59 protein-coding genes, 1 tRNA gene, 1 rRNA gene and 1 other annotated feature (1 of these 62 cut by a window edge) are annotated in these 57,671 nt (G+C 39.9%); of the genes, 55 read left to right on the forward strand and 6 right to left on the reverse strand.

Annotation, left to right across the window (positions count from 1 at the left end):
• Window positions 1-332 precede the first annotated feature (332 nt).
• The 12 genes from rrf to rsmI all read left to right on the forward strand — a co-directional run bounded on the left by rrf (window position 333) and on the right by rsmI (window position 9,051).
• Window positions 333-448, forward strand: a 5S ribosomal RNA gene (rrf, locus tag E2L03_RS19515).
• Between the two features lie 729 nt (window positions 449-1,177).
• Window positions 1,178-2,143, forward strand: a complete 966-nt coding sequence (locus E2L03_RS19520; RefSeq protein ID WP_134260169.1) for a hypothetical protein — start codon at window positions 1,178-1,180, stop codon at window positions 2,141-2,143.
• 105 nt (window positions 2,144-2,248) lie between these two features.
• The gene (locus E2L03_RS19525; RefSeq protein ID WP_038484820.1) at window positions 2,249-2,446 is read left to right on the forward strand and encodes a sigma factor G inhibitor Gin; all 198 of its coding nucleotides are present in this window, start codon (window positions 2,249-2,251) and stop codon (window positions 2,444-2,446) included.
• 94 nt (window positions 2,447-2,540) lie between these two features.
• Window positions 2,541-3,971 (forward strand): aminotransferase class I/II-fold pyridoxal phosphate-dependent enzyme, encoded by a 1,431-nt coding sequence (locus tag E2L03_RS19530; RefSeq protein WP_134260171.1) that lies wholly within the window; start codon window positions 2,541-2,543, stop codon window positions 3,969-3,971.
• Window positions 3,971-4,609, forward strand: a complete 639-nt coding sequence (tmk, locus tag E2L03_RS19535; RefSeq protein WP_038484826.1) for a dTMP kinase — start codon at window positions 3,971-3,973, stop codon at window positions 4,607-4,609. Before E2L03_RS19530 ends, tmk begins: the two co-directional genes overlap by 1 nt.
• 1 nt (window position 4,610) lies before the next feature.
• Window positions 4,611-4,940: a cyclic di-AMP receptor DarA gene (darA, locus tag E2L03_RS19540; protein WP_038484829.1), complete on the forward strand. Its 330-nt coding sequence runs from the start codon at window positions 4,611-4,613 to the stop codon at window positions 4,938-4,940.
• Between the two features lie 18 nt (window positions 4,941-4,958).
• Window positions 4,959-5,948: a DNA polymerase III subunit delta' gene (gene holB / locus E2L03_RS19545; RefSeq protein ID WP_038484832.1), complete on the forward strand. Its 990-nt coding sequence runs from the start codon at window positions 4,959-4,961 to the stop codon at window positions 5,946-5,948.
• A gap of 2 nt (window positions 5,949-5,950) precedes the next feature.
• Window positions 5,951-6,778, forward strand: coding sequence for a PSP1 domain-containing protein (locus E2L03_RS19550; RefSeq protein WP_038484835.1), 828 nt, complete (start codon window positions 5,951-5,953; stop codon window positions 6,776-6,778).
• Window positions 6,779-6,791: 13 nt separating this feature from the next.
• Window positions 6,792-7,127, forward strand: coding sequence for a DNA replication initiation control protein YabA (gene yabA, locus E2L03_RS19555; protein ID WP_035395080.1), 336 nt, complete (start codon window positions 6,792-6,794; stop codon window positions 7,125-7,127).
• Between the two features lie 61 nt (window positions 7,128-7,188).
• Window positions 7,189-7,923 (forward strand): tRNA1(Val) (adenine(37)-N6)-methyltransferase, encoded by a 735-nt coding sequence (locus E2L03_RS19560; protein ID WP_243839552.1) that lies wholly within the window; start codon window positions 7,189-7,191, stop codon window positions 7,921-7,923.
• Entirely contained in the window at window positions 7,920-8,186 is a 267-nt protein-coding gene (locus tag E2L03_RS19565; protein WP_038484838.1) for a GIY-YIG nuclease family protein, read from the forward strand. Before E2L03_RS19560 ends, E2L03_RS19565 begins: the two co-directional genes overlap by 4 nt.
• Window positions 8,179-9,051 carry a 16S rRNA (cytidine(1402)-2'-O)-methyltransferase gene (gene rsmI, locus E2L03_RS19570; protein WP_134260173.1) on the forward strand — a complete coding sequence of 291 codons (873 nt, stop codon included), beginning with the start codon at window positions 8,179-8,181 and terminating at the stop codon, window positions 9,049-9,051. The genes E2L03_RS19565 and rsmI overlap by 8 nt, the downstream gene beginning before the upstream one ends.
• A gap of 25 nt (window positions 9,052-9,076) precedes the next feature.
• On the opposite strand, the gene abrB is transcribed toward rsmI, so the two are convergent.
• Window positions 9,077-9,358: a transition state genes transcriptional regulator AbrB gene (gene abrB, locus E2L03_RS19575; RefSeq protein ID WP_134260175.1), complete on the reverse strand. Its 282-nt coding sequence runs from the start codon at window positions 9,356-9,358 to the stop codon at window positions 9,077-9,079.
• A 231-nt stretch (window positions 9,359-9,589) separates the two neighbouring features.
• Between abrB and E2L03_RS19580 the strand changes: the two genes are divergently transcribed.
• The 5 genes from E2L03_RS19580 to abc-f all read left to right on the forward strand — a co-directional run bounded on the left by E2L03_RS19580 (window position 9,590) and on the right by abc-f (window position 16,698).
• Entirely contained in the window at window positions 9,590-10,543 is a 954-nt protein-coding gene (locus E2L03_RS19580) for a DNA double-strand break repair nuclease NurA (RefSeq protein ID WP_134260177.1), read from the forward strand.
• Window positions 10,544-10,557: 14 nt separating this feature from the next.
• Complete coding sequence (locus E2L03_RS19585) at window positions 10,558-12,390, forward strand: ATP-binding protein (protein ID WP_095151079.1); 1,833 nt, start codon at window positions 10,558-10,560, stop codon at window positions 12,388-12,390.
• A gap of 46 nt (window positions 12,391-12,436) precedes the next feature.
• Window positions 12,437-12,660: a binding site (T-box leader), on the forward strand.
• A gap of 35 nt (window positions 12,661-12,695) precedes the next feature.
• A complete protein-coding gene (gene metG / locus E2L03_RS19590) occupies window positions 12,696-14,672 on the forward strand; it encodes a methionine--tRNA ligase (RefSeq protein WP_055737722.1) in 1,977 nt (658 codons plus the stop codon).
• 159 nt (window positions 14,673-14,831) lie between these two features.
• Window positions 14,832-14,975 carry an RAxF-45 family protein gene (locus E2L03_RS20945; RefSeq protein ID WP_367576360.1) on the forward strand — a complete coding sequence of 48 codons (144 nt, stop codon included), beginning with the start codon at window positions 14,832-14,834 and terminating at the stop codon, window positions 14,973-14,975.
• Window positions 14,976-15,075: 100 nt separating this feature from the next.
• Window positions 15,076-16,698 carry a ribosomal protection-like ABC-F family protein gene (gene abc-f, locus E2L03_RS19595; RefSeq protein ID WP_134260179.1) on the forward strand — a complete coding sequence of 541 codons (1,623 nt, stop codon included), beginning with the start codon at window positions 15,076-15,078 and terminating at the stop codon, window positions 16,696-16,698.
• A 213-nt stretch (window positions 16,699-16,911) separates the two neighbouring features.
• Here abc-f and E2L03_RS19600 read toward each other — a convergent pair whose 3' ends face one another.
• Complete coding sequence (locus tag E2L03_RS19600; protein ID WP_206698847.1) at window positions 16,912-17,580, reverse strand: adenine nucleotide alpha hydrolase family protein; 669 nt, start codon at window positions 17,578-17,580, stop codon at window positions 16,912-16,914.
• A 140-nt stretch (window positions 17,581-17,720) separates the two neighbouring features.
• On the opposite strand from E2L03_RS19600, the gene E2L03_RS19605 reads away from it, so the two are divergent.
• From E2L03_RS19605 to E2L03_RS19695, 19 genes are all read left to right on the forward strand, one after another.
• On the forward strand, window positions 17,721-18,494 hold the full coding sequence (locus E2L03_RS19605; RefSeq protein ID WP_134260183.1) for a TatD family hydrolase: 774 nt from the start codon (window positions 17,721-17,723) through the stop codon (window positions 18,492-18,494).
• A gap of 125 nt (window positions 18,495-18,619) precedes the next feature.
• Window positions 18,620-19,924, forward strand: coding sequence for a resuscitation-promoting factor (locus E2L03_RS19610; RefSeq protein WP_134260185.1), 1,305 nt, complete (start codon window positions 18,620-18,622; stop codon window positions 19,922-19,924).
• Window positions 19,925-20,020: 96 nt separating this feature from the next.
• Complete coding sequence (rnmV, locus tag E2L03_RS19615) at window positions 20,021-20,584, forward strand: ribonuclease M5 (protein WP_038484873.1); 564 nt, start codon at window positions 20,021-20,023, stop codon at window positions 20,582-20,584.
• The gene (gene rsmA / locus E2L03_RS19620) at window positions 20,581-21,465 is read left to right on the forward strand and encodes a 16S rRNA (adenine(1518)-N(6)/adenine(1519)-N(6))-dimethyltransferase RsmA (protein WP_055737725.1); all 885 of its coding nucleotides are present in this window, start codon (window positions 20,581-20,583) and stop codon (window positions 21,463-21,465) included. The genes rnmV and rsmA overlap by 4 nt, the downstream gene beginning before the upstream one ends.
• A 55-nt stretch (window positions 21,466-21,520) precedes the next feature.
• Window positions 21,521-22,402, forward strand: coding sequence for a sporulation peptidase YabG (gene yabG / locus E2L03_RS19625; protein ID WP_038484879.1), 882 nt, complete (start codon window positions 21,521-21,523; stop codon window positions 22,400-22,402).
• Between the two features lie 373 nt (window positions 22,403-22,775).
• Window positions 22,776-23,039: a biofilm formation stimulator Veg gene (gene veg / locus E2L03_RS19630; protein WP_038484882.1), complete on the forward strand. Its 264-nt coding sequence runs from the start codon at window positions 22,776-22,778 to the stop codon at window positions 23,037-23,039.
• A gap of 99 nt (window positions 23,040-23,138) precedes the next feature.
• Window positions 23,139-23,315, forward strand: coding sequence for a small, acid-soluble spore protein, alpha/beta type (locus tag E2L03_RS19635; RefSeq protein WP_038484885.1), 177 nt, complete (start codon window positions 23,139-23,141; stop codon window positions 23,313-23,315).
• A gap of 319 nt (window positions 23,316-23,634) precedes the next feature.
• Window positions 23,635-24,528 carry a 4-(cytidine 5'-diphospho)-2-C-methyl-D-erythritol kinase gene (gene ispE, locus E2L03_RS19640; protein WP_134260187.1) on the forward strand — a complete coding sequence of 298 codons (894 nt, stop codon included), beginning with the start codon at window positions 23,635-23,637 and terminating at the stop codon, window positions 24,526-24,528.
• 31 nt (window positions 24,529-24,559) lie between these two features.
• Window positions 24,560-25,387: a pur operon repressor gene (gene purR, locus E2L03_RS19645; RefSeq protein WP_038484891.1), complete on the forward strand. Its 828-nt coding sequence runs from the start codon at window positions 24,560-24,562 to the stop codon at window positions 25,385-25,387.
• A gap of 15 nt (window positions 25,388-25,402) precedes the next feature.
• The gene (locus E2L03_RS19650) at window positions 25,403-25,774 is read left to right on the forward strand and encodes a RidA family protein (protein ID WP_038484894.1); all 372 of its coding nucleotides are present in this window, start codon (window positions 25,403-25,405) and stop codon (window positions 25,772-25,774) included.
• Window positions 25,775-26,016: 242 nt separating this feature from the next.
• Complete coding sequence (gene spoVG, locus E2L03_RS19655) at window positions 26,017-26,313, forward strand: septation regulator SpoVG (protein WP_035395108.1); 297 nt, start codon at window positions 26,017-26,019, stop codon at window positions 26,311-26,313.
• A 149-nt stretch (window positions 26,314-26,462) separates the two neighbouring features.
• Window positions 26,463-27,827, forward strand: coding sequence for a bifunctional UDP-N-acetylglucosamine diphosphorylase/glucosamine-1-phosphate N-acetyltransferase GlmU (glmU, locus tag E2L03_RS19660; RefSeq protein ID WP_038484897.1), 1,365 nt, complete (start codon window positions 26,463-26,465; stop codon window positions 27,825-27,827).
• A 24-nt stretch (window positions 27,828-27,851) separates the two neighbouring features.
• Complete coding sequence (locus E2L03_RS19665) at window positions 27,852-28,802, forward strand: ribose-phosphate diphosphokinase (protein ID WP_038484901.1); 951 nt, start codon at window positions 27,852-27,854, stop codon at window positions 28,800-28,802.
• Between the two features lie 117 nt (window positions 28,803-28,919).
• Window positions 28,920-29,576, forward strand: coding sequence for a 50S ribosomal protein L25/general stress protein Ctc (locus tag E2L03_RS19670; protein WP_038484904.1), 657 nt, complete (start codon window positions 28,920-28,922; stop codon window positions 29,574-29,576).
• A 73-nt stretch (window positions 29,577-29,649) separates the two neighbouring features.
• Window positions 29,650-30,210, forward strand: a complete 561-nt coding sequence (gene pth, locus E2L03_RS19675) for an aminoacyl-tRNA hydrolase (RefSeq protein WP_038484907.1) — start codon at window positions 29,650-29,652, stop codon at window positions 30,208-30,210.
• Window positions 30,211-30,274: 64 nt separating this feature from the next.
• Window positions 30,275-30,502: an anti-sigma-F factor Fin gene (locus E2L03_RS19680; RefSeq protein ID WP_038484910.1), complete on the forward strand. Its 228-nt coding sequence runs from the start codon at window positions 30,275-30,277 to the stop codon at window positions 30,500-30,502.
• A gap of 123 nt (window positions 30,503-30,625) precedes the next feature.
• Window positions 30,626-34,168, forward strand: a complete 3,543-nt coding sequence (gene mfd / locus E2L03_RS19685) for a transcription-repair coupling factor (protein WP_134260189.1) — start codon at window positions 30,626-30,628, stop codon at window positions 34,166-34,168.
• Between the two features lie 136 nt (window positions 34,169-34,304).
• The gene (spoVT, locus tag E2L03_RS19690; RefSeq protein WP_038484916.1) at window positions 34,305-34,844 is read left to right on the forward strand and encodes a stage V sporulation protein T; all 540 of its coding nucleotides are present in this window, start codon (window positions 34,305-34,307) and stop codon (window positions 34,842-34,844) included.
• 94 nt (window positions 34,845-34,938) lie between these two features.
• The gene (locus tag E2L03_RS19695; protein WP_095151086.1) at window positions 34,939-35,574 is read left to right on the forward strand and encodes a YIP1 family protein; all 636 of its coding nucleotides are present in this window, start codon (window positions 34,939-34,941) and stop codon (window positions 35,572-35,574) included.
• 47 nt (window positions 35,575-35,621) lie between these two features.
• Here E2L03_RS19695 and murG read toward each other — a convergent pair whose 3' ends face one another.
• Both murG and E2L03_RS19705 read right to left on the reverse strand, forming a co-directional pair.
• Window positions 35,622-36,680 carry an undecaprenyldiphospho-muramoylpentapeptide beta-N-acetylglucosaminyltransferase gene (gene murG / locus E2L03_RS19700; RefSeq protein WP_038484921.1) on the reverse strand — a complete coding sequence of 353 codons (1,059 nt, stop codon included), beginning with the start codon at window positions 36,678-36,680 and terminating at the stop codon, window positions 35,622-35,624.
• 26 nt (window positions 36,681-36,706) lie between these two features.
• Window positions 36,707-37,315, reverse strand: a complete 609-nt coding sequence (locus E2L03_RS19705) for a YIP1 family protein (protein WP_038484924.1) — start codon at window positions 37,313-37,315, stop codon at window positions 36,707-36,709.
• Window positions 37,316-37,493: 178 nt separating this feature from the next.
• Here E2L03_RS19705 and E2L03_RS19710 point away from each other — a divergent pair, with 178 nt between their 5' ends.
• Genes E2L03_RS19710 through E2L03_RS19725 form a run of 4 tightly spaced genes read left to right on the forward strand, consistent with a single transcriptional unit; the run spans window position 37,494 to window position 41,446 of the window.
• A complete protein-coding gene (locus tag E2L03_RS19710; protein ID WP_051667708.1) occupies window positions 37,494-39,086 on the forward strand; it encodes a putative polysaccharide biosynthesis protein in 1,593 nt (530 codons plus the stop codon).
• A 9-nt stretch (window positions 39,087-39,095) separates the two neighbouring features.
• Window positions 39,096-40,544, forward strand: a complete 1,449-nt coding sequence (gene yabN / locus E2L03_RS19715; RefSeq protein WP_124743007.1) for a bifunctional methyltransferase/pyrophosphohydrolase YabN — start codon at window positions 39,096-39,098, stop codon at window positions 40,542-40,544.
• Between the two features lie 18 nt (window positions 40,545-40,562).
• On the forward strand, window positions 40,563-40,817 hold the full coding sequence (locus E2L03_RS19720) for an RNA-binding S4 domain-containing protein (protein ID WP_038484929.1): 255 nt from the start codon (window positions 40,563-40,565) through the stop codon (window positions 40,815-40,817).
• Window positions 40,817-41,446, forward strand: a complete 630-nt coding sequence (locus tag E2L03_RS19725; protein WP_124743008.1) for an HAD family hydrolase — start codon at window positions 40,817-40,819, stop codon at window positions 41,444-41,446. Before E2L03_RS19720 ends, E2L03_RS19725 begins: the two co-directional genes overlap by 1 nt.
• Before the next feature lie 47 nt (window positions 41,447-41,493).
• On the opposite strand, the gene E2L03_RS19730 is transcribed toward E2L03_RS19725, so the two are convergent.
• Window positions 41,494-42,465, reverse strand: a complete 972-nt coding sequence (locus E2L03_RS19730) for a 2-hydroxyacid dehydrogenase (RefSeq protein WP_124743009.1) — start codon at window positions 42,463-42,465, stop codon at window positions 41,494-41,496.
• Between the two features lie 213 nt (window positions 42,466-42,678).
• Here E2L03_RS19730 and E2L03_RS19735 point away from each other — a divergent pair, with 213 nt between their 5' ends.
• On the forward strand, window positions 42,679-43,728 hold the full coding sequence (locus E2L03_RS19735) for an NAD(P)/FAD-dependent oxidoreductase (protein WP_134260246.1): 1,050 nt from the start codon (window positions 42,679-42,681) through the stop codon (window positions 43,726-43,728).
• A gap of 38 nt (window positions 43,729-43,766) precedes the next feature.
• On the opposite strand, the gene E2L03_RS19740 is transcribed toward E2L03_RS19735, so the two are convergent.
• Entirely contained in the window at window positions 43,767-44,252 is a 486-nt protein-coding gene (locus tag E2L03_RS19740) for a hypothetical protein (RefSeq protein WP_055737735.1), read from the reverse strand.
• Window positions 44,253-44,354: 102 nt separating this feature from the next.
• Here E2L03_RS19740 and yabP point away from each other — a divergent pair, with 102 nt between their 5' ends.
• The 14 genes from yabP to cysK form a co-directional block, all read left to right on the forward strand.
• Complete coding sequence (gene yabP, locus E2L03_RS19745; protein WP_078439973.1) at window positions 44,355-44,669, forward strand: sporulation protein YabP; 315 nt, start codon at window positions 44,355-44,357, stop codon at window positions 44,667-44,669.
• Window positions 44,669-45,226, forward strand: a complete 558-nt coding sequence (yabQ, locus tag E2L03_RS19750; protein WP_055737736.1) for a spore cortex biosynthesis protein YabQ — start codon at window positions 44,669-44,671, stop codon at window positions 45,224-45,226. Before yabP ends, yabQ begins: the two co-directional genes overlap by 1 nt.
• 11 nt (window positions 45,227-45,237) lie before the next feature.
• On the forward strand, window positions 45,238-45,615 hold the full coding sequence (locus tag E2L03_RS19755; protein WP_243839553.1) for an FtsB family cell division protein: 378 nt from the start codon (window positions 45,238-45,240) through the stop codon (window positions 45,613-45,615).
• A gap of 76 nt (window positions 45,616-45,691) precedes the next feature.
• Entirely contained in the window at window positions 45,692-46,153 is a 462-nt protein-coding gene (locus E2L03_RS19760) for a S1 domain-containing RNA-binding protein (RefSeq protein WP_038484946.1), read from the forward strand.
• A gap of 140 nt (window positions 46,154-46,293) precedes the next feature.
• Window positions 46,294-46,367 (forward strand) — tRNA-Met (locus E2L03_RS19765).
• Between the two features lie 288 nt (window positions 46,368-46,655).
• On the forward strand, window positions 46,656-49,178 hold the full coding sequence (spoIIE, locus tag E2L03_RS19770) for a stage II sporulation protein E (protein ID WP_038484949.1): 2,523 nt from the start codon (window positions 46,656-46,658) through the stop codon (window positions 49,176-49,178).
• A 63-nt stretch (window positions 49,179-49,241) separates the two neighbouring features.
• Entirely contained in the window at window positions 49,242-49,967 is a 726-nt protein-coding gene (locus E2L03_RS19775; RefSeq protein WP_038484952.1) for a vWA domain-containing protein, read from the forward strand.
• Window positions 49,942-50,907 carry a serine/threonine protein kinase PrkT gene (prkT, locus tag E2L03_RS19780; protein ID WP_134260191.1) on the forward strand — a complete coding sequence of 322 codons (966 nt, stop codon included), beginning with the start codon at window positions 49,942-49,944 and terminating at the stop codon, window positions 50,905-50,907. The genes E2L03_RS19775 and prkT overlap by 26 nt, the downstream gene beginning before the upstream one ends.
• An 18-nt stretch (window positions 50,908-50,925) precedes the next feature.
• Window positions 50,926-52,308 carry a tRNA lysidine(34) synthetase TilS gene (gene tilS / locus E2L03_RS19785; RefSeq protein ID WP_134260193.1) on the forward strand — a complete coding sequence of 461 codons (1,383 nt, stop codon included), beginning with the start codon at window positions 50,926-50,928 and terminating at the stop codon, window positions 52,306-52,308.
• Window positions 52,309-52,349: 41 nt separating this feature from the next.
• Complete coding sequence (hpt, locus tag E2L03_RS19790) at window positions 52,350-52,889, forward strand: hypoxanthine phosphoribosyltransferase (RefSeq protein ID WP_176463705.1); 540 nt, start codon at window positions 52,350-52,352, stop codon at window positions 52,887-52,889.
• A gap of 69 nt (window positions 52,890-52,958) precedes the next feature.
• Window positions 52,959-54,947 carry an ATP-dependent zinc metalloprotease FtsH gene (ftsH, locus tag E2L03_RS19795; protein ID WP_051667709.1) on the forward strand — a complete coding sequence of 663 codons (1,989 nt, stop codon included), beginning with the start codon at window positions 52,959-52,961 and terminating at the stop codon, window positions 54,945-54,947.
• A gap of 50 nt (window positions 54,948-54,997) precedes the next feature.
• Window positions 54,998-55,765, forward strand: a complete 768-nt coding sequence (locus tag E2L03_RS19800) for a type III pantothenate kinase (RefSeq protein WP_038484964.1) — start codon at window positions 54,998-55,000, stop codon at window positions 55,763-55,765.
• 15 nt (window positions 55,766-55,780) lie between these two features.
• Window positions 55,781-56,659 carry an Hsp33 family molecular chaperone HslO gene (gene hslO, locus E2L03_RS19805; RefSeq protein WP_038484967.1) on the forward strand — a complete coding sequence of 293 codons (879 nt, stop codon included), beginning with the start codon at window positions 55,781-55,783 and terminating at the stop codon, window positions 56,657-56,659.
• A 134-nt stretch (window positions 56,660-56,793) separates the two neighbouring features.
• Window positions 56,794-57,671, forward strand: the 5' portion of a protein-coding gene (gene cysK / locus E2L03_RS19810; protein WP_038484970.1) for a cysteine synthase A. It continues 61 nt past the right edge of the window; 878 of the gene's 939 nt are visible here — the first part of the coding sequence; it begins with the start codon at window positions 56,794-56,796; its stop codon lies beyond the right edge, outside the window.

Genomic DNA, 57,671 nt, shown 5'->3' on the forward strand with positions numbered 1-57,671 from the left:
CCATGGCGTAAGCCAGTAAGACCCCTTAGAGATGATGAGGTTGATAGGTCAGAAGTGGAAGTGTGGCGACACATGGAGCGGACTGATACTAATCGGTCGAGGGCTTATCCTAAATTTCTTGAGTTTGAGTATGATGATATGATTTAGTTTTGAAAGAATCACCGATTCTTTTTAACAAGAAGGGACTATTCCCTTTTAGAATGAGTTTTACAAAGAGAAGCAAGGGATTTGCGGAAGTGACGATAGACTTGAAGGAGCGTACTCGCGTACGTGACTGAAAAGGAAAGAGGAAACTGACAAAAAAGCCCGACGCTTATCTGAAGTAAAAAATGTCTGGTGGCAATAGCAAAGAGGTCACACCCGTTCCCATGCCGAACACGGTCGTTAAGCTCTTTTGCGCCGATGGTAGTTGGGGGCTTCCCCCTGTGAGAGTAGGACGTTGCCAGGCATATGAGAAAGACACCTGAAAAGGTGTCTTTTTTGCGCAGAAAGAAAAGCGCAAAAGAGCTACGCTTCGGCAGAAGCGAGCCAAATAAAAAAGTAATCATATGAAACGAGCACAATAAAAAAGAACACCATGAAAAAGACATCGAAGGGAAAGCAGCGTGCTTCCCCAGTGAGACGAAAGGGTTGTTTTCGTAAAAGCTTCATGGGAAGCATCGGGGATCTATCAACGAGAGGAACGTCCTCGAAGAAAACCACCGTGGAGCAGTAGGACGTTGCCAGGCAATCAGAAGACACCTGAAAAGGTGTCTTTTTTGCGTAGAAAGAAAAGCGCAAAAGAGCTACGCTTCGGCAGAAGCGAGTCAAACAAAAAAGTGGTCATATGAAACGAGCACAATAAAAAAGAACACCATGAAAAAACATCAAAGGAAAGCAGCGTGCTTCCCCAGTGAGACGAAAGGGTTGTTTTCGTGAAGCCTCATGGGAAGCATCGGGAACCCATCAACAAGAGGAACGTCCTCGAAGAAAACCACCGTGGAGCTAAGGGACGTTGCCAGGCAATCAGAAGACACCTGAAAAGGTGTCTTTTTTTGTGTAGAAAAAAAGCGCAAAAGAGCTGCGCTTCGACAAATTTACTATATAATGAAGCAAGAACACGTTAATTGTGTTTATAGGACAGTAAAAAGGGCTAAAGAGAAATAGATTTGTTCAAATAGATAGAGGAGGATCGAGAATGAATGATTTTACAGAACCACTTTTTGGAGAAGTAGCTATGTTACCGTTTGAAAAGCGACTCTTTCAAACAAAGGAAGTTAGAAAATTAAAGTTTATTTCTCAATTTGGTGGAGCATCGCTCATCTCTCCCTTGAGTCATTCACTGTTTGAACACACTTTAGGAATTTGGAAGCTTACTGCTATCTTTTTCCCTAATCATCGCTTACTCCGGGCTGGAGCAATTTTGAGTCAAATAGAGGGTATCCCTTTCGGATCTGCCATACACTCCCTATTCACTATAAATGAAAAAGAAAGCATGTTTAAAAACACCCCCTTTCATTCAAATGAGATTCACCTTATTCTGCAAGAGGAAAAATTAGATTGGGGAGCCGTGGAAGAGGTAGCAAGAAAAAGCCCTTTTTTGCATGGAACGAAGGAAAACCTTGGTTTAATTGGTCTAGATCGTGCACTACGTACATTGTATATGGTAGGTAGGTTAAAGCAGAAACCTAGCCATTATGTTAGTCACTGTTGCGTTAATGAAAGAGGTTTACATTGTTCAGCTGAAATGGCGAAGGAATTTGTTACTGTTATGATGGATACAGAACAACTCCTTTCCTGTAAAGAGTTCGGAGCAATTGATGCGGTCATTTCAGAGGCGATTAAATGTGATTGGGCAGAAACGGGAGAAGAATGTGACACCTATAGCCGTCTGAGCGATTGGGAAATCCTATGTATTTTAAAAACATCTCTTTCGGTCCGAGCACAATACTTAATTCATGCCCTGTTAGAACAACCTGACAAATTTATTGTTCGTGAAGGTGCTACAGGTCGAGGCATTCCCTTTTCCATTTACCCGGAATATCGGCTACCATTGATAAGTGAGGATGTAGAGATATCTTTTAAAAATTGGACTGAACGCTTGAACACATTGGAACAAACATATGAGGTAATTGATTTCACAAGTTTGGCAGAAACAATTTAGGTGTGACAAACACCTACATAGGTTGTTGTGCATAGAATAATAAATAATGCCTCTCGTCGGTATAAGGAGCGCATTCTGGGCGATACTTATGGTGGAGGTGCATCTATGCAAAGAGTAGAACGAACGATTCGATTTAAACTTTATAAAGAGTGTCATGTGTGTGGGGATCTTATCAATAAAGGATTACGTTTAGGTCGTACAGAAATTTGCAATCGATGTGAGAGAAATATGGTTGAAGAAAGTAATCATTATTTATATGATCGTTACATTCAAGCGGTTAAAGAAATATGGAAACATTATTAAGGAGACTTGTTACTGAAACAAGTCTTTTTTAGGTGACGACTAAACCATAATTCGTTAAAATAGATAGTAGGAAAACAAGAGAGGGGGTTGTCACATGAGTGTGCGTACTCCCATTATTGATGTTATAAAAGCTCATATGAATCGAAAACCATTGTCCTTCCATGTACCTGGACATAAAAATGGGCACAACTGGCATTCGTTTCTTCCTTTATTTGAGCAGTTATTGCCTTATGATGTAACTGAATTAAGTGGTCTTGATGACCTACATGATGCAAAGGGTGCAATTGCTGAATCACAGCAACTTTGTGCTGAATTTTATGGAGCTGGCGAAACCAGTTATCTAGTGGGTGGCTCAACGAGTGGTAATTTAGCAATGATATACGGTGTTCTGCAAGAAGGAGACACTGTATTTGTTGAGCGCGACTGTCATAAATCGGTTATGCACGCATTAGAGTTATGTAAAGCGAATGTTGTGTTCTTGTCGTCCCGTCGGTCAAGCATAACCAATCACCCATTAGGTGTCACGTATGAAGTGCTAAAACATGCGTACGAGCAACATCCCCAAGGGAAAGCAATGATCTTAACGTACCCAAATTATTGGGGAAATGTAATTGACTATCGTGAAACGTTTCGCTTTGCTAAAGATCATCGACTACTCCTGTTAGTTGACGAAGCTCATGGTGCCCATTTTGTTGTAGGCAATGAATCTTTAAATAGCCCACCATCGGCCCTACAGTTAGGTGCAGATATTGTTGTACAGTCTGCTCATAAAATGCTACCAGCACTGACGATGACAGGTTGGCTTCATTTTTCTAACACGATTGATCCAACTATCAAAAAACAAGTAAAACATGCGCTACAAATGTTCCAATCAAGCAGTCCTTCTTACGTCTTGCTTGCTTCATTAGATGGGGCAAGGGCATTTCTAGAAGAACAAGGGCATCATGCTTATCGTCAAGCTCTTGAAGCACAGAAAAAACTGTGTGAATGGATAGACGTTCATCCAGATATAGAGTTAGTAGAAGAAGAAGCACATTTTAAAGATCCTTTAAAACTAATGGTGAAGCCAAGAGATAGTGGTACGGGAGTGAGTGTTTTAACTGCCTTAAAACAAGTGGGGATCGATGCTGAAATGGCAGACCCAAACGTTACCTTGCTCATTTTAGGACTATCTAGTTTACATCCAGATACGCAGAAACGGTTAAATCATGTTACGATAGAATCAACACCCCTTAAAGAAAAAAATGCTGTTGAAGCAGGAGCTAAGGGGTGTTTGTCCGAATTAATAAGAAACAAAGATAATAAAGAAAACGTTGAGCTTTTGTCTCTACAAGATGCTGTTGGCCGAGTAGCTGCTACGGACGTTATTCCGTATCCCCCAGGAATTCCTCTGCTTTTAAAAGGGGAAAAGATTTCTGAGGAGCACGTAGAACAAATGAAACAGTTCCTTTCTACAGGGGTTACCTTCCAAGGATTTCAGCCCTATAGAGGAATAGTAGTTAAGCGTAAATCAGGAGAAGAATAATGCAAAAAGGTCTATTTATTTCAGTCGAAGGTGGCGAAGGAGCTGGCAAAACGACTGTTGTCGATAAAATCGAGTCTACGTTAAGAAAACGAAAGTATACGGTATTACGGACAAGAGAACCTGGTGGAGTGGAGCTTGCAGAACAAATAAGACATCTATTGCTTCACACAAAGCAAATGGAGATGGATGATCGTACGGAAGCTCTTCTCTATGCAGCTGCCAGAAGAGAACATCTCGTGAAAAAAGTTCTCCCAGCATTGGAATCAGGCTCAATTGTTTTATGTGATCGTTTCATTGATTCAAGTCTCGTGTATCAAGGATATGCTCGTGGAATTGGAATGGAAGAAGTATGGAAAATAAATCAATTTGCCGTTGAAGGTCATTTACCCGACTTAACGCTTTATTTTGACGTTTCACCAGAAGTAGGTTTAGCACGAGTTAAAAAAGATCAAGTACGGGATTGGAATCGTCTGGATCAAGAAACGGTGCACTTCCATAAGAAAGTAGAGAAAGGCTATAAATTGCTTGTTGAAAGTGAACAAGAACGCATTAAGGTCATTCAAGCAGAACGGCCATTTGAAGAAGTCTACCATCAAGCGCTTATGATTATAGAAGACACTATTAAAGGAGTGGAATAGTATGAAGCTAATTATGGCAGTTATCCAAGATAAAGATAGTACAAGATTATCAGATGCACTAGTAAAAGCAGACTATCGTGCGACACGCCTTTCAAGCACAGGTGGATTTTTAAAAGCAGGGAATACCACTTTCCTTATTGGTGTTGAAGATGACGCTGTTGAAGAAGTCATGGGAATTATTCAGAAAAACTGCCGTAGTCGCGAGCAAGTCGTAGCCCCTATTTCACCGATGGGCGGTAATGCCGATTCTTACGTTCCTTATCCAGTAGAAGTACAAGTTGGAGGAGCGACAGTTTTTGTACTTCCGGTAGATCATTTTGAACAATTTTAATTAATCGTGGTGGATGAAATGAATAATTGGAACGATTGGAAAGAGGCACAGCCACAGGTTGTGCCTATGCTAGTAGAGAGCATAAAAAAACAACGACTCGCGCATGCTTACTTGTTTGAAGGACAAGCTGGAAGTGGAACAATGGACCTTGCTATTCTTCTTTCTAAAAGTTTTATTTGCCAGAATAAGCAAGGGCCGAATCCTTGCTTAACATGTTTAGATTGTACGCGAATAGACTCTGGTAACCATCCAGATTTACATAAGATTGCGCCTGATGGTCAATCGATAAAACGGGAACAAGTGGATTACCTCCAAAAAGAATTTTCTTATCGAGGAGTGGAGTCACGACAAAAAGTGTACATTGTCTCTAATGCAGATAAGATGACAGGAACGGCTGCTAATACGTTGTTGAAGTTTTTAGAAGAGCCGCAAGGCGAAACATTAGCAATTCTTCTGACTGAACAAGCCGAAAATGTGCTACCAACGATTAGAAGTCGAACACAGCACATCCGGTTTCACCCTCCACTTAAAGAAGAAATTGTAAAGCAATTAATGGAGAATGGAATAGATCAAAAGCATAGTTCCTTTTTAGCTGAACTTACAGAAAATAAAGAGGCGGCATTACGTTTAACAGAGGACGACTGGTCTTTTCAAGCTAGAGGTGTAGTGTTACAATTGATGCATGAGTTATACACAAGACCTGATCAAGCGATTATTACGCTAGCCGAAAAGTGGTTGCCGTTAATGAAAGAGCGTATTCATCAGGAAATGGGTCTTGAAATGATGACTTTATGGTTGCGAGACCTTTTATATATACGAGTTGGAAAGCAAGGGGAGCTTGTTTATAGTGATTTTTATGATTCCTATAAAGAGTTGTCCCTATCAACATCACAGCGTCTCATTACTCTTTCGTTGGCTAAAGTGATGGAAGCAAAAAGCCAACTTAGTGCTAATGTTGCCGTACAGTTAGTGATGGAAAGATTGCTTTTCACGATACAGGAGGGCTAGTTTTGCACGAGGTTGTAGGTGTCCGATTTAAAAAAGCGGGCAAAATTTATTACTTCTCGCCAGGTTCTCTCGAGATAGCTGGTGAAGAAGCTGTAATCGTCGAAACATCCCGCGGAGTTGAATACGGGAAAGTAGTCGTTTCACCAAAGTTTGTTGATGAACAAGATGTTGTTTTGCCGTTGAAACAAGTTATACGCTTAGCAACAGTTGAAGATACATTAGTGGTAAAAGAGAATCGTGAGGCAGCTCGAGACGCAATTGACGTATGTACAAAGAAAATCGTGGAACACAAGTTAGATATGAAACTCGTTGATGTTGAATATACGTTTGATCGTAATAAAGTATTGTTTTATTTTACTGCCGATGGTCGGATTGATTTTAGAGAATTAGTAAAAGATTTAGCCGCAATCTTTCGAACAAGAATTGAATTAAGGCAAATCGGTGTAAGAGACGAGGCGAAGTTGCTCGGGGGAATCGGTCCTTGTGGTCGAATGCTTTGTTGTTCTACGTTCTTAGGTGATTTCGAACCTGTATCAATTAAAATGGCAAAAGATCAAAATCTCTCACTTAATCCCGCAAAAATCTCAGGACTTTGCGGTCGTTTAATGTGTTGTTTGAAGTATGAAAATGACACATATGAAGAAGCTAAGAAAGAAATGCCTGATATCGGTAAGAAAATCTCTACACCTGATGGAACAGGAAAAGTGATTGGATTGAATTTGCTTGACCGGGTTGTTCAGGTTCAACTTTTTGAAGAAGAACAGACGCTTGAGTATGCTTTTGATGAATTAAGGAAAAGTGAAAAGCTCACTTCAAAAGCAACGGATTAATGAGGTGAACGATGTGGATAAGAAGGCCATCTTCATGCAGGTTTCAAGCCTTGAAGAACGAATTGGTGATTTGCACGAAGAATTAAGAGGTTTAAAAGAGCAGCTCGCTTACTTAATCGAAGAGAATCATTATTTACACATAGAGAATGAAAATTTACGTAAACGCTTAGAACCGGAAAAGCCTATTCTCCCTGAAGAGTTTGAACGCAAGAAGATGGTTGGGGAAGGTCATGAGAATTTGGCAAGGCTCTACCAAGAGGGCTTTCATATATGCAACACGCACTATGGGAGTATTCGACCAGAAGGTGATGATTGTTTGTTCTGCCTTTCATTTCTACATCAAAAATGAAAAAACCAGTAGCCGGTCTCGTATGTTGAGATCGGCTTTTACAGTAAAGGAGTGAGGTTGAGTGCTTAAAGATGATGAGCGAATGGATCATATAGCAGGTACCACGTATCAGATTATCCAAAGCGATAACGTTTTTACGTATTCAATTGATGCTATTCTGCTAGCACGATTCGCTTCCATTCCGCTTCAAAAAGGACAAATACTTGATCTATGTAGCGGTAATGGCGTTGTTGGTATGACGATGACGGAACGAACAAGAGCAGCCATCACATTGATGGAACTGCAAGAGCCACTCCATACAATGGCGCTACGATCAATTGAAGAGAATAACCTATGTGAACACGTGACTGCTTTATGTGCCGATTTGAAGGAGATAAAACAATACTTTGCACACGGTTTTTTTGATACTGTTACATGCAATCCTCCCTATTTTAAACAATCAAGTCATGAACAAATAAAAGAAAATCGAACAAAGGCTGTGGCGCGGCATGAGCTTGCTTGTACATTATCAGAGGTAGTCGAATCAGCAGCGTACGTGTTAAAGCATAGTGGAAAGTTAGCCATTGTACATCGTCCAGACCGTTTGGTTGATATTATCGAAGCAATGAAAAAAAATAAGGTTGAGCCGAAGCGAATCCAATTTTGCCATAGTAAGGCAAGCAGCCATGCGAACATGCTTTTAATAGAAGGTATTAAAGGAGGCAAACCTGGATTAAAGACAGAGCCCCCTTTAATGGTTTACGAAGAGGACGGCCGCTACACAAAGGAATTTAACGAGGTTTACTTTCGTTTATGAAGCATTATATGTATGTACTTGAATGTGGCGATCAGTCTTGGTATACCGGCTACACGAATAATGTGGAACAACGGTTACGTAAACACGAAGAAGGAAAAGGTGCTAAATACACTCGAGGTCGAGGACCGTTAAAGCTTGTTTATGTTGAAACGTTTGCAACAAAAAAGGAAGCATTAAAGCAAGAATATCAATTTAAGCGAAAAACAAGGCGCGCCAAGGAGCGTTACGTTTTAGAACAAAGGAGTTTACAAGGAAATGATTGAACAAAAAAGTTATCCGCTTGATGGTGGCGGTCTCTATCTAGTACCGACCCCTATTGGCAACTTAGAAGATATGACGGTTCGAGCTATTCGTATATTAAAAGAAGCTGATTACATTGCTGCAGAAGACACGAGGCAAACCAAAAAATTAACGAACCATTTTGAGATTTCGACACCCCTATTGAGCTATCATGAACATAATAAGTATAAGGCAGGTAAAGAACTGGTAGAAAAAATCAAAGCCGGTGCCGTGGTAGCCCTTGTTACGGATGCAGGGATGCCAGGTATTTCTGACCCAGGCGAAGATCTCGTTACACTCTGTTTGGAGGAGAAGCTTTCTGTTCTATCTTTACCAGGACCAAATGCAGCGATAACCGCTTTAGTAGCATCTGGCTTATCAACAAAATCTTTTCTGTTTATTGGATTTTTGCCTAGAGGAAAAAAAGAGCGTAAGCTTGAATTAGAACGTTTACAAAAACAAACGGATACGGTTATTTTCTATGAAGCCCCTCATCGGTTAAATCAGACACTTCAAGCGATTTATGATGTATTTGGAAACCGAAACATCGTCCTAGCGAGAGAATTAACGAAGCGCTATGAAGAATATAACCGAGGGACAGTAGAAGAGGCATTAGAGTGGGTAAAAACGGGGCAAGTAAAAGGCGAGTTCTGTTTATGTGTAGAAGGATATAATGGAGAAAACCAAGAGGCTGAAACCGAATGGTATGACGCATTAACAGACATTCAACATGTAAAGCATTACGTGGAATTAGGTCTTTCTGAGAAAGAAGCGATCAAACAAGTTGCCAGTGATCGTGGATTAGTCAAACGAGAGCTGTATCAACAGTATCATGAGGCAAAAAAATAAACCCGCCATGGGCAGGTTCAAGTAATTATTTTTTTGTCACATAGTCTTGGAGTTGTTCGAGTACTGCTTTGGCTCCTTGAGGGCTAAGTACGATCTTTCCATTTGCCAATGATAAGTTATCATCAGATACTTCACCTGTAACTTGACATGTCATGTTGGCCTTGTATTTCTTCAAAATGATTCGGTCATTATCAACATAAATTTCAAGCGCATCCTTTTCAGCAATGTCCAACGTACGACGAAGCTCAATCGGAATAACAACGCGACCTAATTCATCGACTTTACGGACGATCCCAGTTGATTTCATTACGTTTCCCCCTTAAATATGAAGCCAGTGTGTAGTCAAGAAGAATTTTATGTCATATTTCGACATAATTCTATAGTAATCTAAGAATAACAATATTTCCAAAACAAGTCAATCGCTTTAAATAAAAAAACTTATATTTTGCGACAATTTATTTTAAGTACCACGAAACCCGGCACAGCAGTATTTGTAGAGAAAAAACATCTATTATAAAAAAGAGAGGAGCGCTTGCAAATGGATATTCATGCAGATGTAATTGTAAAATTGCAAGAATCAAATCAAAGATTAAAAGATACATATGCGCAGAGTCATAGAAACAAAGACCTAATTCGACAAAAATTGACGAAAGAAGCAAATATTTTTCGACAAATGGAGCGACTATCTACAGATCATCTTGTAAAGACCTTAGCTGGTCGAAAATTAGCAGGAACCGATGGGTCCGTTAATCAGACGAAAGGTGAAGCACCCCATATTATTTATTTGTTTCAAGCCATTTCAAAGGCAACCGACGGTCGCGCCGAATGGACATCTGATTTATTTATTCCTTTATTAGAACATGGCGATGAAGAAGAGGAAGCAATTAGTAAACAACGGGCAAAACGTTTAGCGATTCTAGAGTTAAAGGCGGCGCGCTCTTTAATTGAAAAAGACGATATTGCTGTCATGTTAATGGACGGTGCGCTTTATCACTATCGAATTGATGCGAAAGAGGAGTGGGAAGAACTTCGAGAATCAGCGTTGAAACGAAATACGTTATTAGTGGGTGTATCTGAAGAAATTACAACAGAAAATCTTATTACGTTAGAAAGTTTTGCGACTTATGCGCGAAACCCTTATTCCTATGACCGAGATTTGTTATTTGGCATGCTTGATCAAAACGAAATGATTTATATTGATACGATTCAACATAAAGCAGGTTTACTTTCAACGTGGATGCGACTCGGATCAACCCCAACCATTACAGGCTTTGATCTATTAGAAGAGCAAAGGGATCATTTAAACTGGATTGGTGATTTACTCTGTACGCTTACTCCGTCTGAAGGTCGTGGTATACCACTCTGGCTAGATCATATTGATAAGGAAATTCGCATAACAGACAAGCTTGTTGAAGGGTTAGTAGAACAATATATTGATGAAGACATTCGTCGACAATTCTTTGTGAAATTGCGAACGGAACGGCCGTATTAAAAGGAGGGATCGCTTTGCAAGTTGTTGGAATTACTACTCAACATGAAGTGCATATTGCATCAAAATCACATAAGTTCCGCATGAATGAAATGCTTGTTATTGAAGATAAAGAGCTGAATGAACCTAAAGGTGAAGTTGTAGAAACCTTATCTTATAATCGCTATATACCAATGGGAATGGATAAAGGTTTAGTCGATCGAAATGTGTTAGAGACTCTTGAGGCCATTGGGTATGACATCGGTCAAGATGATATTCATCTTGCAAAGGTGCGTTTATTTGACGAGGCTCAAAAGCCCATTCAAACAGGCGTCCGTGTACGTCATCCAGCATTTAGTGAGATTGAGCATTTGCTTGTTTCAACGTCGAAAGAAAAAGGCATGGTATTAGGGGAAATTAAGTCTACTGATTTTATCGCAGAGTCGTTACCGGCACAGTTACATGACATTTTGCATATGCAAGAACACGGATTGGTGAGAGCACAAAATGGTGTACCGTTTATTTTCGATATTCGTGCTATGCAGCAGTACCCACATATTGGTGTGTTTGGTGGCTCAGGATCAGGTAAATCGTTTGGTTTAAGAGTAATGCTAGAAGAATTGATGAAATTAAAAATTCCTTCTCTTGTGTTTGATCCACACTTTGAAATGAATTTTACTGGGAAAACAGAAGCAGATCGTGGGGACGTTAACTATGCTTCTAGGTATGAGGTTGTTCAAATTGGTCGAGACGTCGGTGTTGATTTTTCGGCATTATCAACTCGAGATGTAGAGAGATTGCTTGGAGCAGCAGGTCACCTTACTGAATCAATGATTAATGTTATTCAAACGATTCATAAACGAAAAGACAGTTATCAAACGTTTAGTGATCGAATCGCCAATTTAATAGATGCACTGGATATGGGTAAACAAAGGATCGAAGGCATGCTGCATGATGGTGGCATGACAAAAGATGACATTAATCGCTATAGTGAATTCAAACGTTTACTCGATCAGTTTGGTAGCTTGCCCCCATCTTCTGTAAAGGGTATCCAATGGCGTGCAAATCGTTTACATCAGTCAGGGCTTTTTCAACAAAACATTCGAGCGATTGAGCACGGCATTCATAACGGCAAACTTGTTGTGATTCAAGGGGCTGTTTGGTTACTACAAGTGTTTGCCAGCTACGTGATAGGAACTCTTTACTTTAAACGTCGCGCTTATAAAGATGCAAAGCTACAACAACAGCAAAGCGAATTCTTTCCACCGTTTGTTGTTGTCACAGATGAGGCACATAACTTTGCACCTAAAGGATATGAAGCACCAGCAAAATCAGTACTGAAAGAAATTGCGCAAGAAGGAAGAAAGTATGGGACGTTTTTGATTTTTGCTACACAACGCCCAACCTTGCTGGATGAAACGATTACGGCACAGCTTAATTCTAAGTTTGTTTTTCGAACGGTTCGAGGAACGGATATTCAAACGATAAAGGAAGAAACAGATTTAACGGCAGAAGAAGGAAAACGGCTTCCGTATTTACAATCTGGGGATGTGTTTGTTTCTTCAGCCATTATCGGTAGAACCGTTGCTGTTCGAATACGGCTCGCTCACTCAACTAGCCCACATACGATGAACCCATTTGATGAGCTTGAACAGATGAATAATGCTGGAAATGAAGAATTAGTTGCAGCACTTGAAGATTTTCTTCCTCTGGCAGAAATGCACGTCATGCAAAAACTCGATGAATTAAATAAACAGTCAGGAAAATCGTGGGATGTATCAGAATGGAAACAATCGTTAGAACAACTGTGTGAAGATGGCCTTCTAACAAAACAAAAAACACCGTTTGCTACTCTTTATGATCGCACTTGACAGATAGATGTATAGTTCGCTATATTTTTGATAAGAATGAACGATATACATTTCTATGAATGGATGAGTATAAAGCAGAACACTTGTACAAGAGAGCCGGGTGAGGTGAAAGCCGGTCAAGTGTTGCTTTAGAAGATGGTCCAGGAGAATTTATCTTCGAGCCTCAATGGTAAGGGGATGACGTTTGCCAGCGTTAGTGGTCTTGAGCCTTGTCTACATAGATGAGGGAATTTTGGGTGGTACCACGTAAGTTAACCTTTCGTCCCGATTGTGGATGAAGGGTTTTTTGTATTTTATTTGAAGGGATGAGAACGTTGACAAAACCATCATTTTACATCACAACACCTATTTATTATCCAAGTGGGAAGCTTCACATTGGGCATACGTATACGACTGTTGCTGGCGATGCAATGGCACGCTATAAGCGTCTTCGTGGTTATGATGTGCGCTATCTAACAGGAACGGATGAGCACGGACAGAAGATTGAACAAAAGGCAGCAGAGAGAAACATTTCACCACAAGAATATACCGATGAAATGGTGAAGCCCATTAAAGAGCTTTGGGGAAAACTAGATATTACCTATGATGATTTCATTCGTACAACAGAAGATCGACACAAAAAAGTAGTGGAGAAAATTTTTAATCAACTTCTTGCCCAAGACGATATTTATTTAGGGGAATACGAAGGTTGGTACTGTGTATCTGATGAAACGTTCTATGGTGAAAGAGAGCTTGTTGACCCTTTAAAAGACGAAGACGGAAACATTATTGGTGGTAAGAGCCCTGATTCTGGTCACCCTGTTGAAAAAGTACGGGAAGAATCTTATTTCTTTAGAATGAGTAAGTATGCTGATCGACTGTTAACGTATTACGAAGAAAATCCTGATTTTATACAGCCGGCATCTAGAAAAAATGAGATGGTTAATAATTTTATTAAGCCAGGCTTGCAAGATTTAGCTGTATCTCGAACATCGTTTACATGGGGCGTAAAAGTGCCATCTAACCCAAAACATGTTGTCTATGTTTGGATCGATGCGTTAACAAACTATATTACCGCACTTGGTTATGGTACGTCACAAGATGAGCTATATAAAAAACATTGGCCGGCAGATGTTCACCTTGTAGGGAAAGATATCCTTCGTTTTCATACAATTTATTGGCCGGTTATGTTAATGGCACTTGATTTACCCTTACCTAAAAAAGTATTTGGTCATGGCTGGTTTTTAACAAAAGACGGAAAAATGTCCAAGTCAAAAGGAAATGTCATTGATCCAGTTCCACTAATCGATCATTTTGGGTTAGATGCCATTCGCTATTATTTGTTGCGCGAAGTACCATTTGGCGCAGACGGGGTTTTTACACCAGAAGCGTTTGTTGAACGTGTGAATTATGACTTAGCGAATGATCTTGGAAATTTATTAAACCGTACGATCGCGATGATTAATAAATACTTTGATGGTTCGATGCCAGCCTATATTAAAAGTGCAACACCTTTTGATCAGGAACTAGTAGATTTAATTGATGCAACGGCAGTAAAAGTAGAAAATGCAATGGAAGAAATGGAATTCTCGATTGCATTAACTGCCATTTGGCAGCTAGTAAGCCGTACGAATAAGTACATTGATGAAACACAGCCATGGATGCTTGCAAAAGACGAAGAGAAACAAGAGCAGCTCGGTTCTGTTATGTATCATTTAGCAGAATCACTCCGTATCATCTCTGTATTCTTACGTCCTTTCCTAACGAGAACCCCAGAGAAAATCTGGGAGCAGCTCGGAATTAGTGAAGAACAAGCACAATGGGAGTCTATTCGCACATTCGGTATCATTAAAGCAGGCACAAAAGTAAGCAAAGGCACACCTGTTTTCCCTCGTTTAGATGTGGAGAAAGAAGTCGAGTATATTGTTGAACTCATGGGAGGAAAAGCAGATCCTGAGCCTGAAGAAATTGAAGATGAAAACCAAATTACCATCGACGATTTTTCAAAGGTAGAATTAAAAGTGGCTGAAGTCATTGGTGCAGAGCCAGTCGAGGGCGCAGATCGTCTGTTAAAAATACAATTAGACTTAGGTAGTGAGAAACGGCAAGTTGTATCTGGTATTGCAAAATTCTATTCACCAGAAGAATTAAAGGGCAAAAAAGTCATCTGTGTCACGAATTTGAAGCCCGTTAAGCTTCGTGGTGAGGTATCACAAGGTATGATTTTAGCTGGATCCAAAGGGAAAAAGCTTCAACTTGCCACAGTAGACGGAAATTTACCAAACGGTGCTCAAGTTAAATAACATAATTACGAGGGAGCGGTGTTAACGAACCGCTCCCTTTTTACATTTCTTTTGTCGAAACGATTCAATAGAATGAGCAGAAAAGATCACTTAGAGCTGGTTTAAATTCCTTTACATTTTTTCATTTTTCAGGTAACGTAAAAACAAATATAGTAGGAGGTGAGTAGATTGAATTCTTTTAATGGTAGCCAGGCAAAACGATTAGCGTATTTATGGATTTGTCAGGCGATTTTTTCGGCGGTAGTTAAAAATTGGATCAGTCTGTCCGTTTTTAAACAACTGTATAGAAAAATAAACCATTAGAAAGAAACACGTCTGTCTACTCGCATACGTAACACATGCAGCAGCGATCTTTCGCTGCTTTTTCGTGTTTGTTTCTTTCTTGACTAAAAAGGAGAAGCAAATGATCGATTTTTACGGAAAAAATATAGCTCAAAATTATGCAGGGAATCAAATTTTTGAGCACGTATCCATTCAACTACATGTAGGGGCGCGCATTGGATTAGTTGGCAGGAACGGGGAGGGAAAATCTACATTAGCTAAGCTAATAGCTGGTATAGAAAAACCCTCAACTGGTGAAGTAGGTTGGCGCAAGGGATTGACGAAAGCCTTGTTAAACCAAATGCCACACTATGAGGGTCTTTCTGTAAATGATGTGTTAGAACTTCCTTTTTCTTCATTAAAGGAAATAGAAAAAAAGTTGAAAGGCATTGAAGTGAAATTGAGTAAGCCGCAAAATCAGCAAGTGCTGTCCCAGTTGCTAAACGATTATGCCGAACTACAGGAACGATACAGCATAAGTGGAGGATATGACTACCATTCTACTATACGTAAAGTATCTACAGGTTTGGGTCTGCAACCATTGCTAGGTCAGCAGTGGGAGCAGTTAAGTGGCGGAGAACGTTCCAAAGTTGAACTTGCTTGTATGATCGCAAAGAGGCCAGACCTTATTATCCTTGATGAACCTACCAACCATTTGGATCTTCTTGCTGTAGACTGGTTAATTCAGTGGTTGAATCAATATGATGGTAGTCTTGTTCTCATATCCCACGACCGCTTTTTTTTGGATCAAGTGATTACGAAAGTATGGGAAATGGATCAAGGTGTGGTATATGAATATAATGGGAATTACACCAGTTTTATTCAACAGAGAGAAGAGCGATTGCTTACAGCATTTCAGCACTATGAGGATCAGCAAAAGAAAATCAAAAAAATGAAAGAAACCATCAAACGTTTAAAAGAATGGGCAAACCGAGCAAATCCGCCTAATGCAGGTATGCATAGACAAGCAAAAAGCATGGAAAAGGCATTAAATCGAATACAACTTCTACAAAAACCTGTTTATGGAAAGAAGGTAGATTTGAGCTTTACTGAATCTCACCGTAGTGGTGAAGAGGTGTTTCAAATTAAGGACGTCTTCTTTGCTTATCATACTAACGTTATTCTTAAGGAAGCTCACTTTCTTGCAAGACATCAAGAACGTATTGCCATAACTGGCCCAAATGGGGAAGGGAAATCGACAATTTTCGAACTATTGCTCGGGAAATATTCTCCGCAAAAAGGGAATGTTAAGATGGGAGCAAGTGTTTCAGCGGGCTATTTGTCACAGCATATTCCTGAATTAATGAATGAAAAGACCGTTCTAGAGGCTTATCGAGAATATGCCACTATTGATATTGGGGCAGCTCGTTCGAAGCTTGCACAGTTTTTATTTTATGGTATGGATGTTTATAAGAAAACAAAGGACTTAAGTGGAGGAGAACGAATGCGGTTACGGTTAGCGCAACTAATGGAAGAATCTCATAATGTACTTCTATTAGATGAACCTACCAATCACCTTGATATTGAATCGAGAGAAGTGCTAGAAGAAGCAATCGATCACTATGACGGAACGGTTATAACGATCTCTCACGATCGGTATTTTCTTAATAAGTATTTTCCTATTACGTACTGGTTACAAGAAGGGGTACTAACACGGTATGAAGGGTCCATTTCATACGCACAAGATGTGAGAGCTAGACAATAATGACGCTTAATGTGGATTTTGAAAAAAAGGAAAAGAGGCTGGGACAAAAGTAGATAGACAGACCAAAATGACGAACATTCCTGAAAATAGGAACGTTCGTCGTTTGTTTTATATGAAAATTAGCAGAAGGATTCTCCTGTAGCGGTGCTATTCAGCATATTTTAGACTATTCGTCTTTTCAAATACTACTTTTCGTTATGTCCCAGCCTCTTTTTAAGAGTAGTCATCCTTTACTTCTTCCTCATCGATGTCGGTTAAACTAACTACTTTCCCATCGTCAACTCGCACTTCTAAAAGTTGGTCTTCTTTTTTTAGGGCGAAGATTCCACTATTAAAATCGGTTTGTAAATGTTTGAAGAAAATACCTTCATATGTTTGTCCATCTAGGTCATCAAAATGAAGAATAAAGGTGCCTTCTTCATCTTCTACTAAATAAGCATGAACACCGCGTTCAAAATTCCAGTCTTCTGTCTCCTCAGCACGTTCTCTCGGAACAACGTGAAGATCAGCAAATGGGGCACCCTCTAATAATTCGTGTACAATTGATCCACCAAGCAACTTCGCCCAAATGCTTTCAATAAACTGACCTATGATAATTTGTGAGACACGTAACTCTTTGGCTTTTGATGTAATGACTTTTGTAATATCGTGATAATGTGACTTTTCCACAAGAAGAGTAGCTTTATATGTATCAGCTAGTTCACGAAAAAAAGTCATATCTACTTCTTTATCATTTTTAAATTCTTCATCAGGTAAAGAATCAAAAACAAGTATAGTTAAAGGAGCGTTTAATTGTTTAGCTAATCCAGCACCTCTCGTAATAAGCTTTTTTCCATTATGTCCATAGTTTACGCAAACGAGTATGTTTTCTTCTGTTGACATGTCTATACACTCCTTCCATTACTAAGCGATATTATTCCCCGTTTCTTAGGGGTTAAACGCGTTTAAAGCGCTAAACAGACTCCGAATTTGAAATGCTTCTTTATTTTATTTAAAATGCGAACAGAGAGGTGATAAAAATCATGTTAATTGATACACATGTTCATTTAAATGCAGATCAGTTTGAAGATGATGTAAACGAGACAATTTTGCGCGCAAGAGAAGCGGGTGTTAAGGAAATGATTGTCGTCGGTTTTGATGAGAAAACAATCAATCGAGCAATGGAACTTATTGAAAAAGATGACTATATTTATGCGGCAATCGGTTGGCACCCAGTGGATGCAATCGATATGACTGATGATCATTTAAGTTGGATTGAAGAACTTTCAAAGCATCCGAAAGTAGTGGCAATAGGCGAAATGGGATTGGATTATCATTGGGATAAATCCCCTAAAGATGTACAAAAGGACGTTTTTCGAAAGCAAATAGCTTTGGCAAAAAAAGTAAATCTTCCGATTATCATCCATAATAGAGATGCGGATCAAGATGTTGTGGAATTATTAGAAGAGGAACACGCAAAAGAAGTGGGTGGCGTCATGCATTGTTTCGGGGGCAGTGTTGAAATTGCTGAACGTTGTATAAAGAATAATTTTTATATTGGTTTAGGAGGACCAGTTACGTTTAAGAATGCAAAGCGGCCAAAAGAAGTCGCTAAACAAATCCCACTGGACCGACTGTTAGTAGAGACAGACGCACCGTTTCTCGCACCTCATCCGTACCGTGGGAAGCGAAATGAACCTGCTTATGTAAAGCGAGTAGCAGAGGATATTGCTGATATACGTGAAATGGCATTTGAGGAATTGTGTCAAAAAACAACTGAAAATGCAAAGAATTTATTTGGTTTTAATGAACAATAGAAAACAAATAATGCAGCGACAATGCAAAAGAATGTCAAAGATTACTTAAATGTTACGTTTATGTAACGTCTGTTGACAGTGTACAGGTTGGTCTTTATAATTCAGTCCTTGAGGAGGGGCTGAAAATGGACCAATTGTCAAAACACGTTGATTTAACAAATAATCGACTTCCATTACAAACAAAAACGTTTCTCGTAGTTGGCTTATTTATTGCTCTTATTTTATTTTTTACAGGCCTATACGAGTGGAACAAAAAATCCGTAACCATTAATGTTAACGGTGAAGAGTCGGTTATCACTACACATGCACAATCAATAGAAGAATTACTTCTTGGTTTAGACATAAATGTAACAGAGCATGATTTGGTTGTACCACACCTTGAGACAGAATTATCTGATGACATGAATATTCTTTATAAGCAAGCCCATGTAGTCACCTTAGAAGTGAACGATCAACAAGTACAAGTACCAACTACGGTGGACACCATCTATGATTTTATAAAGGAACAAGGGTATGACTATCGCTCAGAAGATCAATTAGTACCTCATGGCGACGCTGCTATTGAAGACGGTTTGACTATTACATATAAACCTTCAGTTGAGTTTCATTTTGCATATGATGGAACCGAAGATACTTACTGGAGTGCATCAGCGACTGTCGCTGACTTTTTGAAAGAAGCAAATGTGGAACTAGGTGAAGAAGACCGAGTAGAACCAAGTCTTGATGAAGTTCTTAAAGAAGGGTTATCCATACAGCTAATTAGAGTTGAAAAAGTCACCGATGTCATTGAGGAGTCAACCGCCTACGAGACGATTCGTGAAAATGATGATACGCTTAAGACAGGTGTAGAACGAGTTGTTGAACAAGGCGAGCGCGGAAAGCAAGAGTTGCATTATGAGATTACGTATGAGAACGGCGAAGAAATTAGCCGTAAGGTAATAGATACAAAAATGGTAGCAGAGCCAAAAGAGCGAGTTATTGCCGTAGGAACAAAAGAAGAAGAGGCGAAACAGTTTATTGCCGAAACAAAAACAGCTAACGCCACCGCTACTGCTAGTCAACCGACAAAAACAAGTACGTCAAGTTCTTCAAGTGAAACTAATAAACCGAAAGAAACAAGCCAACCTAAAGCAACCCAGGCAAAAACCATTCAAATGACAGCAACCGCTTATTCAGCTGAATGTAATGGGTGTAGCGGGGTTACGGCAACAGGAATTAATCTTTTAAATGACCGAAACATGAAAGTTGTTGCTGTTGATCCAAGTGTGATTCCATTAGGATCAAGAGTTCATGTGGAAGGTTATGGGGAAGCGATTGCTGGGGATACTGGTGGTGCAATTACTGGCAACAAAATCGATCTTCATGTTCCAACGAGTAGTGAAGCAATGAGTTATGGGCGTAAGACAGTTAATGTCACCATCCTTGATTAATCAATGAAAAGAAGCGGACGCTAGTCGCTTCTTTTTTTTTTGGTATAAAACAGCTAAAATAAAAGGAGTATATGAGATACATGAAAGAGGAGCAAAATGAAGATTAAAGAAATAATCGTTGTAGAAGGACGTTCAGATACAGTCGCGATTAAGCGAGCTGTCGATGCAGACACAATTGAAACGAACGGATCTGCCATTGGTGAAGCAGTACTTAAACGTATAGAGCTCGCTTATGAAAGAAGAGGCGTCATTATTTTAACCGATCCAGATTATCCAGGTACCCGTATTAGAAGAATTGTTAGTGAGCGTGTTCCAGGTAGTAAACACGCTTTTATTCCAAAGGAAAAAGCACGGAAAAACAATCGGACTCTTGGTGTGGAGCATGCAAGTGATGAAGCTATACGACAAGCGCTAGAAGAAGTGCGATCAATAGGGAAAGTAAATTATCAATCAGCTATTTCCATTAGTGATTTAATAAAGGCCGGTTTGTTGTCAGGTGCTGGAGCAAAGAAGAAAAGAGAAGCGTTAGGAGAACGACTAGCGATTGGTTATGCCAATGGAAAACAATTAAAAAAAAGACTGGATGCCTTTGAAATTACGGTGGAAGAGTTTACGCAAGCATTGAAGGACATTGAGGTAATGGAGGAATCACGCACGTGAAAAAAGACATTGCGACACCAGCCCGAACGAAAGAAATATTGGCAAAGCATCGCTTTCAATTAAAAAAGAGTCTAGGGCAAAATTTCTTAATTGATTTAAATATATTAAACGGAATCGTTGAAGCGAGTGGATTTACAGAAGAAGATGGGGTCATTGAAATTGGTCCTGGCATCGGTGCTTTAACGGAACAATTGGCGAAAAAAGCAAAAAAAGTCGTAGCGTTTGAAATTGACGATCGGCTTCTCCCTATATTAGAAGATACCCTATCCCCTTATCCAAATGTGGAAGTCATTCATCAAGATGTGTTAAAAGCCGATCTAACAGACATTATCACTTCAAAGTTTAACGATACAGAACATATTCATGTTGTTGCTAATTTGCCTTATTATGTGACCACACCCATCTTAATGAAATTATTAGAGGATCGTTTACCATTAAAAAGCATTACGGTTATGATTCAAGCGGAGGTGGCTGATCGTATTGCTGCTTCTCCATCTTCAAAAGAGTACGGCGCCTTATCCATTGCTGCTCAATATTACTCCGATGCAAAAAAACGTCTGCACGTGCCTGCAAGTGTTTTTGTGCCTGCGCCACGGGTAGATTCTGCAGTGTTAAAATTAACCATTCGAGAAAAACCTCTCGTGCATGTAACAGATGAAGCGTGGTTCTTTAAAGTGTTTCATGCCTGCTTCGCTAATCGTAGAAAAACCATTATAAATAACCTTGTTCACAATTTAGTTGGAAAAGAAAATAAAGCATTGGCGCAACAAGGGTTGGAACGAGCAACGATTGATCCAATGCGAAGAGGAGAAACCTTATCAATTGAAGAATTTGCTGCTTTAAGTAATGAATTAGATCAACTGTTAAACGAAAGCCATTAAAACGAGTCACAGCCCTCTCTATACTCACATAGGCTAGATGAGAGGGGGCAACGTGATGACAGTGAAAACGGGTGATATAGTTGGTCGTCTCTCTTATAAATGTGATCTTTTATTCCGAGTATTGACCATTTCGAATGATGTAGTAACCCTCGTTGGGGAAGAAATGCGTTTACTTGCTGATGCGCCAATGGCTGATTTAAAAGTGATGACGTTAAAGGAACGAGAAGAGGATAAGAATAAAGTGAAAGAGCAAGAAGAAGCCTCTTATCGTTTATTTCGTCAGGACGCTAAGCTCATGAAACGCAGACAAGATTATCAAACACATGCTGGATACGAAGAAACATCACATTTCTTTGAGTTAAGAGGGAGAGTATTACACCTCGATGGTGATGCAAACTATTTAAATCGATGTACAGATATTTACAATAAATTAGGTGTTCCCGTTTACGGTGTTCATCTTGCAGAAAAAGAAATGCCATCCCAATTAGCATCTTTATTAAAAATGGTGCAACCAGATATTTTAGTGGTCACAGGTCATGATGCGTATTCAAAAGCAAAAGGGAATCGCAATGACCTAAAGGCTTATCGTCACACGAAGTATTTCGCTGAATGTGTGCGTATTGCCCGTGACCATACAAAAGACCTCGATCGTTTACTGATCTTTGCTGGCGCCTGCCAGTCCCATTTTGAAACGTTAATACGGGCGGGAGCGAACTTTGCGTCCTCACCAGATCGTGTCAATATCCACGCCTTAGATCCTGTATATATTGCCTCTAAATTAAGTCGAACATCCTTTTCTGATACGGTTAATCTATGGGATATTATCCGAAATACCATTACTGGTCAAAAAGGTCTTGGTGGCATTGAAACAAAAGGCAGCATGAGACTTGGGTTACCTTATAAAGAAGAATACGAAGATGAAATCGATCCTTCTTAGCTAACAGTAAAGCGTACGAAAAAAACAACGTGACCTAAATGTAGGGCGCTGGCCATATTGTACTTTTATAAGCGGGTTTATCACTTAAAGCCGTTGTTAGCTGTTTCCGTGTGCGATTTTAACGTAAGAACGTTCCTTCAAAGCCTTTTAACCGTGGCGAGAGAAATGCTTGTGCATCATGATGGGGTATATTTTTTTAAAAAAATTAATGAAAAGATGTCAATTTCTAATAAAATAGGACACAAAACATATACTATCTACAACATATTACAATATTAGTCATTGACACAGGCATGGAACGTTGTTAAAATTATTTATTTTGACTTTCAAACCATTCCTTGGTATAATGTCTATAGTGAGGTGGTTGTGGAAAATGGCAAAGACGTTAATTGACATTAAGCGAGCACTAGATAGTAACATTGGAAAGAAAATAACAATTAAAGCAAATGGAGGACGTAAAAAATCGTCTGAACAATCAGGTATGATTGAAGAAACGTATCCATCTGTATTTATTGTTAAGCTAGATGAAGATCAAAATTCTGTTGAGCGCGTTTCTTATAGCTATGCAGATGTTCTAACGGAAACGGTACAATTACTATTACCAAGTGACGGCGGTAAGCCCGCAACGCTCATCTAAGAAACGAGACTTTCTTTCCAAAAAAAAGAAAGTCTTTTTTTATTGGATTTGTGCACACTATAAATGCAGTTAATAATCAAGCAAAGGGGCGGTTTTATCATGAGCAGAAGACGAGGCGTTATGTCCGATCGCTTAAAGGAAGAAATTGCAAAAGAGCTTGGCTTTTATGACACTGTAGAAAAAGAAGGTTGGGGCGGCATTAAAGCAAAAGATGCTGGCAACATGGTAAAGCGAGCTATCGAGCTGGCTGAACAAAACCTTCATTCACGAAAATAATCATTGTGGTCTATGGTTCAGTGGAATTTCCACTGAACCATAGATTTTTTTGTTTAAACAATCTCTATTTGGGAATAGTAATACTACTAACCTATTAAAATTGGAGATGATGAACATGAGTTTACAAGAATACATTACCGAAATTAACAATATGTTGGAAGAAGCGAAAACACCTATACATAATGAGAATAACGATTAAATCACCCTTTTTTCACTAAGGGTGTTTTTTTATGATGCATCAAACAGGAGAAAAGGTGGTATGTTCGATTCACAAGTGATAAAATAACCTCAGCATTATGCATGTATAGAAGGTGAGAAAGTGAAGGTTTCCATTAAGGCACCGGCAAAGATTAATTTATCATTAGATGTATTAAGAAAGCGTAACGATGGTTATCATGAAGTAAAAATGATTATGACCATGGTTGATTTAGCGGACCGAATTGATTTAACGAATTGCGACTCTGGAAAAATAACAGTAGACGTTTCAGAGGGTTTTGTTCCAAATGACGAACGGAACTTTGCTTATCAAGCGGCGGCTCTGTTAAAGAAGAAATACAAGGTATCAGCAGGTGTTCATATTTATATTACAAAGCGTATACCTGTAGCTGCAGGACTTGCAGGCGGAAGTAGCGATGCAGCAGCAACGTTGAAAGGGTTAAATCAGCTATGGGAGCTTGGTTTGACGCTGGATCAACTAGCTGAATTAGGCGCCGAAATTGGCTCTGATGTTTCTTTTTGTGTGTATGGTGGAACTGCGCTTGCGACAGGCAGAGGTGAAATCATTGAATCCATTCCATCTCCTCCACCCTTATGGGTCATCCTTGCTAAGCCACCAATTGGTGTTTCCACAAAGGAAATATATGGTAATGTAAAGCTTCATCGGGCTAAGCATGCGGATACTGATGCCATGCTTACAGCGCTTGAGAATCAAGATACAGACGGCATTTTCGCCCATCTTCATAATGCGTTAGAAGACGTGACACTCGAATTGTATCCAGAAGTAAAGCATTTAAAAGACCAGATGAAGCGATTTGGTGCAGATGCTGTGTTAATGAGTGGAAGTGGGCCAACTGTTTTTGGTTTAGTGAAAACAGAATCAAGAGTGAACCGAATTTATAACGGATTAAGAGGTTTTTGCGAAGAAGTTCACGCTGTTCGATTAATTCGTACAAGCAATACTTGTCCAAAACCGGATGAAAGTGATATCTTATAAGTATATAATTCGGTTATGGCTCGGAGGGATTATGAAAAAATTAAAACGTAGTTCACGTCTAGTTGATATGACGTATTTTTTGCTCCAACATCCACATGAAGTGATTTCATTAACGCATTTTTCGGAGCGTTACCAAGCAGCGAAGTCATCTATTAGTGAGGATTTAGTCATTATTAAAGAAATGTTTGAAGATGAAGGCTATGGAGCGCTGTTAACGATCCCAGGGGCAAGTGGCGGTGTGAAATACATGCCGAGAATGAATAAAGATGAAGCAGAAACTCTTGTTCATCAACTAGTCCTTGATCTTAATAAGCCTGAACGGATTTTACCTGGCGGGTATTTGTACATGATGGATGTATTAGGAAATCCTAAATTGTTACATGAAGTCGGTCGATTATTTGCGGCTGCGCTCTATGATAAAGAGATTGATGCTGTTATGACGGTTGCCACAAAAGGTATCCCACTTGCATATGCAGTAGGTCAGCACTTAGGAGTACCGGTTAGTATTGTTCGGCGTGATCATAGAATTACAGAAGGGTCGATGGTGAGCATAAATTATGCATCAGGATCATCAGACCGTATTCAAACGATGACCTTAGCAAGGCGGAGCTTAGCAGCAGGATCTAAAGTGTTCATTGTGGACGATTTTATGAAAGCTGGTGGCACCATTCGCGGTATGGTCGATTTATTAGCAGAATTTGACGCAGATCTTGTAGGGATCGGTGTGTTAGTTGAAGCTGCTGAGGTTTCTGAACGATTGGTCGATGATTACGTATCGTTAACAAAGCTAACGAATGTCGATGCTCGTGAAAAGCAAATTGAATTGTTAAGTGGGAATATCTTAGATCGATTACATTAAAAGGGGACGATTCAAATGAAAATTGTTCATACGACAAATGCACCACAAGCAATTGGACCTTACTCACAAGGAATGATTGTAAACAATATGTTCTACAGTTCCGGTCAAATTCCTTTAACAGCCGATGGCGAACTTATAAAAGGGACTGTGGAAGAGCAAACGCATCAAGTTTTCCATAACCTTAAAGCGGTTTTAAAGGAAGCTGGCTCTTCTCTTGATAAGGTAATTAAAGCAACCGTATTCATTAAAGATATGAATGATTTTCCACGTATTAATGAGGTTTATGGCGAATACTTTTCTGAGCATAAGCCAGCCCGTTCATGTGTAGAAGTGGCTCGTTTACCAAAAGACGTACTAATTGAAATTGAAGTAATTGCTTTAGTGTAAAAAGAAAAAGCGTAGCGAAACGACGATTCCTCTGTTTTGCTAGCTTTTTTTTGTAAGTGGAGATGTGTAATGAAAGGTTGTTTTAACTGTCTGCACCGTGAAATGTCGAGGATAGATCATACTGGAAAAAAATGATCGTATTTATTTTTTGAAAAATCGTAAAAAAAGTTCAATTCTTTGAAGGAAAAAGGAAACCTCTCTAGAATGTAGTATACAGATAATCTATAAGAGAGGTGACCATCATGGAAATTACTGACGTAAGGTTACGGCGTGTCCAAACGGAAGGGCGTATGCGAGCAATTGCATCTATAACAATTGACCACGAATTCGTTGTTCATGATATTCGTGTAATCGATGGAAATAATGGCCTATTCGTTGCAATGCCGAGCAAGAGAACACCTGACGGAGAATTTAGAGACATCGCACACCCAATCTCTTCTAAAACTAGGGAAAAGATCCAAGTGGCTGTTATAGACGAGTATGAGCGTGTAGGAGAATATGAAGACGCTACCAATTATGAGGAAGCTGGTGCTTCGTAACAATAGGTTAAAGCTAAACCAGTCTGCGCAAAACGCAGGCTGGTTTTTTGTATATTTTTCAAGTATGTAAAGACGTCCAGAGATATTGAAATACGTGGTGGTTTCAAGTATAGTTTTAATGATGAACATGAACGAGTGTGGAGGGGAATATGAGCGGACGATATGCAATTGTTCTTGCTGCTGGGCAAGGAACAAGAATGAAGTCAAAGCTTTATAAAGTGTTACACCCAGTTTGTGGTAAACCAATGGTCGAACACGTTGTAGATCAAGCGAAAGCGGTCGGCTTTGATGATATCGCAGTTGTTGTTGGTCATGGTGCGGAGCAAGTAAAAGAAGCAATCCCAACTGGCGCTTCCTTTGTACTGCAAAATGAGCAACTTGGTACTGGACATGCGGTACGATGTGCAGAACCCTTGTTGAAAGGGAAGAACGGTACAACCGTAGTCTTATGTGGCGATACGCCGCTAATAACAGCCGAAACGTTAAAGACTCTAATTGCGTATCATGAACAGGAAGCAGCAAAAGCAACTATTTTAACAGCATATGCAGACAATCCACACGGGTATGGCCGAGTGATTCGTGGCTCAAACGGTGAAGTCGATAAAATAGTCGAACAAAAAGATGCATCTAGTGAAGAGCTTCTTGTGAATGAGATTAATACAGGTATTTACTGTTTTGATAACAATACGTTATTTGACGTATTACAAATGGTGACAAATGATAATAACCAAGGTGAATACTACTTACCAGACGTAATTGGACTCTTAAATAAAAAAGAGGAAAAAGTGTGTGCCTATGTAACACCAACAATGGAAGAAACCATTGGTGTAAATGATCGAGTTGCACTAGCACAAGCCGAAAAAGCGATGCAAGCTCGAATAAACACGTACTGGATGACACAAGGGGTTACGTTCATTGATCCGAACACCACATATATTTCCGTTGATGCAACGATTGCACAAGATACGACATTATTTCCTAACGTTAGTATAAAAGGGAACACTACCATTGGTGAAGATTGTATCATAGAGTCAGGTAGTGAAATTCACCATTCTGTCATTGAGAAAGGCGTTCACATTCGCTCCTCTTATATTTATAATAGTTATGTGCACGAAGGTGCTGCTATTGGGCCTTTTGCTCACATACGACCTGATTCCACTGTCGGTAAAGAGGTTAAAGTCGGTAATTTTGTGGAATTGAAGAAAGCAAGTATCAATGACCGTAGTAAAGTATCCCATCTAACATACATTGGGGATGCAGACATTGGCAAAGATGTTAACGTTGGATGTGGGGTCGTGACAGTTAATTATGATGGCACAAATAAGCATCAAACAACAGTGCATGACGGTGCGTTTATTGGCTCAGGATCAAACTTAGTCGCACCTGTTGAGATTGGAAAGCATGCCTTTGTAGCAGCTGGTTCAACGATAACGAATCATGTAAATGATTACTCACTGGCGATAGCACGAGCTAGACAAGTAGATAAAACAAACTATATAAAAAAAGATCAATAACATTTACTGGAGGTAACACAAGAAATGGCAAACTATAGCGACCCAAGCTTAAAGGTCTTTACTCTTAATTCTAACAAGGCTTTGGCTGAAGAAATCGCTCGACATATTGGAGTTTCTCTTGGAAAGAATTCTGTCATGCGTTTTAGTGATGGTGAAGTTCAAATTAACATTGAAGAAAGTATTCGTGGTTGTGATGTATATTTGATTCAATCAACATCGGCTCCAGCGAATGAACACTTAATGGAACTCTTAATTATGATTGATGCAGTAAAGCGAGCTTCAGCGCGTACGATTAATATCGTCATGCCTTATTACGGCTATGCGAGACAAGATCGCAAAGCACGGGCGCGAGAACCTATCACAGCTAAACTTGTGGCTAATCTGCTTGAAACAGCTGGTGCAACTCGGGTATTAACAATTGACCTCCATGCAACTCAAATTCAAGGTTTCTTTGATATCCCAGTTGACCAGTTAATGGGTGTACCAATTTTATCTGATTATTTTAGCAGCAAAGGGCTTGACGATATTGTTGTTGTTTCTCCAGATCATGGTGGAGTGGTACGTGCTCGTAAAATGGCCGATCGCTTAAAAGCACCAATTGCTATTATTGATAAACGTCGACCAAGACCAAACGTGTCAGAAGTAATGAATATTGTTGGTAATATTGAAGGAAAGACAGCCATCATTATTGATGATATTATTGATACAGCAGGAACAATTACACTTGCGGCGAATGCTTTAGTAGAACAAGGAGCAAAAGAGGTATATGCTTGCTGTACGCACCCTGTTCTATCTGGTCCAGCAGTAGATCGAATTCGTAACTCTAAGATTAAAGAATTGGTTGTAACGAATACAATTGATCTGGAGGAAGAGAAAAAAGGTGCGAACATTACAGAGTTGTCTGTAGCGGAGTTGATGGCTGAGGCTATTATTCGTGTACATGAAGATGCTTCTGTATCAACTTTATTCGATTGATTTTTGTTATCAACCTAGAGAGAACTTACGAAAAAGAACAAGGAATTCTGTTTGAAAACTGACCTTTAAGGGAACACAATTAACAGACGTGTAAAACTAAGATGAGGTGAAAGAAAGATGACAGTATTACAAGCTCGTGATCGTAAAGACTTAACAGGACAAGAAACAAGAAATATTCGTCTAAATGGTTTTGTGCCAGGCGTACTATATGGTAATAAAATTGAAAGTCAGCCGGTTTCAGTAGAAAGTGTTGCTTTCTTAAAAACAATGAGAGAAGTAGGCCAAAATGGTTTATTTGATCTTGAATTAGAAAACGGTAAAAAGCATCACGTCATGGTGCAAGAAGTTCAAGTGGATCCTTTGAAAAATCATTACACGCATATTGATTTCTTCGAAGTGAATATGAAAGAAAAACGTGATGCAAATGTACCTGTTCATTTAGAAGGAGAAGCGCCAGGGGCAAGCGAAGGCGGTATCGTGAATCATCTTCTTTATGAAATTACGGTACATTGTTTACCAGCGGATATTCCAGAAAGCATTACGGTAGACATTTCAAGTTTAAACGTTGGTGATACGCTATCAATTTCAGAGATGCGTTCTACCGTTTCTGTGGACATCGTAAATGAAGATGACGAAGCGATTGTGACGGTACAAGCACCGACGGTAACAGAAGATCCAGATGAAACAGAAGAAGATGGAACGACTGCGCTAGGTGTAGAAGCAACAGAAGAGCGTGAGGATGACGACAAAGATCGTCCAGGTCGTGTTGAATAGTAAATAAAGTGACGAAAGGTATGACCCTTTGGGGTTATGCCTTTTTCGTCAAGTTAGAATAAAGGAGTTACGCATGAAGTTAATTGTGGGGCTAGGAAATCCTGGTAAACAGTTTGATAATACAAGACACAATATTGGGTTTGACAGTGTTGACCTCATAGCTGAACAGTTCGATTCATCTCTTACCAAGCAAAAATTCAACGGCTTATATGGAGAAACGATTGTACATGGTGAGAAAGTAATGTTGCTAAAGCCTTTAACGTATATGAATCTCTCTGGAGAGTGTGTTCGGCCATTTATGGATTATTTCAATGTAAGCTTAGAAGAGCTTGTTGTATTGTATGATGATTTAGATATACCACCAGGAAAAATACGTTTACGCCAAAAGGGTAGTGCAGGTGGTCATAACGGAATTAAATCACTTATTCATCATTTAGGAACTCAAGAATTTAACCGGGTTCGTATTGGTGTGGGACGCCCGACTAACAATGAACCAGTCGTGAAATACGTCTTAAACCGCGCTGCAGGTGATGAGAAAGCGCTTTTAGAGGATGCCATTAAAAAGACGGCACAATCGATTGAAGCATGGATAACAAAGCCGTTCCTTGAAGTGATGAATGTATACAACCGATAGGATAATGTCTCATTCTTTTGATCATACTGTAAACAAGAATATCTGTTTACAAGGAGTGGTTAAAATGGCTGTGCATTATGGTTGTAAGTACTGTCAAAAACAAATGGCAACGCTGGAAGATCAATATACTTTCGATGAATTAGGGATAAGCAAATTAGGTGCGGTAGATCAGTTAGAAAGCGTTCGAGTAACTCAAGAAGGTGATGTCCATATTGCGGCAATTTGCGAAGATTGTTATCAAGCTTTCCAATTAAATCCGCTTTTGCATGAAACTCAAAATGTGATTCATTAATAGCAACAAAGCTTTGGTATCCTTAAAGACCAAGGCATTTTTCAATTAAAACGAGCGTAGGATTGATAATATAAACGATGTAGTGAACTGCAAATCGTGTTAGCGAAACCAGGGGGAAAAGAAATGTTAGGATTGCAACAGTTTGTCAGTGGAACGAATGAGCTACAAACCATTGCTAACGGAATAGAAAAAGGTCAAAGTGAACAGGTGTTATCAGGCTTAACAGGTTCGTCGAGAACAGTTGCGAGCGCTTCTCTTTACCGGGAAACGCAGCGCAACCAGCTTATTGTGACACATAATTTATTCCAAGCACAAAAAATGTACGAAGATCTTGTTGATTTATTAGGGGAAGAAAAAGTTTATCTTTATCCAGTAAATGAATTAATCTCAGCAGAAATTGCTGTTGCTAGTCCTGAAATGAAAGCGCAACGCATTGATGTGTTAAATCGACTTGTAAATGGATTCTCAGGCATAATTGTCGTTCCTCTTGCAGGGGTTCGCCGATTACTACCGCCGAAAACAGTATGGGCTCAGTATCAACTGGATGTAACGGTTGGAACGGACGTTCAAGAACTTGATTCGTTTATTAGTCAGCTCGTGTCAATGGGCTATAGACGAACGGATATGGTCTCGGCACCTGGTGAAATGAGTGTCCGTGGTGGCATCATTGATTTGTATCCACTTACAGAAGAACATCCAATTAGGATCGAACTTTTTGATACAGAGATTGATTCTTTGCGATACTTCTCGTTAGAGACGCAGCGCTCCGAGGGACAGCTCGAAACCATTAAAATTGGACCAGCTGAAGAAGTATTATTAACATCAACACACTATAGTCATGCAGCGTCTGTTTTAGAAGAACAGCTAAACGTAACCACCAAAAAAATAGCGAATAAAAAAACACGGGAATCCTTGCAAGAGCGAATCCCGTTTGAAATTGCGCAATTAAAGCAAGGACAACCGTTCGAAGGTATGTATAAATACATGTCGTTTTATTATGAGAGTCCGCATACGCTTCTTTCCTATATGTCAGAGCACGCTGTTATTTGGATTGATGAAATGACTCGAGTAAAAGAGATGTCGGAAAACCTTATAAAAGAAGAAGCAGAGTGGCATACAAGCATGATTGAACAAGGGGCTATTGTGCACGGTGCAGAAATGTCTTATGAACTGCTAAATCGATTACAAGAAATCCCGCAATCAATAGTTTACTCCGCTTTATTTCAAAAACAAATTCCAGGGACAAAACCGCAGCAGGTGCTTAATGTCTCTTGTAAATCCATGCAGAATTTTCATGGACAAATGGATTTGCTTACATCGGAAATCAATCGCTGGATTGCTAATCATTATACGGTTCTGTTTATTGCTGGAACAGAAGATCGGGCAAAGCGACTTTCGTTAAATCTTTCTGACGAGAATATTGACGCTCATCTTATAGAAGGAAAAACAACATTAACCAGTGGAACGGTGCAAATTTACACAGGTCATTTGCATGCGGGGTTTGAATTACCTGAGCAAAAGCTTGTTGTTATTACGGAAGAAGAAGTGTTTGCCAAACAAGCAAGAAAGCCAAAGCGCCGTCAAACCATGTCCAATGCAGAACGAATTAAAAGTTACTCAGAACTCGCTGTTGGTGACTTAGTTGTTCACGTTAATCATGGTGTTGGGAAGTACTTAGGCGTTGAAACCTTAGAAATAAATGGCGTTCATAAAGATTACTTAAATTTGCGTTACGCTGGAAATGACAAGCTGTATGTTCCAGTAGAACAAATTGATCAAGTCCAGAAATATGTAGGATCTGAAGAAAAAGATCCAAAAATCTATGCCCTTGGTGGAAATGATTGGAAAAAAGTAAAAAGTAAGGTGAAGTCGTCTGTTGAAGATATAGCAGATGATTTAATCAAGCTTTATGCAGAAAGAGAAGCGAGCGTTGGTCACAAATTCTCAGAAGATGGGCCAGAACAGGCGGATTTTGAAGGTTCGTTCCCTTATCAAGAAACAGAAGATCAAATACGTGCTATTGCAGAGATAAAAGAAGACATGGAAAAGCAGCGTCCGATGGATCGTTTACTTTGTGGTGATGTAGGCTATGGTAAGACTGAAGTTGCAATTCGTGCTGCCTTTAAAGCTATTATGGATGGAAAACAAGTGGCGATCCTTGTACCAACAACGATATTAGCACAGCAACATTTTGAAACCATTTCAGAACGGTTCTCAGAGTTCCCAATTACGGTTGGTGTGCTTAGCAGATTCCGCTCGAGAAAAGAGCAAACAGAAGTACTAAAAGGCTTAAAGGCTGGTTCTGTGGACTTGGTTGTTGGAACGCACCGCTTATTGTCAAAGGATATTGTCTTTAAAGACCTCGGCTTGTTAATTGTTGATGAGGAACAGCGATTTGGCGTTACTCATAAGGAAAAAATTAAACAGTTAAAATCGAACATAGACGTATTAACGCTAACAGCAACGCCAATTCCAAGAACGCTTCATATGTCCATGTTAGGTGTACGTGACTTATCTATTATTGAAACGCCTCCAGAAAATCGTTTTCCTGTTCAAACATACGTGGTGGAGTACAATCCATCCATTGTACGGGAAGCTATTGAGCGTGAAATGACTCGGGGTGGTCAAGTCTATGTTCTTTACAACCGAGTAGAAGATATTGAAAGAATGACTGAACAAATAGCCATGCTCGTACCAGATGCAAAGGTTTCTTATGCGCATGGGCAAATGAATGAGCGTGAGCTAGAATCGATTATTTTAAGTTTCTTAGAAGGTGAAAGTGACGTACTGGTCACAACGACAATCATTGAAACAGGTGTCGATATTCCAAATGTGAATACACTCATCGTTAGTAATGCCGATAAAATGGGCCTATCGCAGCTTTATCAAATTCGTGGTCGAGTTGGTCGTTCAAATCGTGTTGCGTACTCTTATTTTACGTACCAACAAGACAAGGTGCTAACGGAAGTAGCTGAGCGTCGACTTCAGTCTATTAAAGAATTTACGGAACTTGGATCTGGATTTAAGATAGCGATGAGGGATTTAACAATTCGAGGCGCAGGTAATCTATTAGGAGCTCAGCAGCATGGGTTTATTGATTCCGTTGGTTTTGACTTGTACTCACAAATGCTAAAAGAAGCAATCGACGAGCGGAAAGGAACGAAAACGAAAGAAGAGACGTTCCAATCAGAGTTATCCATTAGTGTAGATGCCTATATTCCAGAGCGGTACATTCCTGATGCTAAACAAAAAATTGAAATGTATAAGCGGTTTAAAGGTATTGAAACAATGGATGAACTAACCGACCTTCAAGATGAATTAATTGATCGGTTTGGTGAATACCCAAAACAAGTCGACTATTTGTTAAGTCTTACGAAAATAAAGCATCTTGCAGATCAATATAAAGTTGAAAAAATCAATGAAGCGAAAGATACCATTGTTATACTCCTTTCGAACGAAACCACACAATCGATTAAGATTGCGTCATTCATGGAATCTGCACGCGCCATTGGTCGGTTTATAACAGTCGGAACTCAGGGAGATCAGTTGAAAGTAACAATAAAAACAAAGAGTATGTTAGCAGAGCAAATGCTAGACACGACGTTTGAAGTACTGCAAGCTGTGAAACGAGCCCATCTAAGTCAAGGGCAAGTTACCGTTAGCTAGGAAGTAGTCATCAAATCAATAAGATATTTCATCAATTGGTGAATAGTTCTTAAAAAAGGAAGGATACTACAGTTATAACAAATTGTATTCTTCCTAAATGATTTGATTTTACATCTTAGAAAGCGAGGCTTTATGTATGAAAGCAACTGGAATTGTAAGACGTATTGACGATCTTGGCAGGGTTGTGATACCTAAAGAAATAAGAAGAACATTACGCATTCGTGAAGGTGATCCGCTGGAGATATTTGTCGACCGAGAAGGTGAAGTTATTTTAAAGAAATACTCACCAATCTCTGAGCTAGGTGACTTCGCAAAGGAATATGCCGAGGCCTTATACGATAGTTTAAATCAATATGTGTTAATATCTGATCGTGATACATATATTGCGGTAGCTGGCGCTTCTAAAAAAGAATACGCAAACAAGGCCGTTGGTGAAGTAATTGAAACGGTAATGGCTAACCGTAAATCCCATATGGAAGCGAATGCAGGCGAGTATAACCTTGTTGGCGATCACAAAGATGATTATAAAGGCTACGTGGCAGCACCAATTATTGCTAGTGGTGATCCTATCGGTGCAGTTGTGATTTTCTCTAAGTCAGAATCACTTTCAGGAAAACTAGAACAAAAAATGGCTGAAACAGCAGCCGGCTTCCTAGCCCGTCAAATGGAGCAATAGTGTTAAAAAACATATGAGCGCTCTCGCTCGTATGTTTTTTTTAATTTTATTTCGTAACCATTTAGAATAAAATAAAGAAAAAAGGGAGGTTTATATGAGTACATTCTTTAAAGTTTGGATAAATCCAAGAGGAGTTATACGCAACAAGATAGAGGAGGAAGCAACTGTACAACCACTTGGGAAGTATTTACTTCTTGCCTACATATCTGGAGTTTTCTCGATTATGTTTTCTTTTGAAATGGAGGCTCCTTTTTCAGCTACCATGTTTAGTCTTTCGGTCTTCCTTGGTGCGATCGTTACGTCTGTTTTATCGGTCTTTTTAATGCCTGTTTTATTTAAATGGTTCGGTAGTTGGGTTGGTGGTAGAGGTTCATTAGCAGAAGTGAGAGTCGCTGTCATTTATACGCAAGTGTTACCTCAGATCTTCATTGGCATTTTACTATTACCGTTTATCTTATTAATTGGTGAGAACTTTTTCTTAGTTTATGAGAATTCTCTAGAACCCCAGCTAAGCGGCTTACAAAATTGGGCACTACTTGTAGCCTCGTTGCTTCTCATTCTATTATTTGTATGGCAATTTATTGTGATGTTACAAGGATTAGGGGAGGCACACGGTTTCTCTGCGTGGAAGTCATTACTCGTCTACATCATTTTTACTGTTTTACTAACCATTGTCTTAGTAATTGTTGGTTTGATCTTGGCGTTAACGATTGGTGTACTATTTATTTAGATAGGGAAGGCCCCTTGTCTGCTAGACAGGGGCCTTTCATGTATAGATTAGATGCGATTTAGTTGCTCAATTATAAGAGGAACGGCGTGAGTCGCTTTGCTTTGCTGCATTGTCGTTAGAATAGGCTCACGGTTCGCATACAATGCGTGGATTTCTTTTACGAGTGCATCGTCCTTCATGGATTCTTCCTCTAACATGTGGGCATAACCATTCTTTACAAACGTTTGGGCGTTTAAAATTTGGTCACCGCGACTGCTCTGTCTCGACAACGGAATAATAAGCATCGGAATTTGCAATGCAAGAAATTCAAAAATGGCATTTGACCCACCACGAGTGACAACGATATCAGCGGCTTGCATAAGGTGGGGCAGCTCTTCGTGCACATATTCATATTGTTTATAGCCACGTTTTCTTTCTAATGCAGGATCTAGATGACCCTTTCCGCAAATGTGAATGATCTGATACGTATTAAGCAGATCATCTAGTGATTGCCGGATGCCTTCATTAATCGCTTTAGCCCCCAAACTTCCACCCATCACGAGTAGTACGGGCTTTTGCTTAATAAAGTCAGTGAGTGCTAATCCTTGTGTACGTGAACCAGACAATAAATCATCTCGAATAGGTGAACCGACAACGTTTGTTTGTTCGCTAGGAAAATGCTTTGCTGTTTCAGCAAACGACGTGTAGAACGTCTTTGTAAAGCGCTTGGCGATACGATTTGCTAATCCAGGAGTTAAGTCGCTTTCGTGTAAGTGAACAGGAATGCCTAGTGAATAGGCTGCAATCACAACAGGGACCGTTACAAATCCACCCTTAGAGAAGACTACGTCAGGCTTCTCTTTTTTTAAAATGTTTCGAGCCTGTCTAAGTCCGTTTGAGATTCGAGCAAGATCGGTTACATTTTTCATATCGAAATAGCGTCTTAACTTGCCGCTTGCTATTCCAAAGTAAGGAATATTGTTTTTCTCTACTAATTCTCTTTCAATTCCATCATAAGAACCAATATAAGCGATGGACCATTTGCTTCGATCCATTTGATGAATAATCGCTAAATTTGGTGTTACGTGCCCTGCGGTTCCCCCACCGGTAAAAATAATTTTTTTCATTCCATACCTCTCCGTCTATTTCAATCTTAACCGATTAGTAAATGTGCGAGTAAATCGACAACAATGTATAGCCCTGCAAGACAACCAATCATGGCGATGATAACTAGCAGTGCTTTCATCATACCGATTTTCTGTGCTTCAGAATAAGCAATTAAAAAAATGCCAAATACCCAAACGACTGTTAAGTCAATCATGACTGAGCCAAAACTCACAATGGTTCGAAGTATTGGTGTTTGGGCTTGAAGAGTAAGTAAAGCGAGACCAAATAAGATTAAATTCAGTAAACCAACAAAAATCCCTGGCATAAACAAAGCATAAACAAATACTTTTCGTGTCGCTTTGATGTTACCGTTTCCTCCGTACCAACCGCCTACATGGCCAAACGCAAAACTAAAGCCATAATAAAGGATTGGTCCAGTAAATGCACCAATTAAAATGGTAACAATAAGTGGAAGAAAATTACCTGTAGAGGCTAGAAGCAATGTTTCACTTCTAGAAAACCAGAAACCGGTTAACCCTCCAAAAATAATGGATAGTATGAGAGTCGCTTGTTTATGTATGTCACTTTTCAATGTATCTTTCATTGTTTGGCGAGGCGCAACCCATATGGCGAGCCATGGATTTGTTTGTTTCAAGCAATCACCTACTATATCATATCTTTTGTTCTTATCATACCATGTTTTATGATTATGTATGAATAGGCTGAAAAAAGAATTAGACCCGGTAAGATTTTTAGATGACTTTTATTGATGAGATAAGTTCGACAACATGCCAGGATGATGCTATTTTATAAAGGTAAAGGGGGAAGAGTGCTTGAATACATCACACGTGTTAAAGGGGGCTTTTCTCCTTTCGGTTGCTGCACTCGTAACGAAATTATTAAGTGCTGTCTACCGCATTCCTTTTCAGAATCTGGCTGGCGATTTAGGCTTCTACGTCTATCAGCAAGTCTATCCTTTCTTTGGCATGATGACAATCCTCGCGCTATATGGTTTTCCTGTTGTACTGTCCCGTCAAATTGCTGAGAAAAAAGCACAAGGAAAAGACGAAGAGGTCAACGAATTATTAAGCTATACGTTTTTAGGATTATCAATCTTATCCATTATGATATGCGTTCTCTTTTTGGTTTTTGCACCTCAGCTTGCCTTTTTTATCGGGGATGAATCTCTGACAAGTGTCATTCAATTGGTTGGCTTTGGGTTTCTATTCTTACCTATTTTAAGTGTTTTTAGAGGAGCTGGACAAGGAATAAATCAGATGACACCGACAGCTTTATCTCAAGTAAGTGAGCAATTTGTTCGGGTGGTGGCTATTCTTGTTCTAACCTATGTGTTAGCTTCTCAAGGGTATGATGCCTACGTGATAGGAGAAGGTGCAATTTACGCCTCTCTTCTAGGAAGCGCAGTTGGCTGTGTTTTCTTACTAATGCTAGCGAATAAAAAAGAGATGCGTTTTTATACTCACTTTTCTTTCAAAAAGTTTTATCGTCATCAGGCTGTTTTTTTAAAGCAAAGCTTGTTTATTTGCTTAAATTCACTTATTTTATTGCTGTTTCAAGTGGTAGACGTTTTGACTGTTGTACGTTCCTTACAAGCAACACCCATGTCCGATGTCGCGATTTATACAGCAAAAGGAGTTTATGATCGTGGACAGCCATTGATTCAATTAGGAACCATCTTAATTACAGCGATTGCTTTAGCTGTAGTACCTTTGTTATCAAACGCCCTTGCTTCGAAACGATACAAAGATGCACGCCGCTATCGCGATGTCATGATGAGGCTGACGATCTTGTTAGGTGGCGGGGCAACAATTGGACTCTTTTTATTGATGGACTCAATAAACGCAATGCTTTTTACAAACCAAGCAGGAACAGATGTATTAAGAGTCTTTGTTTTGTCTATTTTCCCTTGTTCTATCTATTTGGCTGGAGCTGCTATTATTCAAGGATACGGACGAATTCATATTCCGGTGTATGCAATTATTGCAGGTATAGGAACAAAAATAGTAGGAAATGTGTTGTTTATAACATTTATCAAATCGACGATGGGCGCAGCCCTTTCAAATGTGCTTGCTTTTTCAGTGATGATGGGTATTGTACTGTATTCGGTCAAAAAGATTGATCAGCGACTGTTTGTGCAAAAGCAATCATACGTAATGTTGCTTGTAGTGCTCTTCAGTATGGGAGTACTCGTGTTTGGAATTCAGGTAGGAATGAATCAATTGCTTTCTTTACCAAATCAACGAAGTGTACATGCCATTCAAGCCTTTACCCTTGCAGGAATTGGTGCAGGTTATGTTGGAGTGGCTGTATTATTTACCCATATTTTTACGTTAAGAGAATGGGCTAGTGCGCCTAAATTAGGGGCTCTTCGGAAACAAGTTATTCAAAAGTTTATTAACAAATAGAGGTGTACCATGGGAATAATTAAAGTAGTCGGTTTAGGAGCAGGAGAATTAGATCAGATGCCATTAGGTGTGTATCGTACCTTGAAGGAAGCACCAACTGTTCGTGTACGTACCCTTGATCATCCAGTTGTGAAGGACTTGCAGCATGAGGGTGTGACGTTCGAGTCCTACGACGAAACGTACGAGCAGTTTGATTCGTTTGAAGCCGTATACGAAACAATAGTAAACGACTTAATCGATCGTGCTCAAGTAGAGGATCTGGTTTATGCCGTACCAGGCCATCCGTTTGTGGCAGAGAAGACCGTTCAGCTTCTGCAAGATGCAACCGATCACCATCAGGTAAAGCTAGACGTTGTTGGAGGGACATCTTTTCTTGACCAAATGTATTCGAGTCTAAGAATTGACCCAATCGAAGGCTGTCAAATTCTGGATGGAACAGTTTTGAAGCAAGAGGAAATTCAAATGCGTCATCATCTTATTATTGTCCAAGTGTATGATAGCCTCATCGCATCTGATGTTAAACTTACGCTAATGGATACCTATCCAGACGATTATGAGGTGACAATTTGTACAGCGGCGGGTACGGCAGAAGAAAAGCTTACGAGAGTACCGCTTTATGAGCTCGATCATCAAACGGAAGTAAATAATTTAACCGCTGTGTACGTGCCGCCAGTTCATGACGAAAAACTCCTTTATGGAGACATACAGTATTTAAAAAGCGTTATTGCTCAGTTACGGAGTCCAGAAGGGTGCCCTTGGGATCGAAAACAAACGCATCAATCGTTAAAGCGATTCTTATTAGAGGAATCCTATGAAGTACTAGAGGCAATTGATCAAGAAGATGATGAGCAGTTAACTGAAGAACTTGGGGATGTGCTCCTGCAAGTGCTCCTGCACGCACAAATTGGTGAAGAAGCAGGTTATTTTCAGTTTGGAGATGTTATTAAGACGTTGACAGAAAAAATGATTCGTCGTCACCCACATGTATTTGGAGACAAGCCTGTGCAGTCTGCTGAAGAAGTGACTTCGGTTTGGGAAGAAGTGAAGCGAAAAGAAAAGGCAGAAAGTGAAGCGCTTCAGCCAAAGCGATCCATTTCTTCTTTTCCTTCTATGTTGGCAGCTGCGGAGACGATGCAGAAAGACATTGCAAAAACCGGTTTTGAATATGAAGCAATTGAGCAAGTGTATGATAAAGTGTTAGAAGAACTAAAAGAAGTAAGAACAGCTGATGCTTCAGAATTGGAGAAAGAATATGGTGATTTGCTGCTTGCAGTTGTGAGCTTAGGTCGATTTATTAAGCAATCACCAGAAGTAGCGCTGCACAAGGCACTAACAGTTTTTCTAACACGATTTGAGTATGTTGAAGCTCAAGCAGAAAAAGCAAACATGACGATTGATCATGTGAATATGACTACGCTTGACGCATGGTGGGAAGAAGCCAAACGATTAGAAAGATAAGGATAAAGGAGCTAACCTATGAGACTTGATAAATTTTTAAAAGTATCCCGTTTGATTAAAAGACGAACATTAGCAAAAGAGATTAGTGATCAAGGAAGAATTACAGTGAACGGTCAAACAGCAAAGGCAGGTACAACGGTTAAGCCTGGAGATGAGCTTTCGATTCGCTTTGGTCAAAAGCTTGTTACCGTTGAAATTAACGATTTAAGAGAGACAACAAAGAAAGAAACAGCAGCAGAGATGTATACAATTGTGAAAGAGGAATCGGTCTAATGAAAGCATTTATTTTTGATATGGATGGGGTCATTATTAATAGCGAACCACTTCATTTTGCTGTTGAAGCGGAGCTCGCAAAGGAAAACGGTATCATTCTAAAAGAAGGGGAGCTGGAATCTTACGTTGGTACACGTGCAGATGAGATGTGGTCGTCCTTGAAAGCTGTACATCAGGCAGACTTTGATGTAGATACGCTGTTAAAAGAGGCTAACGAAAAAAAATTAGCCTATTTGCACGATGCCAATATGGAACCTATAGATGGTATTCGAGAGTTACTTGAACAATTAAAAGAAAAAGGGTACAAGATTGGCCTAGGATCGTCGTCAACGGTTGCTTTTATTGATGCAGTCTTAACCGCATTTTCAATAAAAGACCAATTCGATGTTGTTTTAAGTGGAGAACAAGTAGCAAAAGGAAAGCCTGCGCCAGACATTTATTTAGCAGTTGCCGATCGTTTAGGGGTTAGCCCTCAGCACTGCACGGTTTTAGAGGATGCTGCACACGGTGTTCAAGCAGGAAAAGAAGCTGGAATGACTGTCATTGGGTATGTGAATCCATATTCAGGAAATCAAGACTTGTCTAAGGCTGATTTACGCGTTGAAGACATTGCAGCTATTACTATCTAAGAAGTAAAAAAAGCGTACCCTACTTTTGCAATGGGTACGCTTTTCTTTTAGCCTTTTACAACATCCGTTGGTGTTTCGCCTTTGGCACCAGCAACTAGGTTTTCAATGGCGCGCATCGCCATCGCTTCTCTCGTAGCGGCAGTAGCCGAGCCAATATGAGGAGTTAGAGTAACATTTTTCATCGTTAAAAATGGATGATCCTGCGGTAATGGTTCCGTTTCAAACACATCGAGGGCGGCACCAAAGATTTCATTATTCTGTAACGCTTCAATGAGGGCTTTTTCATCAACGACACTTCCTCGAGCACCGTTAATGAGTAATGCAGATGATTTCATCTTGCACAAAGCTTCCTTATCTATTAAATGCTTCGTTTCATCAGTCAGAGGAACCATTAATACGACGAAATCTGAGCGTGAAAGTAGATCATCTAATTCCACTTTCTCCGCGTTATAACGTTTCTCGGCTTCAGGTCGGTGAGAGCGGTTATGATAGAGAATATTCATGCCAAATCCTTCCTTGGCTCGGTGAGCAATTTTTTCACCAATTCGTCCCATCCCAACAATACCGATTGTCTTCTCATGAACATCTTGTCCAAATAATGCACTTGACGGAGTTCCCTTGCGCCATTCCCCTTTTTGTATGTGAGTATGTAATTCAGCGATTCTTCTGGCGCCTGACAAAATAAGACCGAAAAGAAGATCAGCTACCGTTTCGTCTAATACATAAGGGGTATTTGTCAACAACACACCCTCGTTTGCTAATTCTATAGGATCAAATTTGTCATAGCCAACTGTTGCCGTACTAATTACTTTTAATTGGTCACACCCTTCTACAAGTGCTGCATCCACTGCATGACCGGTAAGTAACGCCCCATCAACCTGTTTCAAAATGTTTCTTAAATCATCCTTTTGTAGTGGCTTGTGTTGATCCCATATCGTATACGAACAATGCTGGGAAAGGTACGTTAATGCGCTTTCAGGAACAGGGTGTGCTAAGAATACTTTAGGTTTGCTCAACATAAATCACTCCTCAGAATGCTTTTTCTAGTAACTATAAAGGTAACGCAAATAGAAATCAAAAGAAAACCTTATCGTCGCGACTGAGGAATTGACACGATTGTGTAAAAGATTTGACTTGAAATTCAGGCGATTGTTGCATACACTGTATTTATATATGAGAATGATTTTCATTATCCTAGCGAAATTGGAGGAAGGACCGTGCAACAAAACGAGATGTACGATCTTACAATTATTGGTGCTGGGCCTGCTGGGCTTTACAGTACGTTTTATGCGGGAATGCGGGACTTAAAAGTAAAATTAATTGAATATAATAGCGAATTGGGCGGAAAGATCCTCTTTTATCCAGAAAAAATCATTTGGGATGTAGGCGGCATGCCACCTACACCGGGAGCGACTCTTATTGATCAATTAGTGAACCAAGCAAATACATTTGATCCAACAATCTGCACAAACGAACATATTGAGAAGATGGTGCGTGAGCCTGACGGAACGTTTACACTTTTTAATGATAAAGGTGAGAAGCATTACAGTAGGACGGTGTTGCTGGCTTCAGGTCACGGCATACCTGTGATGCAGAAGTTAGAGTTAGAGGGTGCGGATCGTTTTGAGGTGGCTAACCTTCATTACACGGTGACTCAAATTGAAAGCTTTCGAGATAAGCGGGTGTTAATATCAGGAGGCGGAAACGCTGCGGTAGATTGGGCAAATGAATTAGTGGGTGTTGCAAAAGAAGTCATTGTCTGCCACAGAAGGCACGATTTTGGAGGGCACGAAAAAAACGTTGCTCATATGAAATCAAAAGTGGAGCTACGAACGCCATTTCAAATTAAAGAGCTACATGGTGAGCGAACATCCATTGATTCAGTGACTCTTTCGCATTGTGATTCAGAACTTGAGGAGCGATTTGACATTGACGCTGTGATTGTTAACCACGGCATGAAGATGGACGGGTGTTTTCTAATGGAAGCGGGCTTAGAGTTAGAGGCAGATGGATTTGTCCGTGTTTCACCATGTATGGAAACCAGTCAACCTGGTATCTTTGCTGCTGGAGATGTGACAAGGCACGCAGGTAAGCTTCAGCTGATCTCCGGTGCATTTGTTGAAGGTGCTACAGCTGTGAATGGCGTTAAGCAATATCTAGATCCAGCTGCTACTAAACAAGCATTTGTTTCTTCTCATAATGAAAAGTTTAAACAGCGAAACCAAGAAATAAAAATTGAACACAAACATAAAGATAAACGTAAAAAACTTGAATTTACGTAAGATATGTAGGGCGTCTCTGTCCACTACATATCTTTTTTTTATAAGTCGTGTTGAAGCTCAGTAATTACTTGTTGAATGGACCGAGGTTCTGTCCCATTCGTAGAATTTTTTGTGAAACGAACATACGTCTTTTGATGAGATAAATAGAGGGTTGTAAGCTGTTGGTTTTGAAAAATTTTACGGATGGCTTGCGACTCATTCTGTTCACCTGTTAGTTGTTGTAGCATCAGGTTAGGCAGTATGATGGCTCTCATATAGCGGATAAAAGAGAGAAGTGTGATATGGACGTTATAAGAAAGAACCGTGTCATCGTTAATCATAAGAACGGCTTGATTAGGCCAGCTGCTTTTTTGTAAGGCGTCGTAAAGTAAAGCTGCGTCGTCTGATTCCGTCAAATAAGAAGATGTACACAATACAATATTAGCATGTGCACGTATAGAGTCTTTGTGTTTCCGGATGTGCTGTACCTGTGGCGACATCGAACTCTGCTCATCAAACGTCTCTGTAAGTAAATAGACGGTCATTTAACACTCTCCTTGTTCTCGTAAGAAATAGCTTGTTCTACCATACTTAAGCATTGCATAAGTATCAAGTAAAGAACTGTTTTTTCGAGGAGCGTGCATAGAATGGATCAAACAAACTACGAGTTTGGAGCACCAATGGGAAGGGAAAGAAAAAACAACGACCACGATATTACCATTAAAGGTCGCAAACAATTAGATATTACAGGTGTTAAGCAAGTAGATAGTTTTGACAATGAAGAGTTTTTATTGGAAACGGTCATGGGTTACTTATCGATTAAAGGTCAAAATTTGCATATGAAAAATTTAAATGTCGAGCAAGGGAATGTGTCAATAGAAGGAAAGATTTACGATCTTATTTATGTAGACCAGAATCAGCAAGGGAAATCAAAAGGATTATTTGGAAAGCTATTTAAATAATGACACTCACTGTGCAGTTTCTATCAATGTTATCAATGGCCGCGATGGGCGTATGGCTCGGAGCGGCTTTAGATACCTATCATCGGTTTATTGGTAAGAAACATTCCTTCGACATTCAAACAGCAGTAGCAGACTTTTGTTTTTGGACGGTACAGGCTCTACTCGTTTTCTATATCCTTTATCAGGTCAATTTTGGAGAAGTTCGCATTTTTGTATTCATTGCTCTTATGCTTGGGTTTGCTGCATATCAAGCCATGTTTAAACGTTTATACAACAAGGTGCTTACTGGGATAATCTTTTTCTTCAAAAAACTTTTTGCTTTCTTAGTGATTGTTATAAAGACGCTGTTGTTTAATCCTGTAAAATGGTTATTGCACATTTGTAGGCGTTTCGCTATGATGATAGTACTTACATTGTGGAGTCTTATCTTCTATTTGTTATGGAAGCCTCTTTATTTTGTTCTGTCTCTTCTAGGCGTTGTCAAAGTTGCCAAGAAAGGACAGCCTATCTTTGAAAAAATAAAGGGTTTCTGCGATCGTTTAATGAAGAAGAAGTAGAGGTGAGTAGTGTGGCGTCTAAACGAGCAACAATAAGAGAAATTGATACAAAGTACATGGAACAACGGCAACAGGAGTTAGATCGACAATCAAAGCGGCGTAAAGGACTATATAGACGCTTGACATTTATGGGCGTCGTGTTCGGGATTCTAATGATTGTATGCGGTATGACACTGTTTAAACAATCAGCTCAAATTAGTGAAAAAAAGACAGAGGTTGAGCACTTGCAAACCGAGCAAGCTTCGTTATTGGAAGAACGAGATTTCTTAAAGCAAGAAATTGAAAACTATCAAGACGTAGAGTATATTATGGAAATTGCAAGAAGAGATTATTTCCTTACATTGCCTGGTGAGCAAAGAATTAACGTAACGAAGCAAAACAGCGATTGACACGTTTTTTTGCTGTCGAGTATAATGTTTTCAAGTATGGAATTTACCTAAAATTTTAAGGAGGATGTACGTTTTCATGTCCATAGAAGCAGGCAGCAAGCTGCAAGGCAAGGTTACTGGTATTACACACTTTGGTGCATTCGTTGAATTGCCAGAAGGAAAAACAGGACTTGTGCACATTAGTGAGGTTGCGGATCACTATGTTAAAGATATTAATGAACTATTAAAAGTCGGCGATGAGGTTACCGTTAAAGTCGTCAATGTAGAAAATGATGGCAAAATCGGACTCTCTATCCGCAAAGCCATTGACAAACCAGTAGAAGAAAAGAGACCGCCTCGTCCGTCTCGCCCTTCTCAATCTGATTCACCGCGTCCGAATCGTCAGTCAGGTGGTTTCCGAGGTGGTAGCAAACCGCGTGTCACACCATCTTTTGAAGATAAGATGAGCCGTTTCTTAAAAGATAGTGAGGAACGCCTAACGACGATTAAACGTCAAACAGAATCAAAACGTGGCGGCAGAGGTGCGAAACGAGGTTAACATGCAGCTTGTGTAACGTATCGTCCGTTATATAGAACGAATGGTTAAGAGAAAGAGTGAGATGATCACTCTTTTTTCTTTTAATTCCTATTGACTTCAATAAAAAAAAGAAGTATATTAATAAGCGTCGTGAAAAACATGGCGGTGTAGCTCAGCTGGCTAGAGCGTACGGTTCATACCCGTGAGGTCGGGGGTTCGATCCCCTCCGCCGCTATCAAAGAAAAAAGATGACTCTCCTATAGAGGGTCATCTTTTTTTGTGCCTTAGAACCAATTTTTCTATTTTTAAACGTATTTTTGTCCGTCATTTGTTGGCAAAGCTAGTGTAAACTAGCAAGGATATGCTAGTCACCTTCTTTAAATTGTTACTTTTTGTGAATTTTTTTTGCTAGTTAAGCCGAAGAAGGTCGAAAGTCTTTTTAATAATGTTTCGTAATTCTGACAAATTCTGTTGTTTACAGTTGGTATAGTGACACTACGATATCTAAATAGGTGGTGGCGCAATCGTGAAAACAGAGAAGTCAAACGGAACGCTTTTAGCTACAGGTGCTTTTGAAAGAATAAATCATGTACAAGCCCGGTTACAAGTAAGTGGACAAGCTTTGAAAAACATGAGTAAAACACTTTTCTTTGAATGGGGTTTATTAATTGCTCTTGTCGGATTCCTTCTAGGAAGAGCGATGATCTTAGCTGAGCTTACACCGTTTATCTTACCATTTTTGGCCTCGGTTTTTTTACTGCGGCGAAATCATGCGCTGATAGCTGGTGCGGCGTTACTAGCAGGTACAGTATTTAGTTATCATGGAGAAATAATCTTCGCTTTAATAGGAATGGCGATCTTTCTTTTATTATATAGAGGTGCGAAAACATTCTTAGACCAACCAGGAAAAGCCCTACCTTACTTAGTATTTGGAGCGAGCATAGTAACTCGACTTGGTTTAGTCTTTGTAACAACTGGAACCATTAGTCAATATGCATTAATGATGGCAACTGTTGAGGCAGGATTAAGCTTTATTTTAACAATGATCTTTGTGCAGAGCATTCCGCTTATTACAGGAAAACGGGGCGGACAAGCTTTGCGAAATGAGGAAATCATTTGTCTTATTATTTTGCTTGCTTCTGTCATGACGGGGACGATAGGCTGGGCATTAAATGATGTAGTCATGCAGCATAGTCTTGCTCGCTATTTAGTGTTAATTTTCGCCTTTGTAGGCGGGGCGGCGATTGGATCTACCGTCGGCGTTGTAACGGGATTGATATTGAGCTTGGCTAGTGTGGCGAGCTTGTATCAAATGAGTTTGCTCGCATTTGCTGGTTTATTAGGTGGATTATTAAAGGAAGGGAATCGCATTGGCGTAGCTTTTGGGTTACTAGTCGGTACCTTATTAATAGGACTGTATGGTGATGGAGGCGGTAGTATTTTCGCAACTGTAGCCGAAACAGGTATTGCCATTGCGTTGTTTTTACTAACCCCAAGAAGTTGGCTTCGGTCGATAGCGAAGTATATACCTGGTACAGTTGAACATGCTCAAGAGCAACAGCAGTACTTACGAAAAGTTCGAGATGCAACAGCCGGACGAGTCGAGCGCTTTTCTTCGCTTTTTCAAACGCTCTCAAACAGTTTTAAAGTTCAGCAAAAAAGTGACGAAGAACAGCATTCAAACGATGTGGATGTGTTGCTAAGTCACGTCACGGAAAAAACATGCCAAACGTGCATGATGAAGGAAAAATGCTGGGTTCAAAATTTTAACCAAACGTACGACTCAATGGCGAAGATGGTTGAACACATTGAAGTGAATGGGACAATGAGTGATCCAAAATTGCAACGCCAATGGAGAAGCCATTGCCGTAAGCCTGATCAAGTAATTGCAGCGATTCATATGGAGACAAATCAGTATCGAGCCAATAAGGAATTAAAGCGGCAAGTTCAGGAGAGTCAACGCTTAGTAGCAGATCAATTGTTAGGCGTGTCAAGAGTGATGGGGGATTTTGCTAAAGAAATTCAAAAAGAGAAGCAGCCTCATTTAATTCAAGAGGAGTACATGGTTGATGCATTACGTGGAGCGGGGATGGACGTTGGTCACATCGACATCTACAGCATTGAAAGCGGACGAATTGAAATTGAGATGAGCGTTCAATGCGATCATGACAACGGAGAAGCAGAAAAAATTATTGCACCAATGCTGTCGGACTTGGTGAAAGAAACAATTATATTAAAACGGGAGGAACCGCAATTTTATGCAAATGGCTACAGTCATCTATCGTTTGGTTCCGCTCAAGCATTTGTGATGGAGTCAGGAGTAGCAAAAGTGGCAAAAGGAGGCGAATGGTTATCTGGAGATAATTATTCAATGATTGAGCTTAATAGTGATAAATACGCCATTGCCATTAGTGATGGAATGGGGAATGGTGAGAAAGCGTACTTAGAAAGTAGTGAAACGCTAGCACTACTGCAAAAGGTGCTTCAATCGGGTATAGAAGAAACCGTAGCGATAAAGTCGGTAAACTCCATACTGTCTCTACGTAATACGGAGGAAATGTTTTCGACATTAGACTTGGCGATGATTGATATGAATGATGCCCATGCTAAATTTCTGAAAATTGGATCGACGCCAAGTTTCATAAAACGTGGAAACCGAGTCTCAAAAGTGGAGGCTGGTAACTTACCGATGGGAATCATTCCCGAGTTTGAAGTGGAAGTCGTACAAGAACAACTGCGAGATGGAGACTTACTTATTATGTGTAGTGACGGCGTGCTAGAAGCGAAGCGATCTGTGGAGAACCGAGAACAGTGGATGAAACGCATTATTTCTGAAATTGCTACAGATGATCCACAAGAAGTGGCCGATATCATTTTAGAGCGGGTCATTCGCTCAGAAGAAGGTAACATTATAGAAGATGATATGACGATTGTCGTTACGCAAATAAAGTTACACAAGCCGAAGTGGACTTCTATTCCCATTCATCCTAAAGTTCAAAAACAAAAGAAAGGAAGAACATTCTTTAAGCAAGCAACTGGAACGTAAGCGTATAAAAGGGCACCTTCATGGCGATGCTTGTAAGACTAAAAGCTAGCTGGAGGGAATGCAATGAAAGGGACTTTAAAGCAAATCTTACTTATAACAGACGGTTATTCAAACGATGGGGAAGATCCAATTGCCATTGCTCGACTGGCAAAGGAATTCGGAATCGCTGTCAACGTTATCGGAATTATGGGTGATCAAAAGGAAAATGCCCATGGGTTAAACGAAGTAGAAGCTATTGCAGATGCTGGTGGTGGAGTAAGTGAGATTGTGTATGCAAGACAATTATCGCAAACGGTTCAAGTAGTAACGCAGAAAGCGATGACGCAAACCTTACATGGTGTTATCAACCAAGAATTGAAGCAAATCTTAGGTAACGGAGAAGAAATGGATTCACTACCTCCTGAAAAAAGAGGGGAGGTAATGGAGGTCGTTGATGAAATTAGTGAAACGGCTCATCTGGAAGTCTGTATTCTCATTGATACGAGTGCAAGTATGGGAAACAAACTCACTAAAGTTCAAGAAGCATTGGAAGATCTCTCAATTGGTTTACACTCTAGAACAGGGGATACGTCTTTCGCCGTTTATACATTCCCTGGACGAAAACATCCTATCGAAAAAGTGATGGATTTTTCACCGACGTTAAACCGTTTAAATAAATTACTAAGTAAATTATCTTCGGGTGGGATGACACCCACTGGTCCGGCATTAAAAGCAGCTCTCTCTGTTATGAAAGAAAGCCGCTCAAGAAGGAGAGTAATGGAACATGAAGACGACCAACTCTTCGGCTAAGCAAAAAAGGTTTACTCCTGGAACAGTTGTTACTGGAAAATGGAATCAACAGCAGTATTCAATTGTGCGCAAGCTAGGTGAAGGGGTAACAGGTACGGTTTATCTTGCACACTCAAGTGAACGGAAAGTGGCAATAAAGTTTGGTATTGATCACATGTCTATCGCTCAAGAAGTCAATGTACTGAAAGAGTTAAGTAAGGTTCAAGATACTTGTCTTGGGCCTTATTTATATGAAGTAGACGATTATGTACAAGCAGGAAGCAAGTCAATCGTTCCTTTTTATGTGATGGAATATATTAAAGGGATCGATTTTTTACGCTTCATGGAAGGGAAAGGCAGTGAATGGCTCTCTGTTGTTGTTTTACAGCTGCTTGACCAACTGCAAGCTCTACATGATCATGGATGGATATTCGGTGATATAAAACCAGAAAATATTATTGTCACAAAAAATGCGACGAGCGTCCGTTTGTTAGATGTAGGTGGTACAACAAAAAAAGACCGGGCCATTAAAGAGTATACAGAATTATATGATCGAGGATACTGGCTTGGTGAAAGCCGAAAGGCAGAAGTGAGTTATGATCTTTTTTCTGTTGCCATTTTAATGATTCACTGTGCCTATCCCCAGCAGTTAAGAAAACAGCCAGAAAAGCCGCTTGCACAGTTGAAAAAAATGATTGAATCGTCCGATCAGTTAAAGCCGTTTAAGAAGAGTATGATTGGAGCACTCCATGGACACTATATACAAGCAGGTGAGATGAAACAGGATCTGCTGCGAAGCCAGTATCAAGCAGAATCCTCACCTACACTTAATCGTCATTCTACTACAAGAATGTCACGGGTCAATAAGCAGAAAAAAAGCTATGGATATACAGAGTTATTTATGCTCATGACTTTTGTTGGCCTATTAATTACACTATACTTAGTATTAAAGATGTTTTAAGTAGGGCGTGATTGAACAGTGGAGCAAGAAGTGCAGCGTTTTATGATAGAGAATCAATTGCTGGAAAAAGGGCAGACAGTACTTGTAGCTGTCTCTGGCGGTGCGGATTCAATGGCTCTGTTGTCGTTGCTATCTGATATGAGGGCGGAATGGTCATTGACGATTCATGTGGTTCATGTAAATCATCAGCTACGAGGAGATGAGTCTGAGGAAGATCGTATGTTTGTTCAGAATTGGTGTCAACAAAGGAATATTCACTTTCGAGAGTATCGCGTTGATGTGCTTGCAGAAAAACAGACAGAAAAAGTAGGGACACAAGCTGCGGCTCATACGCTCCGCTATCAGGCGTTTGCTGCAGAAATGAACCGTGTGAACGCCGATGTTTTAGCAACAGCCCATCATGGAGATGACAATACCGAATCTGTTTTAATGAAGTTAAACCGCGGCACATCCCCTTATTTAAGATTAGGAATCGCTATGGAAAGACAATTTGAACACGGGAGACTCATCAGACCCCTTCTATGTGTAACAAAAGAAGCTATACTTAAGTATTGTACTGAAAAAAAAATTCTTCATCGGGACGATTCAAGTAATGAGTCTGACAGCTATACAAGAAACCGATACCGAAAATACGTTGTCCCTGAATTAAAAAAGGAGAATCCATTAAATACCATACATATTAGACGTTTTGAAGAATGGCAACATGACGATAATAAAGTACTAATGGGGCTTGCAGAAGATCAATTAGCCGAAATAATTATAGTAAAAGAGAAGGATACAGTCACAATTGACAAAGATCGCTATCTTAAATTAGCGATTCCTTTACAAAGAAGGGTGATTCATCTAATATTAAATTGTCTGTATAACAAAGGGATAGTCCGTGACTTCTCTTCATACATAGAGCAAATTGAGCTTTTCCTGCAAAGCCATTCGAACTTTGCTTCAATTGACTTACGCAATGGGTTAAAAGTTTACCGAGAAAACAATTGCTACAGGTTTACGCAAGAGGTTTATGTGGAATCAGATAATTACTGTTTAGAACTGGCTGTGCCAGGGATCATCACTACGCCGTTAGGAAGGATTCGTACGGAAATCGTTTCTACTTGTGGTGATGAAACAGTGGAATGTATGTATATCCCAGTATCAAGTTTTTCGTCCCCCTTATTCATAAGGAATCGACGATCAGGGGACCGTTTTCATCCAAAAGGCGTGAACGGTTCAAAGAAAGTAAGTCGTGTGTTCATTGACCGAAAAATTGATTTACCCCGTAGGCATGACTGGCCTTTACTGGTTGATTCGGCAGGTAACATACTGTGGATTCTTTTACTACATAAGGCGGAGTTGCCTAAACAACAAGCAGTTGACCACTATGTACGAATCGCGTTTGTAGGGAACACTTAAAAAAAAGCAAATGGTTTATAACAGGAGGTAAAAGACGGTTGATGAAGAACGACATGAAAGAGATTTTACTAACCGAAGAACAGATCCAGGAGAAAATTAAAGAATTAGGGCATACTATTACGGAAGAGTATAAAGACCGCTTTCCTTTGTTCGTAGGTGTCTTAAAAGGTGCGCTTCCATTTATGGCTGATTTAGTTAAATCTGTCGATACACACCTGGAAATGGATTTTATGGATGTGTCAAGTTATGGAAAAAGTATGGTTTCCTCAGGTGAAGTGAAAATCGTCAAAGATTTAGATACAAAAGTAGAAGGTCGAGATGTCCTCATTGTAGAAGATATTATTGATAGTGGTTTAACGTTAAGCTATTTAATTGAGCTTTTTAAATACCGCAAAGCAAAGTCTGTAAAAGTGGTTACCCTTCTTGATAAGCCTGAAGGAAGAAAAGTTGATTTAGTGCCGGATTTAACCGGGTTTATTGTTCCAGACGAATTTGTTGTTGGATATGGATTAGACTTCGCAGAACGCTACCGAAACCTACCGTACGTAGGCATCTTAAAGCCAGAAGTTTATGAAGGCTAATTATTGGTGTCCACGAACGTGTTATGGTAAGATAGGTGCAGTTTTGTTGGATGTGGGAGGAGGTAAAGGATGAAAGGACGTACGTTGCGTACTGTCTTAATTTTAGTTCTTGTCATGGTCGTTGTAATTGCTGCAGTGAATGCTGTGACAAGTGATCAATCTGAGACAACTCAAGTACGATACGATGAATTTATTGAAAGACTTGAGCAAGGCGAGGTTGAAAGCATAAATGTTCAACCAGAGCGTGGTGTTCTTATTGTAACAGGACGTTTCACAGATCAAAATGAAGATGAAAACTTCTCTACATCTGTTTTTAACTCTGAGGTTACGACTGGTTTCTTAGCAGAGATTGATAACGTTGAGATCTCGATCGAACCAGAAGAAGAACAGAGCAACTGGTTTACAACTATATTATTTATTGCCCCATTCTTACTTATCGTTTTAATTATTATCTTTATGATGAGTTCGGCTCAAGGTGGTGGCGGCGGTGGTGGAAACCGCGTCATGAACTTTGGTAAGAGCAAAGCGAAGATGGTTAGTGATGAGAAGAAAAAAGCGAAATTTAAAGACGTTGCTGGTGCAGACGAAGAAAAGCAAGAGCTTGTTGAAGTGGTTGAATTCTTAAAAGACCCAAGACGGTTCTCGGCGATTGGCGCACGTATTCCGAAAGGTGTCCTCTTAGTAGGTCCTCCAGGTACGGGTAAAACATTGTTAGCTCGTGCTGTTGCAGGAGAAGCTGGTGTTCCTTTCTTCTCTATCAGTGGTTCTGACTTCGTTGAAATGTTTGTCGGTGTTGGTGCATCACGTGTGCGTGACCTTTTTGAAAATGCGAAGAAAAACTCTCCATGTATTATCTTTATTGATGAGATTGATGCAGTTGGACGTCAACGTGGAGCAGGTCTTGGTGGCGGTCACGATGAACGTGAACAAACCCTGAACCAATTGCTTGTTGAAATGGATGGTTTTAGTGCAAATGAAGGAATTATTATCATTGCTGCAACAAACCGAGCAGATATTCTCGATCCGGCGTTATTACGTCCAGGTCGTTTTGACAGACAAATTCAAGTTAATGCTCCTGATGTAAAAGGACGTGAAGAAGTTCTTCATGTACATGCACGTAACAAGCCTCTACGCGAAGACGTTAAGCTTGATTTAATTGCTGTACGAACGCCAGGTTTCTCAGGTGCTGATTTAGAGAATCTTTTAAATGAAGCGGCGTTGGTCGCTGCAAGAGATAATAAAAAAGAAATAGGTATGGAACACATCGAAGAAGCTATTGACCGTGTTATTGCTGGTCCGGCTAAGAAAAGCCGTGTGATATCCGCGAAGGAGAAAAACATTGTTGCGTGGCATGAAGCTGGTCATACCGTCGTAGGTGTGAAGCTAGAAAGTGCTGACACTGTTCACAAAGTAACAATTGTTCCTCGAGGTATGGCAGGTGGGTATGCGATGATGCTTCCAAAAGAAGATCGCTACTTTATGACAAAGCCTGAACTACTAGACAAGATTGTCGGGCTTCTTGGTGGACGTGTAGCTGAGGAAGTGCAATTTGGAGAAGTATCTACTGGCGCTCACAATGACTTCCAACGTGCAACCGCTATTGCGAGGAAGATGGTAACAGAGTATGGTATGAGCGATAAGCTTGGACCAATGCAATTCGGTTCAACTTCTGGTGGTCAAGTTTTCTTAGGAAGAGATATCCAAAACGAGCAAAACTATTCAGATGCGATTGCCCATGAGATTGATCTAGAAGTACAGCGTATTATTAAGGACTCTTATGAGCGTTGTAAACAAATTCTTATTGAAAATAAAGATAGTCTAGATCTTGTAGCGCAAAAGCTAATTGAATTAGAAACGTTAGATGCGGAACAAATTCAGTCTCTTATTAACGAAGGAAAGCTTCCTGAAAATCATCATTCAAATCGAAAAGATGATGACGTGAAAGTGAACATTCAATCGAAAGACGAGTCAGAGGATTTAACAGGTGCTTACGAGGAGACGACGAATATGGAAGAAAATCGTCCAGCATCTGAGGATCCAAACGATCGAAAAGAATAACACCTAAAGAGAGTGCAGCCGCACTCTCTTTTTGTTCAGGGGGAGACGACATGATTTTAACGATAGACATTGGAAATTCATCCATTGTAACGGGAATCTTCCGAGAAAATGAGCTTGAAACTCTATTTCGAATGGCAAAGGCAACAGAAAAAACAAGTGATGAATACGGTATGCTTCTATATAGTTTTTTTCAACATCGGGATTATTCTTTTTCAGAAGTAGAAGGCGTGATTCTTTCATCAGTAGTGCCAAGCATGATGCATCGTTTTAAGCGAATGTGCAGAGACTATTTTAACGTTGAACCCGTTATAATTGGCCCGGGCGTAAAGACTGGCCTAAACATTCTTTACGAAGATCCTAAAGAAGTGGGGTCGGATCGAATTGCAAACGCTGTTGCCGCTTTATCGATGTATCAAGCTCCTTGTATTGTGGTTGATATAGGTACAGCCACAACGTTTTGTTACATTGATGAAAAACACCGTTATCGAGGTGGCGTGATAGCGCCAGGTCCCGCCCTCTCGGTTGATGCTTTGTCTCAAAATGCTTCCAGACTACCGCGTGTCGAATTACAAAAACCAGAAAGAGTCATTAATAAGACAACACTTAGTTCCATTCATAGTGGTACGTATTACGGGTATTTATGTTTAATTGATGGTATGATTGAACGCATGAAAAAAGAGGTATCACAACCTCACGCCGTTGTGATTGCAACTGGAGGCCTTGTGCATTTGTATGCAGAAGATTCTAAGCAGATTCAATATGTGGATCAGAATTTAACACATAAAGGTTTAAAGCAAATATATGATCGAAATAAGTAAGAAGGAGTGTACGCAATGAATGATTATTTAGTAAGAGCAACAGCATACAACGGAGAAGTGAGAGCCATTGCTTTAACAGCTACCGACATGGTGTCTGAAGCATGTAGAAGGCAAGGAACGTGGCCAACGGCATCAGCTGCTCTCGGTCGTGCGATGATGGGCGGTACAATGATGGCTTCTATGCTGAAGGGCGAGGCGAAATTAACGGTTCGAATTGAAGGAAACGGTCCGATTGGGCAAGTGATTGTTGATAGCCACGCAGATGGATCAACAAGAGGAACGGTAACGAACCCTCACGTCAGTCCTGATTTAAATAGCCAAGGTAAATTGGATGTAGCCCGTGTCGTTGGTACAGAGGGAACGTTATCTGTTGTGAAAGACTTAGGCATGAAAGAGCCTTTTACAGGTAGTGTACCACTTGTATCTGGTGAAATTGGAGATGATTTTACCTATTACTTTGCAAATTCCGAACAAACGCCTTCCTCTGTAGGTGTTGGTGTGCTCGTTAATCCAGATGAAACGATTCTGGCTGCTGGAGGATTCGTCATTCAAATGATGCCAGGCGCTCAAGAACATACCATTTCGGATATTGAACAACGTCTATCCAATGTTCCTGCTGTTTCGAAGCTTGTTGAAAAAGGTTTATCACCAGAAGAAATCCTTCACACGCTCTTAGGAGAAAGCAATGTAAAGCTACTAGAAACCAAACCTGTACAGTTTAACTGTTCATGCTCAAAGGAAAGGATAGCCAATGCTATTATAAGCCTAGGTCAAGCAGAGATTGATGCAATGATTAAAGAAGATCAAGGAGCCGAGACGACGTGTAATTTCTGTAACGAAACGTATACATTTACAGAAGATGAGCTTGTATCGCTTCTCGATTTCGCAAAATAAGAGGTTGGAACCTTAGCGTTCCGGCCTTTTAATTTAGCTCTGTTCTTTTTAATTGACTTATCAGAAAATGTCTGCTATTATTTTTGTAAATCGCATAAAAATACTAGGAATTAATCTAGAGGAGGCTTTTCAGTATGACGGTCGTCAACAACATTACTGAATTAATTGGTAATACCCCATTGGTTAAGTTAAATCGTTTAACATCAGAAGAGCATGCAGATGTTTACTTAAAGTTAGAATATCAAAACCCTGGAAGCAGTGTAAAAGACCGAATTGCCCTTGCTATGATTAATGCAGCCGAAGAAGCTGGAGAATTAAAGCCTGGAACTGTTATTGTTGAGCCTACTAGTGGTAACACCGGAATTGGCCTAGCCATGGTTGCAGCGGCTAAAGGATATAAGACTAAGCTTGTTATGCCGGAAACGATGAGCTTAGAAAGAAGAAACTTATTAAGAGCATACGGTGCAGACCTTGTACTAACTCCTGGGCCAGAAGGTATGGGTGGTGCCATTCGTAAAGCAACTGAACTAGCTAGTGAAGAAGGCCATTTCATGCCACAACAGTTTGAAAACGGTGCAAATCCTAAGATTCACCGTGAGACAACTGGTAAAGAGTTATTGCAGCAAGTAGATGGTCAATTAGATGGTTTTGTAGCTGGTATTGGAACCGGTGGAACGATTACAGGGGCTGGCGGCTTGTTAAAAGAGAACTTTCCACACTTAAGGATCGTTGCTATTGAACCTCAGGATTCACCAGTTTTATCTGGTGGAAAGCCTGGTCCCCATAAATTGCAGGGAATTGGACCTGGATTTGTACCTGGTATCTTAAATACGGAAGTTTACGACGAAGTTTTAAAAGTATCAACGGATGAAGCGTTTGAGTATGCAAGAAGAGCAGCAAAAGAAGAGGGAATACTAGGGGGAATATCTTCTGGTGCAGCTATTTACGGAGCGCTCCAACTCGCGAAGGAGTTAGGTCCAGGTAAAAAAGTGGTCGCGATTATTCCTTCAAA

This window comes from Shouchella oshimensis, assembly GCF_004375095.1.
Taxonomy (GTDB): domain Bacteria; phylum Bacillota; class Bacilli; order Bacillales; family Bacillaceae_D; genus Shouchella; species Shouchella oshimensis.

Excerpts from the sequence above, each read along its gene's own strand:
- E2L03_RS19520 (WP_134260169.1), top strand. The coding sequence starts at position 1,178 with ATGAATGATTTTACAGAACCACTTTTTGGAGAAGTAGCTATGTTACCG.
- E2L03_RS19525 (WP_038484820.1), top strand. The coding sequence starts at position 2,249 with ATGCAAAGAGTAGAACGAACGATTCGATTTAAACTTTATAAAGAGTGT.
- E2L03_RS19530 (WP_134260171.1), top strand. The coding sequence starts at position 2,541 with ATGAGTGTGCGTACTCCCATTATTGATGTTATAAAAGCTCATATGAAT.
- tmk (WP_038484826.1), top strand. The coding sequence starts at position 3,971 with ATGCAAAAAGGTCTATTTATTTCAGTCGAAGGTGGCGAAGGAGCTGGC.
- darA (WP_038484829.1), top strand. The coding sequence starts at position 4,611 with ATGAAGCTAATTATGGCAGTTATCCAAGATAAAGATAGTACAAGATTA.
- holB (WP_038484832.1), top strand. The coding sequence starts at position 4,959 with ATGAATAATTGGAACGATTGGAAAGAGGCACAGCCACAGGTTGTGCCT.
- E2L03_RS19565 (WP_038484838.1), top strand. The coding sequence starts at position 7,920 with ATGAAGCATTATATGTATGTACTTGAATGTGGCGATCAGTCTTGGTAT.
- rsmI (WP_134260173.1), top strand. The coding sequence starts at position 8,179 with ATGATTGAACAAAAAAGTTATCCGCTTGATGGTGGCGGTCTCTATCTA.
- abrB (WP_134260175.1), bottom strand. The coding sequence starts at position 9,358 with ATGAAATCAACTGGGATCGTCCGTAAAGTCGATGAATTAGGTCGCGTT.
- E2L03_RS19580 (WP_134260177.1), top strand. The coding sequence starts at position 9,590 with ATGGATATTCATGCAGATGTAATTGTAAAATTGCAAGAATCAAATCAA.
- metG (WP_055737722.1), top strand. The coding sequence starts at position 12,696 with ATGAGAACGTTGACAAAACCATCATTTTACATCACAACACCTATTTAT.
- abc-f (WP_134260179.1), top strand. The coding sequence starts at position 15,076 with ATGATCGATTTTTACGGAAAAAATATAGCTCAAAATTATGCAGGGAAT.
- E2L03_RS19600 (WP_206698847.1), bottom strand. The coding sequence starts at position 17,580 with ATGTCAACAGAAGAAAACATACTCGTTTGCGTAAACTATGGACATAAT.
- E2L03_RS19605 (WP_134260183.1), top strand. The coding sequence starts at position 17,721 with ATGTTAATTGATACACATGTTCATTTAAATGCAGATCAGTTTGAAGAT.
- E2L03_RS19610 (WP_134260185.1), top strand. The coding sequence starts at position 18,620 with ATGGACCAATTGTCAAAACACGTTGATTTAACAAATAATCGACTTCCA.
- rnmV (WP_038484873.1), top strand. The coding sequence starts at position 20,021 with ATGAAGATTAAAGAAATAATCGTTGTAGAAGGACGTTCAGATACAGTC.
- yabG (WP_038484879.1), top strand. The coding sequence starts at position 21,521 with ATGACAGTGAAAACGGGTGATATAGTTGGTCGTCTCTCTTATAAATGT.
- veg (WP_038484882.1), top strand. The coding sequence starts at position 22,776 with ATGGCAAAGACGTTAATTGACATTAAGCGAGCACTAGATAGTAACATT.
- E2L03_RS19635 (WP_038484885.1), top strand. The coding sequence starts at position 23,139 with ATGAGCAGAAGACGAGGCGTTATGTCCGATCGCTTAAAGGAAGAAATT.
- purR (WP_038484891.1), top strand. The coding sequence starts at position 24,560 with ATGAAAAAATTAAAACGTAGTTCACGTCTAGTTGATATGACGTATTTT.
- E2L03_RS19650 (WP_038484894.1), top strand. The coding sequence starts at position 25,403 with ATGAAAATTGTTCATACGACAAATGCACCACAAGCAATTGGACCTTAC.
- spoVG (WP_035395108.1), top strand. The coding sequence starts at position 26,017 with ATGGAAATTACTGACGTAAGGTTACGGCGTGTCCAAACGGAAGGGCGT.
- glmU (WP_038484897.1), top strand. The coding sequence starts at position 26,463 with ATGAGCGGACGATATGCAATTGTTCTTGCTGCTGGGCAAGGAACAAGA.
- E2L03_RS19665 (WP_038484901.1), top strand. The coding sequence starts at position 27,852 with ATGGCAAACTATAGCGACCCAAGCTTAAAGGTCTTTACTCTTAATTCT.
- E2L03_RS19670 (WP_038484904.1), top strand. The coding sequence starts at position 28,920 with ATGACAGTATTACAAGCTCGTGATCGTAAAGACTTAACAGGACAAGAA.
- pth (WP_038484907.1), top strand. The coding sequence starts at position 29,650 with ATGAAGTTAATTGTGGGGCTAGGAAATCCTGGTAAACAGTTTGATAAT.
- E2L03_RS19680 (WP_038484910.1), top strand. The coding sequence starts at position 30,275 with ATGGCTGTGCATTATGGTTGTAAGTACTGTCAAAAACAAATGGCAACG.
- mfd (WP_134260189.1), top strand. The coding sequence starts at position 30,626 with ATGTTAGGATTGCAACAGTTTGTCAGTGGAACGAATGAGCTACAAACC.
- spoVT (WP_038484916.1), top strand. The coding sequence starts at position 34,305 with ATGAAAGCAACTGGAATTGTAAGACGTATTGACGATCTTGGCAGGGTT.
- E2L03_RS19695 (WP_095151086.1), top strand. The coding sequence starts at position 34,939 with ATGAGTACATTCTTTAAAGTTTGGATAAATCCAAGAGGAGTTATACGC.
- murG (WP_038484921.1), bottom strand. The coding sequence starts at position 36,680 with ATGAAAAAAATTATTTTTACCGGTGGGGGAACCGCAGGGCACGTAACA.
- yabN (WP_124743007.1), top strand. The coding sequence starts at position 39,096 with ATGGGAATAATTAAAGTAGTCGGTTTAGGAGCAGGAGAATTAGATCAG.
- E2L03_RS19720 (WP_038484929.1), top strand. The coding sequence starts at position 40,563 with ATGAGACTTGATAAATTTTTAAAAGTATCCCGTTTGATTAAAAGACGA.
- E2L03_RS19725 (WP_124743008.1), top strand. The coding sequence starts at position 40,817 with ATGAAAGCATTTATTTTTGATATGGATGGGGTCATTATTAATAGCGAA.
- E2L03_RS19730 (WP_124743009.1), bottom strand. The coding sequence starts at position 42,465 with ATGTTGAGCAAACCTAAAGTATTCTTAGCACACCCTGTTCCTGAAAGC.
- E2L03_RS19735 (WP_134260246.1), top strand. The coding sequence starts at position 42,679 with ATGTACGATCTTACAATTATTGGTGCTGGGCCTGCTGGGCTTTACAGT.
- E2L03_RS19740 (WP_055737735.1), bottom strand. The coding sequence starts at position 44,252 with ATGACCGTCTATTTACTTACAGAGACGTTTGATGAGCAGAGTTCGATG.
- yabP (WP_078439973.1), top strand. The coding sequence starts at position 44,355 with ATGGATCAAACAAACTACGAGTTTGGAGCACCAATGGGAAGGGAAAGA.
- yabQ (WP_055737736.1), top strand. The coding sequence starts at position 44,669 with ATGACACTCACTGTGCAGTTTCTATCAATGTTATCAATGGCCGCGATG.
- E2L03_RS19760 (WP_038484946.1), top strand. The coding sequence starts at position 45,692 with ATGTCCATAGAAGCAGGCAGCAAGCTGCAAGGCAAGGTTACTGGTATT.
- E2L03_RS19775 (WP_038484952.1), top strand. The coding sequence starts at position 49,242 with ATGAAAGGGACTTTAAAGCAAATCTTACTTATAACAGACGGTTATTCA.
- prkT (WP_134260191.1), top strand. The coding sequence starts at position 49,942 with ATGAAGACGACCAACTCTTCGGCTAAGCAAAAAAGGTTTACTCCTGGA.
- hpt (WP_176463705.1), top strand. The coding sequence starts at position 52,350 with ATGAAGAACGACATGAAAGAGATTTTACTAACCGAAGAACAGATCCAG.
- ftsH (WP_051667709.1), top strand. The coding sequence starts at position 52,959 with ATGAAAGGACGTACGTTGCGTACTGTCTTAATTTTAGTTCTTGTCATG.
- E2L03_RS19800 (WP_038484964.1), top strand. The coding sequence starts at position 54,998 with ATGATTTTAACGATAGACATTGGAAATTCATCCATTGTAACGGGAATC.
- hslO (WP_038484967.1), top strand. The coding sequence starts at position 55,781 with ATGAATGATTATTTAGTAAGAGCAACAGCATACAACGGAGAAGTGAGA.